The 55,892-nt window shown below is 73.7% G+C and carries 50 protein-coding genes and 2 pseudogenes (2 of these 52 only partly in view); 26 read left to right on the forward strand and 26 right to left on the reverse strand.

All coding sequences use genetic code 11. The features are described from left to right. The 4 genes from IO40_RS0103145 to IO40_RS0103160 all read left to right on the forward strand — a co-directional run. Positions 1-155 carry the 3' portion of a hypothetical protein gene (locus tag IO40_RS0103145; protein WP_016470414.1) on the forward strand. 91 nt of this gene lie to the left of the window's left edge, so 155 of the gene's 246 nt are visible here — the last part of the coding sequence; the start codon falls outside the window, past its left edge; it ends in the stop codon at positions 153-155. 103 nt (positions 156-258) lie between these two features. Continuing rightward, on the forward strand, positions 259-1,131 hold the full coding sequence (locus IO40_RS0103150) for a PP2C family protein-serine/threonine phosphatase (protein WP_016470413.1): 873 nt from the start codon (positions 259-261) through the stop codon (positions 1,129-1,131). Next, a complete protein-coding gene (locus IO40_RS0103155; RefSeq protein WP_078616177.1) occupies positions 1,131-2,207 on the forward strand; it encodes an MASE1 domain-containing protein in 1,077 nt (358 codons plus the stop codon). The genes IO40_RS0103150 and IO40_RS0103155 overlap by 1 nt, the downstream gene beginning before the upstream one ends. 244 nt (positions 2,208-2,451) lie before the next feature. Continuing rightward, the gene (locus IO40_RS0103160) at positions 2,452-3,060 is read left to right on the forward strand and encodes a hypothetical protein (RefSeq protein ID WP_016470411.1); all 609 of its coding nucleotides are present in this window, start codon (positions 2,452-2,454) and stop codon (positions 3,058-3,060) included. 15 nt (positions 3,061-3,075) lie between these two features. On the opposite strand, the gene IO40_RS0103165 is transcribed toward IO40_RS0103160, so the two are convergent. The 4 genes and pseudogenes from IO40_RS0103165 to IO40_RS0103180 form a co-directional block, all read right to left on the reverse strand. After that, a complete protein-coding gene (locus tag IO40_RS0103165) occupies positions 3,076-3,672 on the reverse strand; it encodes a DUF4291 domain-containing protein (RefSeq protein ID WP_033228351.1) in 597 nt (198 codons plus the stop codon). A gap of 154 nt (positions 3,673-3,826) precedes the next feature. After that, entirely contained in the window at positions 3,827-4,702 is an 876-nt protein-coding gene (locus IO40_RS0103170; protein WP_329811759.1) for an aldo/keto reductase, read from the reverse strand. 120 nt (positions 4,703-4,822) lie between these two features. Then, a pseudogene (locus tag IO40_RS0103175) lies at positions 4,823-5,461 on the reverse strand (response regulator transcription factor); the annotation flags it as partial. Further along, positions 5,446-6,705 carry a sensor histidine kinase gene (locus IO40_RS0103180; RefSeq protein WP_016470407.1) on the reverse strand — a complete coding sequence of 420 codons (1,260 nt, stop codon included), beginning with the start codon at positions 6,703-6,705 and terminating at the stop codon, positions 5,446-5,448. The pseudogene IO40_RS0103175 and the gene IO40_RS0103180, both read right to left, overlap by 16 nt. Positions 6,706-6,855: 150 nt before the next feature. Here IO40_RS0103180 and IO40_RS0103185 point away from each other — a divergent pair, with 150 nt between their 5' ends. Then, positions 6,856-7,308 carry a hypothetical protein gene (locus tag IO40_RS0103185; RefSeq protein ID WP_031174814.1) on the forward strand — a complete coding sequence of 151 codons (453 nt, stop codon included), beginning with the start codon at positions 6,856-6,858 and terminating at the stop codon, positions 7,306-7,308. Positions 7,309-8,120: 812 nt separating this feature from the next. Here the strand turns inward: IO40_RS0103185 and IO40_RS0103190 are convergent. The 8 genes from IO40_RS0103190 to yhfZ form a co-directional block, all read right to left on the reverse strand. Further along, on the reverse strand, positions 8,121-9,377 hold the full coding sequence (locus IO40_RS0103190; protein WP_031174815.1) for a phosphopentomutase: 1,257 nt from the start codon (positions 9,375-9,377) through the stop codon (positions 8,121-8,123). Further along, entirely contained in the window at positions 9,374-10,537 is a 1,164-nt protein-coding gene (locus IO40_RS0103195) for a YhfX family PLP-dependent enzyme (protein WP_016470404.1), read from the reverse strand. Before IO40_RS0103195 ends, IO40_RS0103190 begins: the two co-directional genes overlap by 4 nt. A gap of 1 nt (position 10,538) precedes the next feature. Continuing rightward, entirely contained in the window at positions 10,539-11,759 is a 1,221-nt protein-coding gene (locus tag IO40_RS0103200; RefSeq protein ID WP_016470403.1) for an aminotransferase class V-fold PLP-dependent enzyme, read from the reverse strand. 1 nt (position 11,760) lies between these two features. After that, the gene (locus tag IO40_RS0103205; RefSeq protein ID WP_016470402.1) at positions 11,761-12,729 is read right to left on the reverse strand and encodes a phosphotriesterase family protein; all 969 of its coding nucleotides are present in this window, start codon (positions 12,727-12,729) and stop codon (positions 11,761-11,763) included. Between the two features lie 31 nt (positions 12,730-12,760). Further along, on the reverse strand, positions 12,761-14,152 hold the full coding sequence (locus IO40_RS0103210) for a YhfT family protein (protein WP_016470401.1): 1,392 nt from the start codon (positions 14,150-14,152) through the stop codon (positions 12,761-12,763). 42 nt (positions 14,153-14,194) lie between these two features. Beyond that, positions 14,195-14,551: a DUF2620 domain-containing protein gene (locus tag IO40_RS0103215; protein ID WP_016470400.1), complete on the reverse strand. Its 357-nt coding sequence runs from the start codon at positions 14,549-14,551 to the stop codon at positions 14,195-14,197. A 122-nt stretch (positions 14,552-14,673) separates the two neighbouring features. Continuing rightward, a complete protein-coding gene (locus tag IO40_RS0103220) occupies positions 14,674-15,048 on the reverse strand; it encodes a PRD domain-containing protein (protein ID WP_016470399.1) in 375 nt (124 codons plus the stop codon). A gap of 232 nt (positions 15,049-15,280) precedes the next feature. Continuing rightward, the gene (yhfZ, locus tag IO40_RS0103225) at positions 15,281-16,225 is read right to left on the reverse strand and encodes a GntR family transcriptional regulator YhfZ (RefSeq protein WP_030409281.1); all 945 of its coding nucleotides are present in this window, start codon (positions 16,223-16,225) and stop codon (positions 15,281-15,283) included. A gap of 93 nt (positions 16,226-16,318) precedes the next feature. Between yhfZ and IO40_RS0103230 the strand changes: the two genes are divergently transcribed. From IO40_RS0103230 to IO40_RS0103245, 4 genes are all read left to right on the forward strand, one after another. Then, on the forward strand, positions 16,319-19,345 hold the full coding sequence (locus IO40_RS0103230) for a SpoIIE family protein phosphatase (protein ID WP_078565800.1): 3,027 nt from the start codon (positions 16,319-16,321) through the stop codon (positions 19,343-19,345). Between the two features lie 693 nt (positions 19,346-20,038). Beyond that, positions 20,039-21,931, forward strand: coding sequence for a PucR family transcriptional regulator (locus IO40_RS39350; RefSeq protein WP_078659684.1), 1,893 nt, complete (start codon positions 20,039-20,041; stop codon positions 21,929-21,931). 261 nt (positions 21,932-22,192) lie between these two features. After that, complete coding sequence (locus IO40_RS0103240) at positions 22,193-23,578, forward strand: type III PLP-dependent enzyme domain-containing protein (RefSeq protein WP_031174817.1); 1,386 nt, start codon at positions 22,193-22,195, stop codon at positions 23,576-23,578. 216 nt (positions 23,579-23,794) lie between these two features. Continuing rightward, positions 23,795-25,303 carry an amino acid permease gene (locus IO40_RS0103245; RefSeq protein ID WP_031174818.1) on the forward strand — a complete coding sequence of 503 codons (1,509 nt, stop codon included), beginning with the start codon at positions 23,795-23,797 and terminating at the stop codon, positions 25,301-25,303. A gap of 425 nt (positions 25,304-25,728) precedes the next feature. Here IO40_RS0103245 and IO40_RS0103250 read toward each other — a convergent pair whose 3' ends face one another. After that, positions 25,729-26,259 (reverse strand): hypothetical protein, encoded by a 531-nt coding sequence (locus IO40_RS0103250; RefSeq protein ID WP_030409285.1) that lies wholly within the window; start codon positions 26,257-26,259, stop codon positions 25,729-25,731. Positions 26,260-26,481: 222 nt separating this feature from the next. On the opposite strand from IO40_RS0103250, the gene IO40_RS33065 reads away from it, so the two are divergent. The 3 genes from IO40_RS33065 (at position 26,482) to IO40_RS0103265 (ending at position 28,789) form a co-directional block, all read left to right on the forward strand. Further along, on the forward strand, positions 26,482-26,688 hold the full coding sequence (locus IO40_RS33065) for a hypothetical protein (protein WP_234315693.1): 207 nt from the start codon (positions 26,482-26,484) through the stop codon (positions 26,686-26,688). A 168-nt stretch (positions 26,689-26,856) separates the two neighbouring features. Next, entirely contained in the window at positions 26,857-28,116 is a 1,260-nt protein-coding gene (locus IO40_RS0103260; RefSeq protein WP_016470391.1) for a nucleotide sugar dehydrogenase, read from the forward strand. Between the two features lie 139 nt (positions 28,117-28,255). Further along, the gene (locus IO40_RS0103265) at positions 28,256-28,789 is read left to right on the forward strand and encodes an EF-hand domain-containing protein (RefSeq protein ID WP_016470390.1); all 534 of its coding nucleotides are present in this window, start codon (positions 28,256-28,258) and stop codon (positions 28,787-28,789) included. 72 nt (positions 28,790-28,861) lie between these two features. Here IO40_RS0103265 and IO40_RS0103270 read toward each other — a convergent pair whose 3' ends face one another. From IO40_RS0103270 to IO40_RS0103295, 6 genes are all read right to left on the reverse strand, one after another. Then, on the reverse strand, positions 28,862-29,335 hold the full coding sequence (locus tag IO40_RS0103270; RefSeq protein WP_016470389.1) for a DUF6917 domain-containing protein: 474 nt from the start codon (positions 29,333-29,335) through the stop codon (positions 28,862-28,864). Next, positions 29,332-30,306 (reverse strand): Gfo/Idh/MocA family protein, encoded by a 975-nt coding sequence (locus IO40_RS0103275; protein WP_016470388.1) that lies wholly within the window; start codon positions 30,304-30,306, stop codon positions 29,332-29,334. Before IO40_RS0103275 ends, IO40_RS0103270 begins: the two co-directional genes overlap by 4 nt. Further along, on the reverse strand, positions 30,303-31,484 hold the full coding sequence (locus tag IO40_RS0103280) for an Ldh family oxidoreductase (protein ID WP_030409287.1): 1,182 nt from the start codon (positions 31,482-31,484) through the stop codon (positions 30,303-30,305). The genes IO40_RS0103275 and IO40_RS0103280 overlap by 4 nt, the downstream gene beginning before the upstream one ends. A 190-nt stretch (positions 31,485-31,674) precedes the next feature. Further along, positions 31,675-33,018 carry a M20/M25/M40 family metallo-hydrolase gene (locus IO40_RS0103285; RefSeq protein ID WP_031174819.1) on the reverse strand — a complete coding sequence of 448 codons (1,344 nt, stop codon included), beginning with the start codon at positions 33,016-33,018 and terminating at the stop codon, positions 31,675-31,677. After that, positions 33,015-33,908: a sugar phosphate isomerase/epimerase family protein gene (locus IO40_RS0103290; protein ID WP_041968418.1), complete on the reverse strand. Its 894-nt coding sequence runs from the start codon at positions 33,906-33,908 to the stop codon at positions 33,015-33,017. The genes IO40_RS0103285 and IO40_RS0103290 overlap by 4 nt, the downstream gene beginning before the upstream one ends. An 80-nt stretch (positions 33,909-33,988) precedes the next feature. Continuing rightward, positions 33,989-35,002, reverse strand: coding sequence for a Gfo/Idh/MocA family oxidoreductase (locus IO40_RS0103295; protein WP_030409290.1), 1,014 nt, complete (start codon positions 35,000-35,002; stop codon positions 33,989-33,991). A gap of 269 nt (positions 35,003-35,271) precedes the next feature. On the opposite strand from IO40_RS0103295, the gene IO40_RS0103300 reads away from it, so the two are divergent. The 10 genes from IO40_RS0103300 to IO40_RS0103345 all read left to right on the forward strand — a co-directional run bounded on the left by IO40_RS0103300 (position 35,272) and on the right by IO40_RS0103345 (position 48,905). Continuing rightward, positions 35,272-36,477 (forward strand): DegT/DnrJ/EryC1/StrS family aminotransferase, encoded by a 1,206-nt coding sequence (locus IO40_RS0103300; protein WP_031174820.1) that lies wholly within the window; start codon positions 35,272-35,274, stop codon positions 36,475-36,477. Continuing rightward, complete coding sequence (locus tag IO40_RS0103305) at positions 36,474-37,646, forward strand: DegT/DnrJ/EryC1/StrS family aminotransferase (RefSeq protein ID WP_174500669.1); 1,173 nt, start codon at positions 36,474-36,476, stop codon at positions 37,644-37,646. The genes IO40_RS0103300 and IO40_RS0103305 overlap by 4 nt, the downstream gene beginning before the upstream one ends. Before the next feature lie 1,033 nt (positions 37,647-38,679). Next, positions 38,680-39,660, forward strand: a complete 981-nt coding sequence (locus tag IO40_RS0103310) for a UbiA family prenyltransferase (protein ID WP_031174822.1) — start codon at positions 38,680-38,682, stop codon at positions 39,658-39,660. After that, positions 39,657-41,096: a protoporphyrinogen/coproporphyrinogen oxidase gene (locus IO40_RS0103315; RefSeq protein WP_030409294.1), complete on the forward strand. Its 1,440-nt coding sequence runs from the start codon at positions 39,657-39,659 to the stop codon at positions 41,094-41,096. Before IO40_RS0103310 ends, IO40_RS0103315 begins: the two co-directional genes overlap by 4 nt. A gap of 11 nt (positions 41,097-41,107) precedes the next feature. Next, positions 41,108-42,679 (forward strand): class I adenylate-forming enzyme family protein, encoded by a 1,572-nt coding sequence (locus IO40_RS0103320; RefSeq protein WP_031174823.1) that lies wholly within the window; start codon positions 41,108-41,110, stop codon positions 42,677-42,679. A gap of 47 nt (positions 42,680-42,726) precedes the next feature. Beyond that, a complete protein-coding gene (locus IO40_RS0103325; protein WP_016470378.1) occupies positions 42,727-43,545 on the forward strand; it encodes a class I SAM-dependent methyltransferase in 819 nt (272 codons plus the stop codon). Beyond that, the gene (locus IO40_RS39355) at positions 43,542-45,299 is read left to right on the forward strand and encodes a CoA transferase (protein ID WP_078659683.1); all 1,758 of its coding nucleotides are present in this window, start codon (positions 43,542-43,544) and stop codon (positions 45,297-45,299) included. The genes IO40_RS0103325 and IO40_RS39355 overlap by 4 nt, the downstream gene beginning before the upstream one ends. Further along, positions 45,296-47,146, forward strand: coding sequence for a class I adenylate-forming enzyme family protein (locus tag IO40_RS0103335; protein ID WP_033228336.1), 1,851 nt, complete (start codon positions 45,296-45,298; stop codon positions 47,144-47,146). Before IO40_RS39355 ends, IO40_RS0103335 begins: the two co-directional genes overlap by 4 nt. 48 nt (positions 47,147-47,194) lie before the next feature. After that, on the forward strand, positions 47,195-48,178 hold the full coding sequence (locus IO40_RS0103340; RefSeq protein WP_016470375.1) for a GlxA family transcriptional regulator: 984 nt from the start codon (positions 47,195-47,197) through the stop codon (positions 48,176-48,178). 109 nt (positions 48,179-48,287) lie between these two features. After that, positions 48,288-48,905: an isochorismatase family protein gene (locus IO40_RS0103345; RefSeq protein WP_031174825.1), complete on the forward strand. Its 618-nt coding sequence runs from the start codon at positions 48,288-48,290 to the stop codon at positions 48,903-48,905. Here the strand turns inward: IO40_RS0103345 and IO40_RS0103350 are convergent. Further along, on the reverse strand, positions 48,887-49,534 hold the full coding sequence (locus IO40_RS0103350; RefSeq protein ID WP_031174826.1) for a TetR/AcrR family transcriptional regulator: 648 nt from the start codon (positions 49,532-49,534) through the stop codon (positions 48,887-48,889). The two genes, IO40_RS0103345 and IO40_RS0103350, sit on opposite strands and share 19 nt — an antisense overlap. 121 nt (positions 49,535-49,655) lie before the next feature. Here IO40_RS0103350 and IO40_RS0103355 point away from each other — a divergent pair, with 121 nt between their 5' ends. Next, on the forward strand, positions 49,656-50,597 hold the full coding sequence (locus IO40_RS0103355) for an alpha/beta fold hydrolase (RefSeq protein WP_031174827.1): 942 nt from the start codon (positions 49,656-49,658) through the stop codon (positions 50,595-50,597). Here the strand turns inward: IO40_RS0103355 and IO40_RS0103360 are convergent. The 5 genes and pseudogenes from IO40_RS0103360 to IO40_RS38520 form a co-directional block, all read right to left on the reverse strand. Further along, complete coding sequence (locus tag IO40_RS0103360) at positions 50,594-51,697, reverse strand: chitinase (RefSeq protein ID WP_106967389.1); 1,104 nt, start codon at positions 51,695-51,697, stop codon at positions 50,594-50,596. The genes IO40_RS0103355 and IO40_RS0103360 overlap by 4 nt on opposite strands. Before the next feature lie 121 nt (positions 51,698-51,818). Beyond that, a complete protein-coding gene (locus IO40_RS38510) occupies positions 51,819-52,250 on the reverse strand; it encodes a DUF397 domain-containing protein (RefSeq protein WP_415852412.1) in 432 nt (143 codons plus the stop codon). A 12-nt stretch (positions 52,251-52,262) separates the two neighbouring features. Continuing rightward, positions 52,263-52,343 (reverse strand): annotated as a pseudogene (locus IO40_RS39745) (DUF397 domain-containing protein); the annotation flags it as partial. Further along, positions 52,325-53,167: a helix-turn-helix domain-containing protein gene (locus IO40_RS0103370; RefSeq protein ID WP_031025464.1), complete on the reverse strand. Its 843-nt coding sequence runs from the start codon at positions 53,165-53,167 to the stop codon at positions 52,325-52,327. The pseudogene IO40_RS39745 and the gene IO40_RS0103370, both read right to left, overlap by 19 nt. 188 nt (positions 53,168-53,355) lie before the next feature. Beyond that, on the reverse strand, positions 53,356-53,505 hold the full coding sequence (locus IO40_RS38520) for a hypothetical protein (RefSeq protein WP_234315696.1): 150 nt from the start codon (positions 53,503-53,505) through the stop codon (positions 53,356-53,358). Positions 53,506-53,517: 12 nt separating this feature from the next. On the opposite strand from IO40_RS38520, the gene IO40_RS33070 reads away from it, so the two are divergent. From IO40_RS33070 to IO40_RS0103385, 3 genes are all read left to right on the forward strand, one after another. After that, positions 53,518-53,682, forward strand: coding sequence for a hypothetical protein (locus IO40_RS33070; RefSeq protein ID WP_415852407.1), 165 nt, complete (start codon positions 53,518-53,520; stop codon positions 53,680-53,682). Then, positions 53,679-53,960, forward strand: coding sequence for a hypothetical protein (locus tag IO40_RS0103380; protein WP_030409301.1), 282 nt, complete (start codon positions 53,679-53,681; stop codon positions 53,958-53,960). The genes IO40_RS33070 and IO40_RS0103380 overlap by 4 nt, the downstream gene beginning before the upstream one ends. Positions 53,961-54,035: 75 nt before the next feature. After that, positions 54,036-54,503 carry a nuclear transport factor 2 family protein gene (locus IO40_RS0103385; RefSeq protein ID WP_016470367.1) on the forward strand — a complete coding sequence of 156 codons (468 nt, stop codon included), beginning with the start codon at positions 54,036-54,038 and terminating at the stop codon, positions 54,501-54,503. 119 nt (positions 54,504-54,622) lie between these two features. Here the strand turns inward: IO40_RS0103385 and IO40_RS0103390 are convergent, their stop codons facing one another. Next, positions 54,623-55,892: the 3' portion of an MFS transporter gene (locus IO40_RS0103390; RefSeq protein WP_031174830.1), read on the reverse strand. Its footprint extends 197 nt past the window's final position; only the last 1,270 of its 1,467 coding nucleotides appear in the window; its start codon lies beyond the right edge, outside the window; its stop codon occupies positions 54,623-54,625.

Raw genomic sequence — 55,892 nt, forward strand, 5'->3', positions numbered from 1 at the left:
GCCTTCTGCTCAGGCTGCGGCACCGCATGACCCTGCAACGGTTCGCCACCCGGCTGCTGGTGTGCCTGGAGTGCGGGCGCTTCCAGGAGCACCTGGAGCTGGACGAGAAGGATCGGGGCGAGATCGCCAAGGGTTCGGTGCGCCGGCTGTCCTGAGACCAGGCGCCTGGGGGGCGGCTCCCCCGGATGCCCGTGCGCGCCGCTGCCGTTCGTACGCGCTCGCCGGGCGGCGCCGGACCGCCGCGTCTACCCTCGTGGCATGGGTGGCCGGCACCGTCAGATCCGTTCGGCGAGCGCCGACGACCTGCTCTCGCAGCTCGGCCGGCTCACCGCCCGGGTCCGGGAGGAGATCGAGGTCCAGCGGGCCCGAGTCGAGCTGGCCGAGGCCCTTCAGCGCGGCATGCTGCCCACCACCCTGCCGACCGCACCCGGGCTGCGCGTCGCCGCCCGGTACGCGCCGGCCCGCAGCGGCCTGGACATCGGCGGCGACTGGTACGACGGCTTCCGGCTCTCGGACGGCACCCTCGCCTTCTCCGTGGGCGACGTCCAGGGCCACGACGTGGAGGCCGCCGCCTACATGGGCCAGGTGCGGATCGTGCTGCGGGCGGTCGCCGCGATGGGGGCGGCCGACCCCGGCGAGATCCTGGGCACCGCCAACGAACTGCTGGCGGCCACCGACGACCCGCTCTTCGCCACCTGCCTCTTCCTCTGTTTCGATCCGCGGACCTGGAGCGTGCGCACCTCCCGCGCCGGCCACACCGGCGCCGTGTGGGCGCGCGAGGACGGGGAGTGCGGCGTCATCGAGCGCGGCCAGGAGGACATCGGCCTCCCGCTGGCCGTACTGCCGGGCGAGACCTACACCGTCACCCGGTACCGGTTCACCCAGCCCGGCGCGCTGGCACTGCTGACCGACGGGGTCGTCGAAGGGCCGCGGTTCCCCCTGGAGGAGGGCCTGGACGCGGTCGCCCAGGTGCTGTGCGACGGGGTGCACGAGGACCCCGACACGCTCGCCGACCGCGTCATGGAGGTCGCGGAGCGGACCGGGCACAGCGACGACGCCGCCGTCCTGGTGCTCAGCCACGACGGCCCGGAGGCGTGTCGGACGGCCGACGCGGCGCCCGGCGTTGTGTGATGAACGACGTGGCACGCACCCCTGTGACGGCCGACCGGCCCCCGGAACCCTCCCCGGACCCCGCCCCGGGGCCGGCCGGCGGCGGAAGCGGCATCACCGTCCGGCTCCTGGCCGGCTACGCGCTGCGCGTCGTACTGATCGCCCTCGGCTACTACGCGGGCGGGCTGGTCGGCCTGCTGCGGGAGGTGACGGTGGCCGGCGCGACCGTCACCCCCTTCTGGCCGCCGACCGGCGTCGCCGTCGCCTGTCTGCTCGCCTTCGGACTGCGGGTGTGGCCCGGCGTCGCACTCGGCGCCCTGCTGGTCGTCACCGGGATGGGCCCGCTGAGCTGGACGGCACTGGGACTCGTGGCGGGCAACACCCTCTCCCCCGTCCTCGCGTGCCTGCTGCTGCGCCGCGCCGGGTTCCGCGCGCAGGTGGACCGCCTCCGGGACGGGGTCAGCCTGGTCTTCCTGGGCGCCCTGCTGGGCATGCTCGTCAGCCCCACCGTCGGCACCTTCATGGTGGTGGCCGGCGGGGGCCTGTCCCCGGACGACTTCTGGCCCGTCTGGGCGGCCTGGTGGGCCGGCGACGCGGTCGGCGTCCTCGTGGTCACCCCGCTGCTGCTGGCCCTGCGACGGCCCGGCCGGCCCCGGGACGCCGCGCAGATCGCCGAGGCAGCCGCACTCGGCGCGGCGACGATCCTGCTGGCCCTCGTGGTCACCCGCTCCCCCGTCAGCCTGCTGTTCCTCGTCTACCCGCTGCTGGTGTGGGCGGCGCTGCGGTTCCAACTGGTGGGCGGCGCGGTCTGCACGGCCGTCCTGTCCCTGTGCGCGACCTGGGCGGCCACCGACCCCGCCGGGGTCTTCGCGCGGCAGAACCTGTTCGAGGGCATGATCACCCTCCAGGCCCTCAACGGCTCCGCCGCGCTGACCGCCCTGCTGCTGGCCGCGGTCACCGCGGAGAGACGCAGCACCCAGCGCCGGATCGCCGCCGCCTGCGAGGACCTGGCCGAAATGGTGGACGTGCTCGCCCCGCAGGGCCGCGGCCCCCGCTCCTTCCCGGCCGGCAGCCGTACGGGGCAGCGGCAGGGCTGAACGCCCCCGGCGGCCTGCGGGGGCCGCACCGCTGGTGCACGGGCCTTGGCGTACGGGCCTGGCGTGTGGGGCTGGCGTATGGGGCTTGGCGTGCGGCTCGGGTGTATGGGCACTGGCGTCGCACGGGGGCTGGTGTGCGGCGCTCGGCGCACGGACCCTGGCGTGCGACCCAGGTGTACGGCCCTGGCGCATAAAGCTCTGGCGCACGAGGGGCTGGCGTGCAGCGGCTCGTTAGGGTGCCGCCATGCTTGTGCACGGTGCTGGCCCGCTCTCCCTCCCCGAGCCGCAGGAATGGCGGCAGGCGCTGCTCACCCTGGGATGCCAGTTGGCCGCGGTGGGGCCCCGGCGGCACGAGGACTGGCTGGTGGACGCCGCGGCGGTGCTCCAGTTCCGCACCCGCGACCCGCGCGGCTGGCTGCCCGAAGCCCACACCAGGTGGCCCGAGCGCGGCCGGAGCTCCCCGTACTACCCGTTCGACCGGCTGGAGCCGCACCACCTCGACCACCATCTGGAGCTGCTGACCCACGAGGCGGCGGTGGAACTGACCGCACTGCACTGGACCGCCGCCCCCTTCGGCGGGCCCCGGCCGCCCGGCGAGTCCGGCCCCGTACGGCGGCGCAGGCTGTGGTCGGCGGCCCGCACCCTGCTGGCCCGGTTCGGCCCCGACGCGGAGTACGCCACCAACGCCGAGGACCTCAGCGGCGGCACCGATCCCCACTGGTACCGCGACGGCTTCTCCCTCTCCTGCTTCGCGGGGGTGGACGCACAGCGGGACGGCTACGTCTGCGACTTCGGCATCCTGGCGGTCTCGGACACGGAGATCGGCGCCTTCTGGAACTTCTTCATCGACTGACCCACGGCGGCGTACTCAGCCGGCCAGATGGCCGAGCAGTTCCGGGCCCGCCGGGTAGGGGCGTTCCTCCGGCAGCAGGGCACGGGCCTCCGCCAGGTCGCCTTCCTGGACCGCGACACGCACCCGGTGCGCGAGAGGGGTGACGTCCGCGATGGACACCGTCCACTCGTCGGCGTAGCGACGAGTGGCCTCCCCCGCCAGGCCCAGCTGGAGGGACCGGTGCTCCAGCGGGCGCAGGTGCAGATCCCGCTCCGGGTCCCACTGGACCCGGGCGGGTGACTCGCGCAGCCGGCGCCGCCAGGTGGCGTGGTCGGGGTGACGGGCCGCGTCGTAATGCGTCAGACAGGCATGCCGCAGCGCCCATTCGAAGCCCTCGCGGCTGATCTCGACGGCGAGCACCGTCTCCTGGTCCGGCTTGGTGCCCCAGCCGCAGCGGTACATCATCCACAGGAAGGACGGTTTGATCCAGGTCATGCGGTCCCGCTTCCATGCGGCGGGGAACCGCCCGTCCCGGGCCGCCGGCAGACCGAGCCGCGGCGCGTACGCCTGGTAGACGGTGACCGTGGTCGGGGTGTACAGGGCCCGTATCTCATGGGTGGGTCGCTTCGTCACGGCGCCCAGCGTCGCGTGACCGGGGCTGTGGCAGCCACCGAATATCCACCGGCGGGGCCGCCGGAGGCCGCCCGGCACCCGGGGCCCCGCCTCCGGACGGCGCGGCCTTGGTGACTCGCGCTCGGGCGGGGCGTGCGGGTGCCGGGCGTGCGGGTTACAGGATCTCCAGCGGCTGCTTGCGGGTCGGGGGCGGGAACGCCGCGTCGAGCGCGGCCAGGTCCTCGTCGGTCAGGGTGAGGTCGGCCGCCGCGCGGTTCTCCTCGACATGGGCGCGGGAGGCCGCCTTCGGGATGGCGATGACGTCCTCGTGGCGCAGCACCCACGCCAGTGCGACCTGTGCGGGCGTGGCACCGTGCGCGTCGGCGACCGCGCGCAGCGCCTCATGGCCGAGCAGCCGGCCCTGCTCCACCGGCGAGTAGGCCATCACGGGCACGGACAGTTCGCGGCAACGGGGCAGCAGGTCGTACTCCGGGCCGCGGCGGGTGAGGTTGTAGAGGATCTGGTCGGTGGCCGGGACCGCGCCCGCGGGGAGGTCGGCGAGGTCGTCGGCGTCCAGATTGCTCACCCCCCAGTGGCGGATGCTGCCCTCCCGTACCAGGTCCTCGAACGCCTCGACCGTCTCGGCCAGCGGCACGCCGCCCCGCCAGTGCAGCAGATACAGGTCGATGCGGTCGGTGCCCAGACGCCGCAGACTCGCACGGCACGCCTGGAGGGTGCCGCGCCGGTCGGCGTGCGACGGAAGGACCTTGCTGACGAGGAACACCTCGTCCCTGCGGCCCGCGACGGCCTCGCCCACCAGCTCCTCACTGGCGCCGCCGCCGTACATCTCGGCCGTGTCGATGAGTGTCATCCCCGCATCGATGCCGGTGCGGAGCGCGTCCAGCTCCTCGGCGCGCCGGGACGGGTCGTCCCCCATGTGCCAGGTGCCCTGCCCGAGGGCCGGGACCCGAGCACCGGAGGGAAGGGTCACTGTGCGCATCACGTGATCGTGGTCCTTTCCGTTGACGGCGGTGCTGAGGGGCCCCTCCATGATCGCCGCTCCACCGCCGCTCCGCCCGCCCGGGTGCAGGGCCGCCCGCCCGGGTGCGAGGCCCTTGCGGGGCCGCCCTCGCGGGGCCTCTCGCCGGGCCCGGCCGGTGTCACGATGCTGGTTGAGGTAGGCGAGAACGGCGCGGACGCGGCGGTTGGTGTCGCCGTCGTCGGAGATGCCGAGCTTGCCGAACAGGGAGGTGGTGTACTTGCTGATGGCGCTCTCGCTGAGGAAGAGACGGCGGCCGATGGCCTGGTTGGACAGCCCTTCGGCCATGAGGGCCAGCACGGAGTGCTCGCGGTCGGTGAGCCCCTCCAGTTCCCGGTTCGGCGCCGTACCGGCCAGGAGCTTGGCGATGACGGCCGGGTCCATGGCGGTCCCGCCGCCCGCGACGCGCTCCAGAGCGGAGAAGAACTGGTCGGCGTCGAAGACGCTCTCCTTGAGGAGGTAGCCGACACCGCCGGAGCCGTCGGCCAGCAACTCACGGGCGTAGAGCTGCTCGACGTGCTGGGAGAGGATGAGGACCGGAAGTCCGGGTGTCTCGGTGCGCGCCGCGAGAGCCGCCCGCAGTCCCTCGTCCGACTGGTTCGGCGGCATACGGACATCGATGACGGACACGTCCGGGCGCCAGGTCCGCAGTGCGTCGAGCGTCTCCGGCCCGGTCGCCGCGGTCGCGACCACCTGGTGCCCGTACGCCTCGATCAGGCGGACCATCCCGTCACGCAGCAGGTAGAGGTCCTCGGCTACAACGATTCGCATGGCACCGTCATCCTCACACGGGTCGGGCCGCCCGGCGGACTGGTGACCTCCAAGCTGCCGTCGAAGACCGCCAGTCGGCGACGCAGCCCGTGGAGCCCGCCACCGGACCGCTCGCCGGCGCCGCCCCGGCCGTCGTCCTCGACCTCGACGACGAGGCCGCCCCCGTCCCGGAAGAGGGAGACGTCGGCGCTGGTCGCGCGGGCGTGCTTGGCCGCGTTCGCCAGCAGTTCGGCAACGCCGAAATAGAGGGCGGACTCGATCGGCGGCTCCGCGTGCAACGGTGCGTCGGCGCGGACGGTCACCCGGAGGGGGACGTCCAGCGCGAGCGCCCGGACCGCGTCGACGAGACCGCGTTCGCTGAGCACCGGCGGCGCGATGCCGCGGACCAGTTCGCGCAGCTCCGCCAGCGAGGTGGCGGCTCCCGCCCGCGCGTCCCGCAACAGCGCCCTGGCCTGCTCGGGATGGGTCTCCATCAGTTTCTCCACCGTCGACAAGGACAGCCCGAGCGCGATCAGACGGGCCTGTGCCCCGTCGTGCAGGTCCCGTCCGATCCGGCGGATCTCCGCGGCCTGGGCGACAGTTGTGTCCGCCCGCTGGGCGGTCAGCTCCTCCACCCGGCCCGCCAGCCGCATCGCGGCGGAAGGGCCCAGGAAGCGGACAGCGACCGGTTCGACAGGCCGCCAGGCGTACGGAGCCGCGACGGCCGCCACGACGAGGCCGAGCACCCCGACGGACCACGCGGCGGGCCCCGACGAAACGAACGCGCAGGCCGCCGCGGCCACCGCGGCCGGCGGGACGGCGGCGGCCAAGCCCGCGGTGAACGGCACGACCAGCGTGAACCGCACGTCCCGCCAGACGGCGGGGTCGGCCCACCGGACCCGCCACTTCTGGTCCAGCACCGCGTCGCGGCGGGTGCGCTCGTAGCCGAAGCCGTTCCACCAGTACCCGGTGGACATCTGCGTCACCGGCCCGGCCTGCCGGTATCCGTCGGGGACGACGGTGGCCGTCCACCGTGCGACGAGCAGCCGGACGGCCCGGCACACCGGACGGGACAGGGCGAGCGTGCCCACGCAGACCAGCACCAGCGGCGCCGGCCAGGACCATGGATTGCTCGCACCCCACCGGATGCCCAGGGCCACGGCGGCGGCCCACACGCCCGGGACCAGCATGCTGACGAGCGCCACGGCGCACGCCCGCACGAACCCCACTCCGACGCGTACCGGCCACGCATCCGACTGCCTCATGTCCCGTCCCTCGCCTCCGTTCGGTGCTTCCACTGTGCACCGGCCGGGAGCCGCGTCCTGCCTGGTCGGCCGGAGAGTGGGTCCAGACCCACCGCACCGTGCGGCCAGACGCATACCCGGGCGGCCCGGCGCTTCGTAGCGTCAACCGGCATGGACACCCACACAGATCCCCAGGCCGAGACGGCTGCCCTGCACGACCCCCGCGCCCGGCGCGCCTTCGGCACGGTGCGGAGAAGCATCCAGAGCTACGGCGTCCTCAGCGTCGTCGCCCTGCTGACCGTCGCCCTCGCGGCAGGCGGCGGCCATACGGTGAACACCTTCATGTGGGTCCGGGCGGTCCTGCTGCCGCTGGTCGCCGTACTGGTCTTCCGGTTGGCCGGCTCCGCTTCCCGTGGCTCGCGGCGCGCCCTCGAACGTCTGAGGGCCCTCGCCGTCGTCATGCCGGTCGCGATCATCGGCGTCGATCTGATCCCGGGCGTCTGCCCGCCCTGGTACGCCGCGATGCAGACCGTCTGCATGCTGCCCGTCATCGTCGTCGCCGTCGTCACCCGCGGCTCCGCGCTGCGCGCCGCCGTTCCCGCCGCCGATCCCGGGCGACGGTGACGACTTCCGCCGGGCCACTGTGCCGCCGCGCGGGGGCTGCCGGCCGGACCCGCCGCTGTGTGGGGGCTGCCGGCCGGGCGCCGCTGTGCGGAGCTTGCCGGCCGGACGCCGTCGCGCGGGGGCTGCCGGCCGGCGCCCGCCGTGCGGAGTCTGCCCGCCGGACACCGCCGTGCGGGGGCTCCCAGCCGGGCGCCCGCCGTGCGGAGTCTGCCAGCCGGACACCGCCGTGCGGGGGCTCCCAGCCGGGCGCCCGCCGTGCGGAGCCTGCCAGCCGGACACCGCCGCGCGGGGGCTCCCAGCCGGGCGCCCGCCGTGCGGAGCCTGCCAGCCGGACACCGCCCTGCGGAGCCTGCCAGCCGGACACCGCCGCGCGGGGGCTCCCAGCCGGACACCGCCATGCGGAGGCTCCCAACCGAGCGCCGCTGTACGGAGCCTGCCGGCCGGGTGCCGCTGTGCGGAGCCTGCCGACCGGGTGCCGCTGTGTGGTGGCTCCCAGCCGGGCGCGCCGCCGTGTGGAGCCTGCCGGTCGGACGACCGAAGACCGGCGGCTGGCGACCGGTGGCCGGTGGGCAGGTGGCTGCCGGTCGGTGGCCGTGTCTGACGACCGGGAAAGGGCCCGCCCCTCCCCGGCCCCCCCGGGGGGGGTGGGGCTTCGGGTGGGGGACGGGCCCGGCGGCCCCGGGCTGCGGCAGCCGGGGCCGGTCGGGGCCGGCGCTGTGGAAGAGGTGTGCGCCGGCACCGTGCGGGGTGCTCCGGGAGCGCCGTGCGAGTGCTCCCGGAGCATCGTGGGCCCCGAGCGAGGGGCCGAGGCGTCAGGACGCTTCGCGTTCCGGTATCCGGGTGCCGTTGGCGAGGGCCGCGGGGTCGAGGCCGAGCGCCGCGGCTGCCGTGGCTCCCACGTCGGCGAGGCTGGCCGCGTCCGGCAGCAGTTCCACGCCCCGGGCGCCGGGCCGGTGGACGAGCACGGGTACGTATTCGCGGGTGTGGTAGGCGTGGCCGATCGTCGGGTCGTTGCCGTGGTCGCCGGTGACCACGAGCCGGTCGCCGGGCCGGTCCAGCAGGGCGACCAGCGCGGCGAGGCCGGCGTCGACCTGTTCGAGTATCCGGGCGTACCGTTCGGGGTCCTGCTGGTGGCCCGCCAGGTCGCTCTCCTGCACGTTGGCGACGACCAGTACGTCGCCGGGGGCGCGGACGGCCTCCAGGGTGTGGTCGAGCACATCCGCGGTGGGCACGGCGGGGCGGCGTACCGCGGCTTCGCAGGCGAGGATGTCGGCGGCCTTGCCGACGAGTGTCACCGGGATACCGGCCCGCGCCGCCACCTCGGGAAGCTGCCGGGTGTGGTCGAGCGGGGCGCCCAGGTGCTGCACCTGGAGGCCGCCGTTGCGGTAGAAGCCGCTGGCGGGGGTGTCGAGACCCACCGTGCCGGCGTCGCCGTCGCGGACGAAACCGGACAGCGGGCCGTCGGCGTGGCCGCCCACTGCGATGACGCGCGCGACGGGCGCCACGGCCCGCACGGTGCGGGCGACGGCGAGGATGCCGTCGAAGTCCACGTCGTCCAGCCGGGCCGAGGTGTTCCAGTTGATGCCGGGGTCGGCCTCCAGGTTGTCGTGCACCAGCACGCACTCGTCGACGAGGAGCAGCGGCCTGCCGTCGAGGAGGGCGACGTGGTGGCCGGCGGCGCGCAGGGCCGCGGTGACCTCGTCCAGGTGCTCGGCGAGGCGGGCGACCGTCACCCGGCTGAAGTCCGCGCCCATCATCGTCTGGTGGCCCGCGAAGGTGTCGGCGCCGGGGTAGCCGAGCGCGGCGCGGCCGGCGGCGACGGGCAGCCGGGTGCTGCGGGCGAGGTCGGCGTGCGGGTGGACGAGGCCCAGGCCCAGCGCGCCGAGGGCGGGCAGCCGGAGCGGGCGCCCGAACGTCTCGCGGGCGTGGTCGAGGACGTGGCCGCAGGTGTCGGCCGTGATGTCGCCGGGGCGCAGGGCCCCCGCGTCGGGCATGGCGCCGATGCCGAAGCCGTCGATGACGACGATGACGGTCCGGCCGCGGCCGGGTGCCGGGTCGCTGGTGGTCACAGTGCCCTCCCCCGCGCGTCGTAGAGGCCGGTCAGCCGGGGCTTCCCGGCGGAGAGGCCGGCGACCACCGCGACCGTGGAGCGGGTCACGAAGATCTGGGTGCGGAACGCGAGCAGCGCCGTGTCGCCGGCGCGGACGTCCGAGCCCGCCTCGGGGGCCTCCAGCAGGCGGTAGTAGTCGATGTTCTCGGCGGGTGCGCTCTGCACGGGCAGCCTCAGCCCGGTGCGGGGCAGCAGCGCGGTCTCGATGTGGGAACGCGCGTAGAAGCCACCGCCGAAGACCGCCGGCCGGCCGTCGGCGAGGGTGTGGGCGACCTCGGTGACGTATACGTACGCCGGCCGCTCCGGCTGGTCCGGATCGACGGCGTGCAGCGGCGTGGTGCCGGTCAGCGCGTGGCCCGGCTCGCCGTGGGTGGCGCCCAGCCGGGCGAGCAGCGGCAGGCTGGCGACGGAGGTGGCGCTGGGGGCGCTGAGCTTGAGGTCCTGGTGCCCGCGGGCGGCGAGCAGATCGCGGGCCTGGCGGGCCAGTTCGAAGTTGGGGGTGGCGGCGGGGGCGCCGGTCCCGGGTTCGCACAGGACGCAGGGGAAGGCGGTGACCCCGGCCAGGCGGATGCCGGGCAGCCGCTCGGCCTCCTCCGCGAACTTGTCGAGCACGGCGAGGGGGACGCCGCCCTCCTGGCCGGGGTAGACGGCGCCGGGTGCCCCTTCGAGGCGTACGAGGACGTCCTGGACGAAGCCGAGGCGCTGGGCCGCCTCGGAGACGGCACGGGCGTTGGCCAGGTCGTAGACGGTGACCGTCTCGGGCCGCCAGGCCAGCAGTTCGGGCAGGGAGCGGTGCGGGATCTGCACCAGGTGGCCGAGGTTGCCGGGGCGGGCGCCGGCCGCGTGCAGGATGCGGGCCTCGTCGGCGTCGATGGCGGCGAACCGGGGGATGCTGCGGGAAACCGCCTCGATCACCTCGGGGTTGCGGCCGAACTGCTTGGCGACGAACCACAGCGACAGGCCGAGCCGGTCGGCCTCGGCCGCCAGGAGGGCGGCGTTCCCGGCGACGGCGTCCAGGTCGATGACGTAGGTGTCGGGCGGGATCTCACCGCGCCGGTGCAGGTCGGCTGCCGCGTCGGCGAGCCCGGGGTTGCGGGCGAGCAGGCTGTCGAGGAACACGTCAGTCCTTCGTGGGGTCGGAGTGCGCCTCGTCGGCGGCGGGCGCTTCATCGGCGGCGGGCGCTTCGGAGGTGTCGTGCGGGTGGCCGGCGAGGGCGGCCAGGGAGCGGCGCAGGATGTCGAGGACGAGGTCGGCACCGGCCCGCATGGGGTTGATGCGGACGACCCAGTCGGCCAGCTCGGGTGCGTCGTCCAGGCTGGAGCTGGACATGCGGTAGAAGAGCGGCGCGATCTCGTAACGGGAGTTCGACCCCACCGGGTACGGTGCGGCCCCGAAGCGCGCGGCGACGGCGGGCAGCTCGCGGGCCACGGGCCGGTCGAGCTGGACGAGCAGGCACCGGTCCTGGGCGTTGGCCACCCGGACGTCGACGACTCCGGGTACCTCGCCGGCGGCCAGGCGTTCGGCGGCCTCGGCGCCGACGCGGGACTGGAGGGCCCACATCACCGGTACGTGGGTGAGCGCACGCAGCGCATCGAGCGCCTGGTGGCCCTGGACCTGGCCGCCGCCCGAGTAGTTGTCCTCATGCACGCGGGCGATCAGGTCCCGGGCGCCGACGACGACGCCGACGCCTTCGGGGCCGTGCAGTTTGAACAGCGAGAAGCAGGAGGCGTCGGCGCCCAGCTCCACGCCGCAGGCGGGGACGCGGAAGACGGCGTAGTTGTCGTCGACGATCGTGCGCACGCCTGCCGCACGGCAGGCGGCCAGCACCTCGCCCGGGTCGTAGGAGTCGGCGAGGCGCTGCCGGGTGTGCTGCACGTAGGCCCAGCGGAAGCGGCCGGTGGCCAGGGCGGCGCGCAGTTCTTCGGGGTCGTTGAAGTCGACCTCGACCGTCTCGACGCCGAGGCCGCGCAGGGTCACCGCGGTGGTGCGGTAGACGGGGGCGCGGTGGATGAGCAGCGGGTCGCCCGGGCCGACGGCGGCGCTCAGCGCGGCACGGATGGCTCCGGTCCCGGCGCCCTGGACGAGGGCGGCGCCCTCGGCGCCGAAGTACTCGGCGAGGACCGCCTCGACGCGCGCGGTCGTGTGCGGCCGTCCGGGGCCGGGCACCACTCCGGCATCCGCGGTGAACAGTTCAGGCCCGGTGAAGTGCGCTGCCGTGGCCTCCAGCAGCCGGAACTGCCGTGCCGCGGCGTCCTCCACCGGGACGGTGGGCAGGGGGTGGGTTTCCGGCAGCGCGGGGGGTGCTGGGGTGGCGGCGGTGGATGCGGCGGGTGGTGTCATCTCAGAACTCCTCCGGGCCGGCTCCGGTCAGGAACCGCAGCGGGTTGCGCCGGGTCATCAGGTCGATCAGGTCGTCGTCCACGCCCGCCGACCGGACGGCGGGGAGGAAGGAGCGGAACAGGTGGCCGTAGCCCTGTCCGCCCTCGGTGAGCAGATAGCCGTGGCGGGAGATGTCGCAGCTGAGCAGCACCCGGTCGGCATGTCCGGCCTCCAGCAGCGCCAGCAGCAGCCGCAGCCGCACCTCGTCGCTCTGGTAGCTCTCCTTGCCGACGGTGTCGAAGGCCACGTACGCGCCGGCCTCGGCGAGCCGGCGGTGCACGGCCGGTTCCGCGAGGAGGTCCTGGTGTCCGATGCAGAGCCGCTCGGGAGGCAGTCCCTCCGCGGTGAGCAGATCGAGCTGGGCGAGTCCGCCGTGGCCCAGCTGCGCGTGGGTGGCCACGGACAGTCCGGTGGCGAGCGCCGCGCGGGCGGCGGCCCGCAGGGAGCGGCTCTCCGGCTCGGTGGGGGTCTCGCCGTGGCTGCCGACCTCGCCCAGCACCCCGGGGCGGATTCCGGTGCCGTCCAGGCCCGCGTCGATCTCCTGGACGAGGGTGTCGGTGAGCTGCTCGACGCCGGCCCCGTCCAGGTCCGCCGCCGGGTGGAACGGCTCGTAGTACCACCCGGTGGCGGCGACGACGGCGACGCCGCTCTCCCGTGCGATCCGCGCGAGCGTGTCCGGGTCCCGTCCCATCCCCCGGCAGGTCAGTTCGATGACCAGGCCGAGGCCGAATTCCTCGCGCAGCGCGGCCAGTTCCCGGGTGACGGCCGGGCCGTGCCGCTGTGCGTCGAGGACCGCCGCCCCGTCGCCCTTGCGGTCCAGGTCGAGGACCAGGTGTTCGTGGGCGAGGGCGGGGCCGGGCACCGAGCGGGCGGGCAGCGGGCCGGTGACGGTCTGCAGCAGCCGCTCGGTGGGGTGCGGGGTGGTGCTCATGGTGCGGGCCTTCCGGGAGGGCGGCGCGGCCTCAGCCCTTGACGGGGGTGAACAGGTCGAGCCAGTAGAGGATGTTGAGCAGGACGCCACCGACGATCACCGCGGCGGGTGCGGCTGCCATCCGGACGACGGGGCGGCCCATCGCCTCGTTGAGCAGGTAGAGCCCGCCCACGATGAGGATGCCGAGCCCGGCGCCCATCGCGTTGGCCGCCATCAGCGAGCCGAACAGGATGGCCAGGTGGAGGCTGTCGGTGATGGCGTTGCGCAGGTGCTCGGAGGAGTCGCGGACGCTGGGCAGCTTGCCGAGGACCTTGCCGATGTAGGAGAGGGCCAGGACCTCCACGGCGAAGACGGCGGCGCCGACTATCACGGCCAGGACCGGGTTCGGCATCAGGTAGCCGATGGGGTACACGAGGGTGAACCCGGCGATGCCGTAGGCGCCGGACGCCAGGGCGGTCGTCGCGATCAGCGGGATGAAGCCGAAGACGCGGTAGAAGTCGACCTGGGCCGCCTCCGAGATGTGCCCCTTGGCGATCAGGAAGCTGGTGGCCTCACCGCCGCCGAATATGTGCATCTGCGCCAGCAGACAGACTCCGGCGCCCAGCAGCATGAACAGCGGCAGATGGCGGCGCAGACGGGCGGCGCTGGCGCTGAACAGCGAGGCCATCGGATCGTCCTCGGGCGCCTCGTCCTGGGTGGAGGCGGCGCTCTCGCCCCGGGCGGCTGCCTCGGCGCGGTCCGCCTTGCGCTGGGCGAGGTCCTTCCGGACGGCGAGGCCGATGAGCAGCAGGACGCCCACGGCCATGGCCAGCGCGCCGGCGAACATGTTGGGCCACAGCTTCATCGTCGCCACTACGAGGACGAGTTCGACGACGCCTGCCACCGCTCCCCACTTGCGCCCGAACTGCTTGGTGATGGCCAGCACCGGGAAGAGCGTGAAGAGGAAGAGGATCGGTGTGGACATCTGCTGCATGGCGGTCAGGAAGTCCACGGGCAGGTCGTGCGCGACCTCGTTGGCGCCGTTGAGGCCGTAGACGACGACGGCGCCCCAGGCGGCGCCCAGCAGCGGCGCCAGCCACTTCTTGGGCGACAGCAGGCCCAGGATGTCCGTGGGCAGGAAGACCAGCCACGGGTTGAGGACTCCGGAGGAGAGCGCCATGGGGGCGCCGAGTCCGAAGATGAAGCCGGCGGAGAGCCCGAAGGAGACCGCCGTGGTGGCCGAGCGGGTCGTCCGGCCCTGGATGAAGTCCAGCATGAACGGGCGCACGCCGTCGTTGAAGACGGCCAGGGCCTTGTGCGAGATGAACGCGGTCACCGCACACAGGACGATGACGGTCACCTGCTGCGGCCAGGACAGGTCGAGGCCCGTCCCTGCGGCAAGTTGGGTGCCGGAGGCGCTCACTGCGCTTGCGAGGTCACTCACGGGGTCGCTCCTTCACGCCCGGGATGTCCGTTCCGAACCCCGTCAGGCGCGCGCGGCGACGGCGCGGACGAGGAGGGGGACGACGGAGTCGATCTGGTCCATGGAGAAGCCGAAGACCTTCTTGCCTTCGGCGAGGAGGGCGGCGGCCTCGTCCTCGGTGGGGACGGAGCGGCCGAAGGTGTGGCAGGCGGACTGGCCCATGAGTCCGACGAGGACACCGAGGGAGGCGCCGGCGCCGGTGTGGCAGGTGCCGAAGTAGTAGTCGGCCTGGCCGGAGCGCAGCTTCATCGCGGCGTCCATGTCGCTGGAGACGGCGACGTCGATGCCGTCCAGCCCGAGGGCCTTGACGGCGTTGGCGACCTCGTTCTTGCCGACTCCGCCGGCGAGGATCTTCGTCATGGTGGGGTGCCTCTCATCTGTCGTGTGCGGCCGGGCGGGGTGACCCGGCCGGGTGGTCGTCGGGTGCGGCGGTGGGCCGCAGGGGGTGCGGCCGGCGGGCGGGGCCCGCGGCCGGTGCGGGGTCAGCCGTTGACGCGCTGGGCGAGGACGGCCAGGTGCATGGCCAGGAAGTTGATCTCGGATTCGGGCAGTGCGGCACCGAGTTCGGCCTCGGCGCGTGCGGCGACGCGGCGGGCCCGTTCGACGGCGGCGGGGTGGTCGGCGAGTTCGGCCGCGACCTGATCGTCGGTCAGGAACTTCTCGATGGGCTCGCCGTCGAGCAGCCGGGTGAGGGCCATCATCAGATGGCTCGTCAGCATGCCGGCCGTCTCCTCGGTGACGGTTGCGCCCTCGTCGGCGAGCGCGGCCAGCTCGGCCTCCACGAAGTCGGCCACCTCGGGCCGGACCTGGCCACCCTCGCGGAAGAGCTGGATGCGGAGCGCGAGCTGGTCGTCCACGGCATTCTCCTTCAACTTTCGCCCAGAACTCGGGATTCTGGATTCTCTTGCCGGACTGCGGCCCTGCGCGGCAGGGGCCGTGCACGGCTGAGGCCGCCCGTCCGGGGCCCACGCCCCGGCGGGTCTTCCGCCGGGGCCCGGGAGGTCCGGCGCCCCTGGCGGCTGCTTTGTGACGCTCCGTCGGCTTCCGGCGGTCCGCGAGGGGCGGACCGACCGGGGCCGGCGGGGCGGGTCAGTAGGAGGGCATACGGTCTCCCCGTATGACCTCGGACTGGAGGGCAGTGACCCGTCCGGGGTCGATGGCGTCCTTTATGGCGTGCAGCGCGGCGGCGCTCTCGGCCCGGCCGACGACCGCCGCGCTGGAGTTGCGCAGGGCCAAGTCACGCGTTATCTCGTCGCCGAGGGGCAGCACGTCCACGCCGTGCCCGATCCGGCCCTGCACCTCGTCGAGGCTCCAGACGGTGGCGTCGGCCTCGCGGTGGACGAGGAGATCGGGCAGCTGCATGTAGGAGCACTCGATCCACTCGACGTCGTCGCGTCCGCCGAAGGTCAGCTCGGCGAGCATCCGCTGGTCCTCCGAGGCGTGGTCCACGGCGACGCGCAGGCCGGGCTCCTCCAGCGAGCCGCCCTCGGCCACCAGCACACCGTGGGCTCCGACATAGGTGGCCGGGCCCAGGTCCACCACCAGGGCCAGCTCCTCGGGGTGCTCCTCGATCAGCCGGTCGGCGGCGTAGCGGGAGAGGACCACCAGATCGGCCTTGCCCTCCAGAAGGGCGGTGACCCGGCTTCCGGCGCCCCGCATGAAGGTGATGGCGAAGGGGGTGCCGGCCTCCTCGAACGCGGTGCGCAGCCCGGTGGCCAGGCCCTCGTAGCGACGGGAGTAAGGCAGGGGCATGGCGGCGAGCAGCGTGCCGAGGCCGGAGAGCCGCCACAGCACGGCTCGGTCGGATTTGACGAGGAAGGTGCCCAGATGACCGCGGGCGGCGGTCTCGATGGCGCCGGCCTCCTCCAGCAGGCGCAGCGCGGCCTGGACGGTGCCGTTTCCGCAGCCCAGCTCCTCGGCGAAGTCCCGCACGCGGGGCAGCCGCGTCTCCGGCTCGTACTCCAGCAGAAGGAGCGCGAGCTGGCGGGCCGCCAGGCCGTTGCGGGTCAGGAACCGCTCGTCGTAACCGTTCACGAAGAAACAGTAAACAGAATCCTGGATTCTTGACAAGACCCCTTCTCCCGGTCTTCAGGGGCCCGGACAGCAGGAAACTGCTAGAAAAGGGGCATGCGCGGACTTTTCCGGCGCCGATCGGCTCGGCGCGAGCACCCCCGCCGGGTGCCGCCCGCCTCCGCGCAGTCCTCCGGCCCCTCCTCCTCCGAACAGCGCTCCCCCGCACGCTCCCCGTCCGGGCCCTCCTCCGACCAGACCACCGACGAGCCCCCTGCTGAGCAGCCCGCTTCCGAGCAGCCCGCCGATCAGCACTCCTCCGGGCCGTCGGGCCCCGGGGCCTCCGGCTCCGGCTCCGAGCAGTCCGAGGGCTCCCCCGCGGCACCCTCCGGAGCGTCCGGCACCGCGGAGCGGACCGCCCCTCTGCGCGAGCCCTCCCGCTTCCCGTTCGGAGCCCGGAGCGTCGCCGGGGAGGTGTTCATCCTCCAGGTGGCGGTCATCGTGCTGCTGACCGTCGCGGTGGTGGTCGCCTTCGTGCTGCACGCCAGGTGGGACAGCGAGCAGCAGGCGCGCAACAAGTCCCTGGCGGTCGCCCAGACCTTCGCCCGGGCCCCTGGCGTCCTCGACGCGCTGGACAGCCGCGACCCCACCGCGGCGCTCCAGCCGCGCGCCCAGGCGGTCCGCAAGGCCGCCGACGTCAGCTATGTCGTGGTGTGGACACCGGAGGGGAAGCGGATCACCGCGCCGAAACGGCGGATGATCGGCCAGACCGTCGTGAAGCCCTTCAAGTTCATCGTGGAACGGGCCCGGGAGGGCCGCCCCACCACCCACACCATCGACGCGGTCACCGGCGGCGACACCGTCAACACGGCCGTGCCCGTCACCCGGCCGGACGGCTCCCTCGCCGGGCTGGTGTCCGCGGGGGTGACCGTCTCCCGGGTGAACCAGGGCGTCAAGGACCAGTTGCCCGTACTGCTCATGTCCGCCGCCGGCGCCCTCGTCCTGGCCTCCGTCAGTTCCGCGCTGGTCAGCAGACGGCTCCGCCGCCAGACGCACGGGCTCGGCCCCGTCCAGATGACCCGGATGTACGAGCACCACGACGCGGTGCTGCACTCCGTCCGCGAAGGGGTGCTCATCCTGGACGCCGAGGGCCGCCTGGTGCTGGCCAACAGCGAGGCCCGGCGGCTGCTGGAGCTGCCCCCCGAGGCGGAGGGCGAGCAGGTCGGACGGCTCGGCCTGGACGCGGGCATGGCCGAGCTGCTGACGTCCGGCCGCACCGCCTCCGACGAGGTCCACCTGGCGGGCGGCCGGCTGCTGGCCGTCAACGTCCGCGCCACCCGCGGCGAGGAGGGCCCGCCCGGACGGGTCGCCACACTGCGGGACACCACCGACCTGCGCGCGCTCGAGGGCCGCGCCGCGGTGAGCCGCGAGCGGCTGCGGCTGCTGTACGAGGCGGGGGTGCGGGTCGGTACGACACTGGACGTGGTCCGTACGGCCGAGGAACTGGCCGAGGTCGTCGTCCCCGGGTTCGCCGATTTCGCCACCGTGGAACTGCTGGACCCGGTGCCCCGCGGCGAGGAACCCTCCGGAGCGCGCACCGACATGCGCCGGGTGGCCATGAGCGGCATCCGCGAGGAGCCGCCGCTGTACCCGGTGGACACCGTCATCCGGACGGTCGCCACCTCCCCCGACGAGGCGGCACGGGAGACCGGCCACCCCGTACTGGTGCCGGACCTGCGGCAGGCGCACGACTGGCTCGCGGAGAACCCCGAGCGCGGCCGGGCGACCCTCGACTACGGCATCCGCTCCCTGATCAGCGTGCCCCTGCGCGCCCGCGGAGTCGTCCTGGGGTCCGTCGATTTCTGGCGCACCGAGGAGAGCGAACCCTACGCGGAGGACGATCTGGTCTTCGCCGAGGAACTGGCCGCCAGGGCAGCCGTCAGCGTCGACAACGCCCGCCGCTACACCAGGGAGAACGCCATGGCGGTCACCCTGCAGCGCAGTCTGCTGCCGCGCGGGCTGCCCGAGCAGGACGCGCTGGAGGTGGCCTCCCGCTATCTGCCCACCCGGGCCGGGGTCGGCGGTGACTGGTTCGACGTCATCCCGCTGCCCGGCGCACGGGTGGCCCTGGTGGTGGGGGACGTGGTGGGCCACGGGCTGCACGCCGCGGCCACCATGGGGCGCCTGCGCACAGCAGTGCTCAATTTCTCCTCCCTCGACCTGGCCCCCGAGGACCTGCTGGCCCACCTGGACGAACTGGTCGACAGGATCGACCAGGACCAGACGGCCGCCGGCAACGGTGAGGCCGTCACCGGCGCCACCTGCCTGTACGCGATCTACGACTCCGCCTCGGGCCGCTGCACCGTGGCCCGGGCCGGCCACCTGGGGCCCGCGGTCGTCAACCCGGACGGCACCGTCGACTTCCCCGAGGTCCCCGTGGGGCTCCCACTGGGGCTCGGCGGCGCCCCCTTCGAGACCGCGGAGCTGCAGCTGGCGGAGGGCAGCAGCCTGGTGCTGTACACCGACGGGCTGGTCGAGGACCGCGACCGCGACATCGACGACGGGCTCGCCCAGTTGCACGACGCGCTGGCCGACCACCCCGGGCGGCCCCCCGAGGAGACCTGCGGCGCGGTGCTGGACGCGCTGCTGCCCGCCGACCCGAGCGACGACGTGGCGCTGCTGGTGGCCCGCACCCGGGTGCTCCCGGCGGACCGGGTCGCCCAGTGGGACGTCCCCGCGGACTCCGGTGCGGTGGCCCCGCTGCGCGCCCAGGTGACCGGCAAACTGACCGAGTGGGGGCTGGAGGAGGTCGCCTTCACCACCGAGCTGATCCTCAGCGAACTGGTCACCAACGCCATCCGCTACGGCAGCGAACCCATCCGCGCCCGCCTGCTGTACGAACGTTCCCTCACCTGCGAGGTCTCCGACGGCAACAGCACCTCGCCGCATCTGCGCCGGGCCGCCGCCACCGAGGAGGGCGGGCGGGGCCTGTTCCTGGTGGCGCAGCTCGCCGAACGCTGGGGCACCCGCTACACCCCGCACGGCAAGGTCATGTGGACCGAACAGAGCCTCCATGGCGGCGGCACCCCGCAGGAGGAGGACGAGGAGAGCCTGCTCGACCAGTGGGGCGACGGGGACATGTGAGAGACCGCACGGCGGCGGACGGCCCGCCGGGCGCCCCCGGCGACAGCCGCACCGCACGGAACAGCACACCATGGGCCCCGGCCGTCGCTCCGGCGCCTCCGCCCGCCGAGCGACGCCCCCTGCACCGAGTGCCTACCTATGCGCCGAGCACGGGCCCGAGACGCCCGCAGGGGCACCCCGCCCGGTGATGGTGCGCAATTCAGTTCCGGCCCGTCCCGCCCCGCCCGCCGCACGGCCCGGAGAAGGCGCAGTGCCGCACAAATGCAGCGCACGTGCGGCACAGATGCCGCACAGGTGCAGCGCAGATGCCGCACGGTCGCGGCACCCCGGCCCAACGCGGCACCCACACGACGCAGGAGCGGCCGTCATGCGGCACGAACGAGGCACCGATGCGGCACGGAAGCGGCCTCCCCGCGGCACAAACGCGGCACCCATCCACCGCAGAAACAGCACCCACGCGGCGAAAACACGGCACCTACGCAGCACACAAAAAGCCCCCGCCCGGCACAAACACGGCACCCACCCAGCACACAAGAAGCCCCTGCAGCACGGATGTGGCACAGATGCGGCACCCATGCCGCAAAACCGCCGCAAAAACGCCGCACCCATGCGGCACCCTGCGGCACCCGCACCGCTCCCCTGCGGCAGCCCTGCGCCCCGCTCGGTGCGCCCGCGATGGGCGACACTTGGTGCATGGCCAGCAGCATCCCCGCATCCGAGCCGCAGTCCACCGCACCCGGACCGGGGCCGGCGCCGGAGGGGCCGGAGGAGCGGCAAGCCCGGGTGCCGACGCTGGGCAGTCTGCTGGCGGCCGGTGCCGGCGAGGCGCTGGAGCTGGTGTGCGCCCCGCGCGGCAGGGACGTTCCGGTGCGCGGGGTGGGCGTTTTCGACTCCGGTGAGACGTTCGCCGCACAGGGGCAGGTGCTGGTCGCGGCGGGCGTGGACGACTCCTCGGACGTCGCCCCCATGGTGCTGCGGTCCGCCGCCAGGGCCGGCGCGGTGGCCGTCGTCACCCGGCGGGGCGCGGGCGGACCGGGCCGGCGGCTGCTGGAGCTCGCCGAGGAGACAGGCACCGCACTGCTCACCAGGGCGCCGTGGATCGAGTGGACGGAACTGATCGGCATGCTGCGGGCCGCTCTGGCGCACCGGGGCGGGCCCGCGGGTCCGGAGGCGGCCACCGATGTGCCGCTGGGCGACCTGCCGGCGCTCGCCCGTGCCCTCGCCGAGCTGGTGGGCGGGGCGGTCACGATCGAGGACCCCGACTCCCGGGTGCTGGCCTACTCCCCCACAGAGAACGGCGCCGACCCGCTGCGCCGGCTCACCATCCTGGGCGGGCAGGTACCCCGCTGGCGGCTGGACGAGCTGGCGGCCAGCGGCTTCCTGCGCACCCTGTGGGCCAGCGACGACGTGGTGCACCGGCCCGCGGAGGAACGCTTCTCCGAGCGGCTGGCCATCGCGGTGCGGGCCGGTGAGGAGGTGCTGGGCTCCATCTGGGCGGCTGCCGACGGCCGTCCCCTGCCGCCGGATGCCCGGCAGGCGCTGCGCGAGGCGGCCCGTACCGCCGCCCCGCATCTGCTGCACCACCGGCTGCGGCACCAGACCGGTGCCACCCGGCGGCGGCAGGCGGTGCGGGCCCTGCTGGAGGGCGCCGGTGACGCGCGGTCGGCCGCCGCGACGCTCGGTCTCGCCCTGGGCACCCCCTGTGTCGTCCTGGCCGTCACCACCGACGCCGTCCACGGGGAGGGCACGGCGCACGACCGGGCACTGCGGCTGGCCTCCCTCCAGGTGAGCGCCCACCAGCCGCCCGGTTTCGCGCTGCGTACCGACGACCGGCTGGACGTGCTGCTGCCGCTGCCCGACGGACGCGAGGAGCGGTCCCACGGCCCCCGTCCGCCGGCGGACGCTACGGGCTCCGCGGTGGCCGAGGGGGCCGGGGAGAGCGGGACGGAGGGCACGGCCCCGCAGGCGCGGCGGCTCGCCCTCCAGCTGGCCGCCGCCGTACGGGAGGCGGGGGTCGGTCCGCTGGTGGCGATCGGCGCGGCACGGCCCGGGCTGACACGGGCGGGCGAGTCCCGCGAGGTCGCGCATCTGGTCCTCCAGGTGCTGCGGGATCGCCGGACGCGTGCCGCGCCGGAGGGCCGTACGGCCGCTCCTCCGCCGGACGGCCACCCCGCAGGGCCTCCGCCCAAGGGCGGGCCGGGGACCGTCCCGGCGCTGGAGGTCGCCGGCGAGAACGACGTGCGGGAGGCCCTGGACGCGCTGCGGGTCGTGCGGGCGGTGGCCGGGCTGACACCCCGGGTGGACGGCCCGGTGCGTGATCTGCTGGCGCACGACGCGGAGCACCGCAGTGATCTGGCGCCCACCCTCGCGGCCTATCTGAGCCGGTTCGGCGACGTGGCGAGCACCGCGCGGCAACTCGGCGTCCACCCCAACACGCTCCGCTACCGGCTGCGCCGGCTGCGCACCCGTTTCGGGCTGGACCTGGACGACCCCGATGTACGGCTGCTGGCGGAGCTGGGGCTGCGCGCGGCGGGCCTGTACCCGGCGCCGGGCGGCGGCCCCTCCCGTCCCGCGGAGCCTTTCTGAACGGCTCCGCACACCGTCGGTGGCCGACAGGAACGAGCGCGGCGAGGACGTTGTGCGTCCGCACCACGGGATGCCGCCCGCCATGGTGCGGGACGACAACACCGGGCGGCCGGCCCGCACGGTGTTGTGGGCGCGCACACCGCACAGGCCGCGACTTCGGACCGCCGGCCGCAGACACGGACCGCCACCACGACGCAGAGTGGACGGGATCTGCACGGGGTGCGCGCAGGTGACGGCACCGCACGGGAAGGGAGTCCGCGGATGGCACTGGACGCTGTGGCACGGAGACGGGAAGCGATCGCCGCAGCGGTCCGTGAGGGGCTGCTCGGCCCCGAGGCGCCGCTCGTGGCCCTGCTGGACGTCGAGGGCATCCGGCAGGCCGCCCGGGAGCTCCGGGACGCCTTCGCGGGCCCGGCGCCCGTGCTGCACACCTTCGCCGTGAAGGCGGCGTCGCTGGTGCCCGTGCTGGAGCTGCTGGACGCCGAGGGCGTCGGCTGCGAGGTGGCCAGCCCGGGCGAGCTGGAGCTGGCCAGGGCGGCGGGCGTGGCGGCCGACCGGATCGTCTTCGACTCCCCCGCCAAGACGGTCGCCGAGCTGCGGGACGCGCTGGCGAGCGGGATCGCCGTCAACGCGGACAATCCGCAGGAGCTGGCGCGGCTCGACGCGCTGGTCGCCGAGCGGCGCTCGGCCGGGCAGGACGCCGGGGCGCCCGTGGGCATGCGGATCAATCCGCAGGTGGGCACCGGTTCCATCGGCGCGATGAGCACCGCGACAGCGACCTCGAAGTTCGGGGTGGCGCTGCGCGACGAGGGCGCCGAGGAGTGGATCACCGACAGTTTCGCGGCCCGGCCCTGGCTGACGCGGCTGCACACCCACACGGGCTCGCAGGGCGTGCCGCTGGAGCTGATGGCCGAGTCGGTACGGGTCGTCCACGAGCTGGCCGAGCGGATCAACCAGCGGGCCGGGCGGCAGCAGATCGACACCATCGACATCGGCGGCGGCCTGCCGGTGAACTTCGCCGGCGACGAGACCGAGCCGTCGTTCGCCGCCTACGCCGACCTGCTGCGACGGTCGGTGCCGGGACTCTTCGACGGGCGCTATACGATCGTCACCGAGTTCGGCAGGTCCCTGCTCGCCAAGCAGGGCTTCGTCGCCGCTCTGGTGGAGTACACCAAGAGCGCGGGCGGTCGCCGGATCGCCGTCACCCACGCCGGTGCCCATGTGGCCACCCGTACCGCGTTCGCGCCCGAGGCGTGGCCGCTGCGGGTCGGCGCCTTCGACGCGGAGGGCGCGCCCAAGCGGACGCCGGAAGTGGTGCAGGATGTAGCGGGGCCGTGTTGCTTCGCCGGGGACCTGGTGGCGCGCGAGAGGGCACTGCCCGAACTGGAGCCGGGAGACGTGGTGGCACTGTGGGACACAGGCGCCTACTACTTCTCCACGCCGTTCCAGTACAACAGCCTGCCCCGTCCGGCCGTGCACGGTTTCGGACGGGACGCTGCCGGCCGCGTCCGCTTCTCGCTGGTGCGGCCGGCGCAGCGGATGGAGGAGCTGCTGGCGGACAGCGGCGCCGCACAGCGCGGTGCCCTGACCGGCACGGCCGGTGCGGCCGGCGGGCCGGGCCGCCCGGTCTCCTCCGCCGCGTCCTGACCTGTCGGGTGTCCGGCTCCCGGGTCCGCCCGGGTCCGCCGCCGGGTCGCCCCGGCTCCGAGCCGTTCGGGGCCGGTCAGCCGTCCTGAGCGTCTCAGGACGGCCGGTCACGGTTCGCCGTGCCCGGCACCCTGCCCTGTCCATCAGGCACACACTGGTGCGCCCCTGTGGCGTGCCAGGACTCCGGTGTGCCCCGATCCACGGAGACCCAGACGCATGGCGAACGCTGCCGACACCCGCGGAGGCGGGGTGACCACACAGTCCCCCGAGGGCCGCGCTCCCACACCCGGCGCACTGGTGCGCGAGGACGGCTACGCGTCGGGCCTGCGCAACCGCCAGGTCCAGATGATCGCCGTGGGCGGCGCGATCGGCACCGGGCTGTTCCTCGGCGCGGGTGAACGGCTGCACTCCGCAGGCCCCTCGCTGGTGATCGTCTTCGCGGTCACCGGCCTGTTCGCGTTCTTCATCGCGCGGGCCATGGGCGAGCTGGTGATGCACCGCCCGACCTCGGGCTCCTTCGTCTCCTACTCGCGGGAGCTGCTGGGCGGCGAGAAGGCCGCTTTCGTGGCGGGCTGGGTCTACTTCCTGCACTGGATATGCAGCGGCATCGCGGAGATCACCGCGGTCGCCGTCTATCTGCACTACTGGAGTGCGCTGCGGGCCATCCCCCAGTGGACGCTGGCGCTGTTCGCGCTGCTGGTGGTACTGGGCGCCAATCTGATCTCGGTGCGGTGGTTCGGCGAGTTCGAGTTCTGGTTCGCGCTGATCAAGGTCGCGGCGATCATCGCGTTCCTCGCCGTCGGCTGCTGGCTGCTGGCCAGCCGCCACCCCGTCCAGAACGGCGAGGCGGGCGGTCCGCAGATGATCACCGATCACGGCGGGATGCTGCCGCACGGCTTCCTCGCGGCGTTGATCATCGTCCAGGGTGTGGTGTTCTCCTACGCCGCCATCGAGATGGTCGGCATCACGGCGGGCGAGACGGAGAACCCCCGGAAGGTCATCCCCAAGGCCATCAACTCGGTCTCCTGGCGCATCGTCGTCTTCTACGTGGGCTCCGTGCTGCTGCTCGTCCTGCTGCTGCCGTGGACCGCCTACAGCGGCCGGGAGTCGCCGTTCGTGACGCTGATGAGCCACATCGGCGTCCCCGGCGCCGACCAGATCATGAACTTCGTGGTGCTGACGGCGGCGCTCTCCAGCTGCAACTCCGGCCTCTACTCCACCGGCCGGACCCTGCGTTCGATGGGCCTGGCCGGCTCCGCACCGCACTTCACGACCAAGATGAACCGCCGCCACGTCCCCTTCGGCGGCATCCTGCTCACGGCGTCGTTCTACCTGCTCGGCATCGTGCTGAACTACATCGTTCCCGAGCGCGCCTTCTCGATCGTGCTGAACTTCTCCGCGATCACCATGATCGGCACCTGGGCCATGATCATCCTGTGCCAGCTGGCGCTGCGCCGCCGGGTCCGCCAGGGCCGCGCCGAGGACGGCGGCTTCCATCTCCCCGGCGCCCCCTTCACCTCGTATCTGACGCTCGCCTTCCTCCTCCTGGTCGTCGTCCTGATGGCCTGCGACGGCGACATCGGCACCTGGTCGGTGGCCTGTATGCCGCTGATCGCCCTCGCCCTGTGGGGCGGCTGGTACGCCGTCCGCAAGCGGGTCACCGCGATGGCGACGGCCCGCGAGCAGGAGCAGGCACCGGACGCCGCCGACCCCGCGGGCGCCTGAGCCCGGCCCGCGGCCGGCTTCCCGGCCGCCGCGTCACGGTGCGGACGGGGACGAGCGGGGCGCGTGGCGCCCCGCTCCGGTGGTGACGAGTGAGACGTTCACTGTCCTCGTCCTGACTCCCCGCGGTGGCGCGCTCACCCGCGGCCGGGATCTCCGAGCCCGAACTCGCCCCCCTGGCCGGCCGGCACCTCCGGTTGGTGTTCCGGCAGTCCGAGCGCTTCGTGGGCCGACTCGTCGCCGGCCGGGGGCCCGCCGTCCGCTCGGCGTGGAGGCCGGGACGTTCTGGAGCACCGCGCTCGGCGCGGTGCTGCTCGTCCGCGCCGGAGCACACGGCACGGTCGCCGATCCGGACCTCACGGGGGCGCTGAGCCGCACCCGAACGCGTCTAGCTCAGCCGGCCGGACCCGAAGCTGCGGTTGCGCGGGTCAGCGGACCCAGCCGGTGAAGCGTCGGCCGCCCTGGGGAGTACTCTGCTCGCCGCGGCGGGACTCGGAGGCGAGCACGGCCTGGCAGGCGCGTACGAGCCAGGCGTTCACCGAGAGTCCCTGCTTGCCCGCGGCCTCGTCGATCTGGGCCTTGAGCTGTTCCGGCGGACGGAAGTTGATCCGTGCCGTGGCACCGCCCGCTTCCGTACCCGTGGCGTCGAGGGGGAGGGCGGGCTCGGGGGCGAGGGGGCGGTCCGCGGCGGGCTCGTCCTGGAAAGGTTCGGCGGCCGGGGGCGGGGTCACCACGAAGCCGGGGTCGAGGCCGCGCAGCCGCACGTCCACCGAGCCGGGGGCCAGGTCGCGGGTGATCTCGTCGGCGGCGGCGGAGAGCACCTTGAGCAGGGTGAGGCGGGCGGCCGATTCGAGCGGTCCGACGAGCCGCTCCGCGAGTGCGCGCGCCTCGTCGCCACCCCCTGCGGCGGCTGCGACGAACTCCTCGCAGAGTTCCTCCACGTACGGCCGCATCTCCATGCCCGGCATTATGGCACGCGGCCCCCGGGCCCCTTCATGGTGAGGGCCCGGCCCGGGACCTGCGGGAACGGGTGCTGTGCCGCCCGTACGCGATCATCACTCGCACGCTTGCCGCCCTCCGTCACCCAATAGGCGGAATACCATCATTCAATACACTCAACCGGCCCGTCGCGGGAGATGCTGTGGGGGTCCACGAGATTCCTCGGAAGAAAGGGCTCACACATGCACATGCTCCGTCCCGCACTCGCCGTCTCGGGGGCCGTTCTGGCCGGCATGATGATGAGCGGCGGAACAGCAAGTGCGGCGACCGGTGATGTCGTCGTCTTCCAGACGGAGTTGCAGCCGCTCACCCAGTACGAGAATCCCGAGGGGTGCCACAAACTCCCGGCCGCCGCGCATGTGCTGACCAACCGCACGGACAAGCCGTGAAGATTTACGGCGACCCCTTCTGCCTGACCCCCGGGCTGACGGTGCAGCCGGGGTACGGCTCGCACGTCGCTCCCGGCAGCGGCAGCTTCTCCGCCTGATCCGTCCGGCAGCGTGAGAATCCGGCACATTACCGCCGGCCGCACTGGGAGAACGGGCAGAGAGGTCCGCATGACATACGACCTGGCCGTCGTCGGCCTGGGATACATCGGGTTACCCCTGGCCCAGCAGGCCGGCGCGGTGGGGATGTCGGCCGTCGGCTACGACATCTCCGCACAGGTGGTGGCCGATCTGATGGCCGGCCGCTCGCACGTGGACGATGTGAGCGACGCCGATGTGGCCGCCATGCGGGCGGCCGGGTTCCGCGCCACCACGGACCCCTCGGTCCTGGGGCGCAGCAGCACGATCGTCATCTGCGTCCCCACCGGGCTGACCCCGGACGGCGACCCGGACCTGGGGTCCTTGCGCGAGGCCGTCCGCACGGTGGCCTCCCAGTTGCGGACCGGGACGCTCGTGGTGGTGGAGTCCACCAGCCACCCGGGCACCACGGAGGAGATGGTGCGCCCACTGCTGGAGGAGGGCAGCGGGCTGGTGGTCGGGGAGGACTTCCACCTGGCCTATTCTCCGGAGCGGATCGACCCCGGAAACCGGTCCTACACCCTGCACAACACCCCCCGGGTGGTGAGCGGCTGCACCCCGCTGTGCGCGAAACACGCCGTGGCGTTCTACAGCAGACTGGTGGAGACGGTGGTGGTGGCCCGGGGCACCCGGGAGGCCGAAATGGCGAAACTCCTGGAGAACACCTACCGTTACATCAACATCGCCCTGGTGGACGAAGTCGCATTGTTCTGCGACAAGATGGGGATAGACATCTGGGACGTACTGCACTGCGCGTCCACCAAACCGTTCGGTTTCACCGCCTTCAGTCCCGGGGCCGGAATCGGCGGGCACTGCATTCCCGTCGATCCCCGCTATCTGGCGGTGAAAGCAGAGACCGAGGGTTTCTCCTTCCGTATGCTGTCGGCCGCCCGGGACGTTCTGGGCCGGATGCCGCGCCATGTCGTGCAGCGGGCCGCCGATCTGCTGGCCGGTGAAGGAAAACCGATGCGAGGCGCCCGGGTTTTGCTGCTGGGCGTCGCCTATAAACCGGACATCGCCGATACGCGGGAATCCCCCGCATTCGCGGTGGCCCGTCAGTTGCGGGACCGCGGCGCACTCGTCTCGTATCACGATCCGTACGTTCCCGAATTCGTCTGCGACGGACTTCCGTTGCCGCGGTGCGAGGAGCTGGCCGACGGGCTGGCCGAGGCCGACCTCGTACTCCTGCTGCAGGACCACTCCTGTTACGAGCCGGCGCGACTGGCACGGGCCGGGTGCCCGGTGCTGGACACGCGCGGCAGGACCGCGGGGGCCACCGTCACCCTGCTGTGACGCGTCCCCCTCCCTCTCCGGCCGCGCGGCTGCCGCGGCCCTCCACAGACTTGCGCGCCCCCAGGGGAGAAGCGCGCGAGGACGGCGCGGGACACCCCCGCCGCCGTCTTGTCATCACCCGATAGGAAAGGACATCGGCATGAGCACTGCTCTCGCGAACGACCGTCTGCAAAAGCGCTTCGACAAGTGGGACGCGGACGGCAACGGGGTGCTGGAGCGGGGTGACTTCCAGGAGGAGGCCGCCAAGATCGCCCACGGTTTCGGGAAGGCCCCGGACTCCCGTGAGGTACAGGCCCTCAAGGACGCCTTCAACGGGCTGTTCGACTACCTGGCGCGTGAGGCCGGTGTCGGCCCGGACGGGTCCCTGTCCAAGGACCAGTTCCTCCAGGTCACCGGCAACCTGATCTTCGAGGGCGGCGAGGCCAACTTCAACCGCGTGCTGGGCCCCGTGGTCAAGGCCATCATCGGCATCTGCGACAAGAACGACGACGGCAAGATCAACTCCTCGGAGTTCGAGGCGTGGCTGGGCGGCATCGGTGTCAACCGCACCGAGGCCAAGGAGGCGTTCCAGCAGGTCGACACCAACGGCGACGGTGAGCTGTCGCTGGACGAGCTGCTGGCCGCCGTCCGTGAGTTCCACTTCGGGCGGCTGGACGTCGAGCTCCTCGGCTGAGCCGCGGATCACGACACCACGGCCGGTGGCCCCCCCGGGGCCACCGGCCTTCGTCGTGTGCGGCGCGCGGCGTCAGCCGGCCGGGTGGAATCGGACCGGCAGTTCCGGGCGGAGCCGCAGATCCTCCCCGGTGAGCAGACGTCCGGCGTCGATCAGGATGTTGTAGTGGTTGGGGAAGTGGCAGGCGTCGAAGCCGAGGACGGTACCGACGCGGGTGTCGCCCAGCCAGACGCCGTCGCCGCGGTCCAGGACGCCGCCGCAGCCCAGCTCCACGAAGCCGAGGAAGCCGACCCGGTCGATGCGGGTGCCGGGCGCGGTCTCCCGGTGGTCGGTGGTGACCAGTTCGTGGATCTCGCCGCGGCGCACACAGCGGCTGGCGTACGGCTCCAGGGACATGCCGCGGTCCGTCCTGCGGTGCAGCAGGACCTTCACCAGCGTGCCGTGGACGCCGCGCTTCTCGCCGTTCTCCCGCTGCGGCGTGGCCGGACGGGCCACGGTCCGGGTCCGGGCCTGTGTCTGAGTCTGGGTCTGTGTCCGCGGGGTCATCGGGCCCCGGCTCCTTCCGTGTCGGGCGCCGCCCCGTCCAGGGGCTCCTCGCACGCGTAGGCCGCGGCGACCAGTTCCAGCGCGGCCAGCCCCCCGTCGGCCACCGCGTCGGCTCCTGAACCGGGCGGGGTGCCGGTCTCGATCGCGGCGGCGAAGGCGTCGAGGATCCCGGCGTACTCGTGCCACAGGGACGCTTTGAAGCCCGGGTGCAGGCCGAGCATGTCGGCGCCGAGCACGGTGCCGTCCGTCAGCCGGACCTCGACGTCCTTGGTCTCCCCCGGCCGACTCCAGTCCAGTTCGACCCGGGCCGTGGCCCGCCCGCGCCGGGCGCGCAGTTCGACGACCGCCTGCCGGTCCACGCCGTGTGCGTCGCGGGCGATGGCGGAGCGGGTGACGGTCACCTCGCCGAGCAGCAGCCGCACCACGTCGAAGGCGTTGGGGCCGTTGTCGGCGACGCAGCCGCCGCCGCAGCGTTCCGGGTCGAGGTACCAGGTGTCGGAGCCGATGTGGTCCTCGATGCGTTCCAGGTAGCGGACCCGTACGGAGGCGAGGGCTTCGGGTGCGGGCAGTCGCTCGCACAGCCGCAGCACCGGTTCGTTGTAGCGCCGGTGGAATGCGGTGAACAGCGGGGTGCCCGTCGTGCGGGCCAGTGCGGCCACCTCGCGGCCCTCGTCGAGGGTGCGGGCGAGGGGTTTCTCCACGCACACGGGCACACCGGCGCGCAGCGCGTCCTGGCACACCGGGGCGTGCACATGGTTGGGGACGGCGACGACGAGCGCGTCCGGCCTGGCCGCGGCCAGCATCTCGCGGTGGTCGGTGAAGCAGGGCACCCGGTCGCGGTGGGGCCGCAGTGCGGCGGGGTCGACGTCGCACAGGGCGGCGAGCTGCCAGCCGGGGTCGGCCTCGATCGCGGCGAGGTAGTAGGCCGAGATGGAGCCGAGGCCGGTGAGGGCGACACGGCGCGGGGTCATCGTCCACCACCCCGCATACCGTCGCCCGCCGTCCCGTGCGCCGGGAGCAGGCCCAGGCCGGCGAGCTCGTCGTACAGGTGGGCGGGCAGCGGGATACCGTCGCGGAGCCGGTCGCGGGCGCGTTCGGCCTCCCACCAGCCGGGGTAGCGCACGGCGGGGCCGCCGGGCGCGGACGGGCAGCGGGTGAGGGAGCCGAAGAGGGAGAGCGTGTCCTCGCGGAACTCCTCCCGGGGGCGCAGCGCCTCGGGGTCGATCGCCAGCGCGAGGAAGCCGATGTCGTCGTCGGTGCCGTGGGGGCGGCCGTCGCCGTCGAGGGCGCCGGTGGCGGGGCCGGTGGCGGCGCCGGGCAGCAGGGCGGCCAGTACCTCGACGGCCAGGCCGAGGCCGTAGCCCTTGTAGGCGCCGGTCTGCGGGTCGCCGCCCAGCCAGCGCAGATACGCCTCGCCCCGGTCGAAGGCGGCCGGGTCGGTGACCGGCTCCCCCTGCGCGTCCTCCAGCCAGCCGGCGGGGATGGTCTCGCCGTTGCGTTCGGCGGTGCGCACCCGTCCGGTGGGGACCACGGTGGTGCTCATGTCCAGCACGTAGGGGTGGTCGTCGTCGAGCGCGGGGGCGGCGACGCTGAGCGGGTTGGTGCCGAGCATGGCCAGGAGCCCGTGCGGGGGCCGGGCGATGCGCTGGCCGCCGCAGTTGCCGGCCAGGACGCCGATGAGGCCCTGCCGGGCGGCGCGCGCGGTGTGGTGGCCGGCGCAGCCGAAGTGGGTGGCGTTGCGGACGGACACCAGGCCGACGCCGTGCCGGCGGGCGCGTTCGGCGGCCAGGTCCATCGCCTCGGCGGCGGCCCACAGTCCCAACGCGCGCCGGGAGTCCAACAGGACGCAGGCGCCCAGGTCGGTCACCGCGCGGGGTTCGGCGTCCGGGTCGGCACGTCCCGAGTCGAGCAGCGGCAGGTAGAGGCGGGCGAGGTTGAAGACGCCGTGCGAGCCGAGGCCGGCCAGATCGCCGTAGCACAGGGCGGTGGCAGCCGCACGTGCGCGGCCCTCGGGGAGGCCGCGGGTGGTGAAGGCCGTGGTGGCGGCTGTGAGCAGTACGTCGTAGGGGACGGTGACGGTGGGCGTGCCCAGGGGCTGTTCCGGGGCGCCGGGCCCGGGCTGTCTGCGGGCCTGGTCCTGCACTGTCATGCGGTTTTCCTTCGCTGGGATGCGGGCGCTGTCGTGCGGTTTTCCGCCGGTCGGGTGGGACTGCGGGGTCTGTCGTGCCGTGTTCCTTCGCTGGGGTGCGGGAGTTGTCGTGCGGTTTCCATCGGTGGGGGTGGAACTGCGTGCCTGTGGCACTGCGTTTTCCGCCGGTGGGGTGGCACTGCCGGGGCTGTCACGCCTGCCGCTGTCCGGTCCGGCGCCGGGCGAAGGCCGTCAGCAGCCGGCTCACCTGGGCGGCGAACGCGTCGAGGTCCGCCAGGTCCACGAACTCGCCCTCCGCGTGGGCGTTGTTGGCGTCGAGTGTCCCCGGACCGAGGACGGTGGTGTACGTGCCGGGCACGCCGTGCAGCCAGATGGCGTCGCAGGTGAAGGCGGGCTCGTCGGCCGGCCGGCAGGGGATGCCGGCGGCGGCCAGGACGGCTTCGGCCCAGGGGTCGCCCCCCTCGCCGGTGCCACCGCCGCTCAGACAGGGCAGCCCTCGCTTGTCCCAGCCGAGTGAGGTGAGGGCGGCGGCGTCGGCGGCGGTCCGGCCGCAGGTGCGGGACCCGGCGAAGCGGGCGGTGAACTCCCGCACGCCGGCGGCCACGGTGTCCTCCAGGGCACGGGCCGCGGCCTGCCCCTCGGCGGTGCTCGTGTAGGGGACGTTGACGAGGAGGTCGCCACTGCCGTAGACGCGGTTGTGGGCGTGCCCGGTGTGCAGTCCGGCGATGCAGGGGGCGCCGGTGGCGTCCGCGCGCTCCGGGTGGGAGTCGAAGGCGGCGGCCACGTGCTGGGCCAGGAAACCGAGGAGCACGGTGGCGTTGTGGCCGGTGCGGGGCCGGTCGTCCACGGCGTCGTCGCCGCGCACGGTGATGCGGGCCGTCATCGAGGCGGTGGCGCGGGGCAGATGGTGCAGGCCGGTGGGCTCGCAGAAGACGTTGAGCCGCCCGATGAACCCGGCCTCGACCAGGGGCCGGGTGCCGAAGGTGCCCATGGCGCCGCCCTCTTCCCCGCTGACCGCCTGGACGAGGACGCTGATGTCCCGTCCGACGGCGGGTTCCCGGGCCGCGGCGGCGCGTACCCCGGCCAGCAGGGCGACGGCCGGGCCCTTGGCGTCGACGGCGCCGCGTCCGGTGAAGCGCACCCCGTCGAAGGTGACCGGCTGGGTGCCGGCGACGGTGTCGAGGTGGACGTTGAACATGACGGTGTCCCGCACGGGCCGGTCGGGGCCGAGCCGCAGGACGAGGCTGGGCTGCGCGGCGAGGAAGCCGGGGTCGTGCGCGGCGGCGCGCACGGTGGCGGGCACGTCGGCACGGCGCAGCGCCTCGGCGGCGGGGGCGGCGTGGTGGATCGGGCGCAGACCGGCGGAGCGGGCGGCGTCGGCGTAGGCACGCTGGGCCTCCCACAGTTGCAGCGGTGCGTCGTGGCCCGCTTCCAGGGGCCCGGCGGTGGGGGTGCGCAGCAGGCGCAGCAGCAGCGCGTGGTCGTCGTCGGTCAGCAGGGGCCCGGCGCTCGTGCGGGGCGCGGCGGTGCTCACGGTGCCCCCGGGGCGGGGGCGGGCTGCTGGAGGCGGGTGAGCAGGTGGGCGAGGCGCTGTCCGGCGGCGACGAAGAGGTGCGCGGCGTCCGTGTCGGCGCGCAGTCCGGCGTGCGGCTGGACGGCCAGATGGGGTTCGAGTGAGAACGCTCCCCGGTAGCCGGCGTCAAGCAGGGTGCGCAGGCAGTCGGTGACACGGGCCTCGCCGTCCCCGGGCAGCACGTACGCGGCGCCGTGCGGGGTGCGGCGGGCGTCCTTGACGTGGACGTGGGCGACATGCGGCAGGATGTCGTGCAGCAGGGCGGCGGCGTCGTAGCCGTGGGCGATGCCGTTGCCGGTGTCGAACAGCAGCCGCAGCGCCGGGCTGTCCACCTCGTGCAGCAGCCGCAGCATGCGGGCCGCGTCGTCGCCCGCCCAGCCGGCGCAGTTCTCGTGCAGCAGGGTGACACCGGCCGCCTCGGCGCGGCGGGCGAGGCGGGCGAGTCTGCGAAGGACGGTGGTCTCCCATTCGCCCGGGGGCAGCCCGTCGTTGGGGTACGACATGACGCGTACGTAGCGGCAGTCCAGCAGCTCGCACTGGGCGAGCAGGGTGTCGAGTTCGGCCAGGTCGGTGTCGAAGGGCGTGGTGACGGGGCGCGCCCAGTTGCCGATCCGCGAGTCGAGGCAGACGGCCCGTACTCCGGCCCGGCGCAACCGGTCGGCGAGGACGTGCACCTGCTGCGGGGTGAGGTCGGCCAGTGCGGTGCCGCCGATGCTGCGCAGCTCGATGCTGTGCCAGCCGAGTGCGCGCAGGGCGCCGAGTTGTCCTTCGAGGTCCTGGGCGGCTTCGTCGCCGATGCCTGCGCAGCGGGCGGCTGCCCCGCCGGCCGGCGGGTTCTCCTGGTCCGGCACGGGCGTCCTTCCTGTGTTCACGGGGGCTCTGTTCTCACGGTTCTCACGGGTCCGACGGGCTTCGTTCGCACCGGCTGTGTTCATCGGGGGCCTTGGGACGGCGCCGGGGCGTCGGCCGCGCGGCAGTGGGCCTTGGCCTCGCACAGGAGCCGGGCGACGGCGTGGTGGTGTGCGAAGTCGGTGACCTCTCCCGCGGCGAACCGTTCGTAGGTCTGCCGCAGGAATGCGGTGAGGGCTTCGTCGTGGAAGACGTCGTGGCTCTCCACGGCTCCGGTGAGGATCAGCTGGGCGTGGTGGTCCTGCTCGCTGATCGGGTAGTGGGCGGTGGCGGTGCCGTGCGTGAAGCGGAGGGTGAAGGTGCGCTGCCGTACGGGCGAGCCGAGGTCGGAGACGATCTCGGTGCGCACACCGCTGTGGTGGCGCAGCGTGAGCGCGGCCCGCCCCATGTGCGGGACGACGGTGCCGTCGCACACCATGTCGGTGCAGTGGGCCGTCACCAGTTCGGCGGGGCCGGCCAGGTGCAGCACGACTCCGAGGGAGTGGGGCACCTCCACGTCGAAGGCCGTGGGATGGCCCTCGGTGGCCAGCGTGCGGGTGAAGCGCGGCTTGTGCTGGGCCACCTCGATGCCCAGGAGGGTGCCGAGGGTGCGGTCGGTCACCAGGCGGTGCAGCCGGCGGGTGAGTTCGGCGGCCAGCCAGTGCGCGACGGCGGTCATGTGGAGCCGGTACTTCTCCCGCAGCCGGACGAGCTGGTCCAGTTGCGCGGGGTCGCAGGCCAGGGGCTTCTCCACCAGGAAGCGGGTGAAGCCCGACACGGCCAGCTCCTCCAGCACCTCGGCCCGGGCCTCGGGCGGGGTGCACAGGTGGACGACGGCCCGGTCGGGTTCGGTGAGCCGGGCGGCGGCGGCCAGCGAGGCGGCGACGGTGAGGCCGGTGAGGCCGTGTCCCGCCTCCGGGCGCGGGTCCCAGGCCAGTGGCGGCCGGCTGAAGGGCGCCTCCTCGCCGGATGCCGCACCGGCCGCGAGGTCCTTGAGGGCTTTCAGGTGCAGTCCGGCGCCGGAGCGGCCGAGACCGACGATGAAGGGGCGCAGCATTTTCCTCCGCCAGAGGGCACGCGAAACAGGACCCCCGGCGGTACGTGCCGACGGCCTGCCCTTGCAGATGTAACGGGTTCGTCCGAACGCGAGAGACTGTGGACTCCGGTATGAAGAGCGGTCAAGCGGAATCAGGAATTTCGTACCGGCACGAGTGAACCTCCCGGCGTGCGGGCGCGGTTGGGCGGGCGCATGGGTAAGCCTGGGGGCGCTGGCAATCCGCCGTTCGTGTCAATTCATTGGGGTTACTCGTGGCTTTCGGAGGGGACTTGGGAGAGGTCGAGGAGAATTCCGGCCCACCGCCCGGGAGCGAAGGTGTTCCGTTCTTCTCCCAGGCGGCGACCTTCGGGAAGCTGTGGCCGCTCATCGAGGAGCGCATCAACGAAGTTTTCGCGACGGGGAAGTTCTCACACGGCCGCCAGGTCGCCGCTTGGGAACAGGAACTGGCCGCCTGGACGGGCGCCCGGTACGCGGTCGGGGTGAACAGCGGAACGGACGCCCTCGTCCTGCTGCTGCGGGCCTGCGGGCTCCAGCCCGGGGGCGGGGTGCTCGTCCCCGTCTACTCGTTCGTGGCCACCGCCTCCTCCGTCGTCCTGGCGGGCGGGCGGCCCCAGTTCGTGGACATCGACCCGGACACCTACGCCATGGACGCCACGGCCGCGGAGGCCGCCGTCACCCCGGAGAGCCGGTTCATGATGCCGGCGCACCTCTTCCACCAGATGGCGGACATGGCCGCGCTCGGCGCCGTGGCCACCCGGTGCGGGCTGACCCTGGTGGAGGACAGCGCGGAGGGCATCGGCATGTGGCAGGACGGGCGGCACGCCGGGCTGCACGGCAAGGGCGGCGTCCTCTCGTTCTTCCCCGCCAAGACGCTGGGCGCGCTCGGCGACGCCGGGGCGGTGCTCACCGACGACGCCGAAGTGGCGCACATGGTGGCGGCGCTGCGGCACCACGGCCGGCTCGGGCCCACGCTCGGCGACTTCTCCGCCATCTCGACGGAGACCGACGTGCCCGGCCACAACAGCAAGATGGACGACATCCAGGCGGCCGTCCTCTCCGCGAAACTGACCCGCCTGGACGAGGACATCGCCCGCCGCGCCGAACTGGCAGCCGCCTACACCGAACGGCTGCGTGACGTGCCCGGCATCACCCGGCTCCCCCGCGTCGTCGAACGGCCCGCGCACGAAGGCCGGTCGGCGGCCGTCTTCTACGTCTACCTGATCGAGGCGGACGACCGGGACCGCCTCGTGGCGCACCTGACACGGCGCGGGGTGGGCACCGAGGTGTACTACCCGACACCGCTGCACCTCCAGCCGTGCTTCGCCCGACTCGGCCACCGGCGCGGCGAGTTCCCGCGCGCCGAGGCCGCGAGCGCCCGCGCCCTCGCCCTGCCCCTCCACCCCGATCTCGACCTCGACGAGGTGGACCGGGTCTGCGCGACCATCCGTGAGTTCTACACGGGACAGCCGACGTGACCGACCAGGAACCCCACGTGAACGCGACCCACAACATCTCCTTCTTCCAGCCCGACGTCTTCGACGACGACCGCGCGGTCATGCTGGAGACCGTCCGGCAGGTGGGCACCGACCCCGAGCAGCGGTTCATCCTCGGGAAGCACACCCAGGCGCTGGAGGAGACCCTGGCGCGCTCCCTGGGCGCGGCCGACGTCGTGGCCTGCTCCAGCGGCACCTCCGCGCTGGGGCTGGTGCTCGGCGCCATAGGCGTCGGCCCCGGTGACGAGGTCGTCGTCCCCGCCTTCGGCTGCGCCCCGCTGGCCGCCTCCGTCGTCCACCTGGGCGCCCGGCCGGTGTTCGCCGACATCGACCCGTGGACGATGGTCGCCGACCCGGCCGACGCGGAGCGGCGCATCACCCCGCGCACCAAAGCCCTGATGCCGGCGCACATGTTCTCCGTCATGGCCGACATGCCGGCCTTCGCCGCACTGGCGCGGGAGCACGGGGTGCGGCTGGTGGAGGACTCCGCCGTCGCCCAGGGCGGGGTGCTGCGCGGCACCCCCGCCGGGCTGTGGGGCGAGGCGGGGGTGTTCTCGTTCGTGCAGGTCAAGACGTTCGGGATGCCCGGCGAGGGCGGAGTGGTGGTGACCCGCGACGCGGCGATCGGACAGCGGGTGCGGATGCTGCGCAACCACGGCCAGGACGGGCGGCAGCGGTTCGTGCACCACGTGATCGGCCAGAACAGCAGGTTCGACGAGATTCAGGCCGTCTTCCAGCTGCACCGGCTGCCCGGCCTGCCCGCCCGGCTGGAGCGGCGCGCCGCCATCGCCGAGTACTACACCGAACGGTTCGAGCCGCTGGCGGACCGGGGCGTGCTGCCGCCGCCGCGCGGCCGGGAGGGCCGCTGCTACTACGTCTATTCGCTGCTGGCCGACCGGCGGGACGAGCTGCGGGCGTATCTGTCCGAGCGGGGCGTGGGCACGCACGTGTACTACCCGCTGCCGCTGCCCCGGCAGTCGGCGTTCGCCCCGTTCGCCGGGCCGGACGAGCACTGGCCGCACGCGGAGCGTGCCAGCAGGCGGATTCTGGCCCTCCCCGTGCACCCGCATCTGACGGACGCGGAAGTGGAGTACGTCGCCGACACGGTGTGCGCGTTCGCCCGGCGCGGGGCGCCCAGCCCGACCGGCTGACCGCCCTCCCCCACCGGGCCCGGCAGGTCCTTGGGGAGGGTCCGCCCCCCGGGGCCCCGCGGCCCTATGAACCCGGCGGCTTCCCGGGGGGCCGCCGCGGCCCGGGGCCCCGCCGGGTCGTGGAGGGCCCGTCTGCCGGGGACGGTCCGCCGTGCCTCCTTCGCCCGGTGGTGGTGCCACGACAGCGCCATGCCTCACGGTCGGGGCGGGCCTGACCGGGGCGGGCCTGGCCGGGGCTGTCCGTCCCTGCCGGGCCGCCGCCGGGGCGGACGGGGCGGACGGGCAGGTCCCCGGCCGCCGTCAGAAAACACGGGTCCTGGGCGGCGTTCGCCGGGAGGACGGAGGCGTGCCATGCGGAGGACCCGGTGGGCCGCGACGTGTCGGGGCCGTCCGTCCGGGACGCCGGAGCCTGCGCGGGTGCGGCGGGTCCGTGGGCCGGGCGTACCCCGCCCGGGGTGCGGAGCCGCATCCGCGCGGGGCCGGTGGTCGGCCCGTGCCAACGGCCGGGACGCGGGCGCCGCGCCGCACGTGCCGGGGCCCGCGTCCGGGGCCGCGGCCCACGGCCGGTCCGCACCGGGCCGGGGCCGACCGCAACGAGGACCGGGCCGGGTGGCCGGTCCGCACCGGGAGCGGAGGCCGGTCTGGGGCCCACGGGGGCCGGCCGCCCCAAGGGCCGGGGCCCGGGTGCCGGGCCCCACCGGGTTCGCAGCCCGATCCGGGCCCCAGCGGGGCCCGCCGCCCCAGGGGCCGGCCCGTCCGGGGGCGGGAGGTGCCGCACGGACCGGAGGCGCCACACGGACCGAAGGCGCTACGCCGGGCCGGAGGCATTGCACGGGCCGGAGGCGCCGCACAGGCCGGAGGCGCCACACGGACGGGAGGCGCCACACGGACGGGAGGCGCCACACGGGCCGAAGGCGCCGCACAGGCCGGAGGCGCCACACGGGCCCGAGGTGCCGTGGGGTGCCGGGTCGGTGGTGCGGCCCGGTGGGTGCGGGTGTGGAAAGAACCGTCGCGATTTCTAGGAGACCTGAGCATGACCAGTGAGGTGCAGACCGGGGCGTTCGCCGCCGTGGGCGGGGCGCGTCCGGAGAGCAAGGCGCGGAGTTTCGCCAGACTCGGGAAACTCGATGTCTACGACTACTACCCGAGCATCGTGGTGGCGCTGGCGGCGGTGCTGCTGCCGCTGTCGCGGTTCGAGGCGGCGCAGGGCTGGACGCTGGGGCTGTTCCTGGCGGGTGAGGTCCTCGTGGTCATGGCGATGGTGGCGCTGGACGATGTGACGGGCTACCGGGACGGCAGTGACGCGGCCAACTACGGGCCGAACGACCCGCTGCGCCGCAAGCTGCGGAAGCCGCTGATCGCGGGGACGCTGACGCTGCGGGAGGCGCTGGCCTTCGCGTGGGTGACGGCGGCGGCCGGCGCGGTGCTGTGGGCGGGCGCCGTCGCGGTGGCACCGCACCGGCCGGGCTGGACGCTGGTGCTGGTGCCCGTGCTGTTCGTGGTGGCGCTCCAGTACTCCTACGGCGTCAAGATCAGCTACCACGGCTTCCAGGAGGTCTTCCTGGTGGGCCTGGGCGTTGCTCTGGTGCTGGCGCCGTACGGGCTGGTGGCGGGCCGGTTCTCGTGGTTCGTGCTGGTGCTGGCGGTGCTGTTCGGGTTCGGGCCGCTGATGTTCGGTGTGTACTCCAACACCAACGACATCCCCGGCGACCGGGCGGTGGGCCGGCCCACGGTGGCGTGTCTGGTCTCGGAGCGGGGCAACGCCGCGTTCGTCGGGGTGCTGTCGGCGGCCGAGTTCCTGCTGGGCGCCCTCGCCTCGGCGACGGGTGCCGCGCCGTGGTGGTTCGTGGTGCTGATGCTGCCGGTGACGGTGTTGCGGGCCCGGCAGTATCTGACGGGCTTCCGCCCGGGCGACATCATGACGGCCCGCAAGCAGGGCTTCGTGGTGCACCGGGTGAGCACGGTGCTGCTGGTGTGTGCGGCGCTGCTGCACGGGGCGGAGGCCGCGGCGTGAGCACGGTGAACGGGTACGACGTGGACGTCGCCGTGGTCGGCGGGGGCGTGGCGGGGCTGACGGCCGCGCACGAGCTGTCCCGGGCCGGGCTCCAGGTGCGGGTCTTCGAGGAGCGGGCCGAGGTGGGCGGGCGGATGCACAGTTTCCGCCACCGGGGCTGGACGGTCGACGAGGGCGCCGAGCAGATCTCGCCGCGGGGTTACCGGGCGACCTGGCAGCTGTTGCGCCGGCTGGGGGTGTCGCCGCAGGAGGTGCCGCGTATCGGGGCGTCGCTGGGCGTGTGGCGGGCCGGGCGGGCCCGGCCGGGCGTGGCCGACAGCACGGCGGTGCTGACGGGCGCGGGACTCGGTGCGCGGGCCCGGCTCGATCTGCTGCGGATGACCTCCTGGGCGGGCCGGCACCGGGAGCGGTTCGACTGCGACCGCCCGGAGTCGTCGCCGGTGGGGGCGGCGACGGTGCGGGAGTTCGCCCACCGCTACCACCGGGACCTGCACGACTATCTGCTCCAGCCGGTCGCGGGGACGTTCTTCGGCTGGCACACCGAACGGTCCGCGGTGGCACCGCTGTTGAGTCTGCTGCTGGCGGTGGGGCCGGCATCCGGCTGGCGTACGTACCGGGACGGGATGGATCTGCTGGCCCGGCGGCTGGCGGACGGCCTGGACGTGGCCACGGGGGTGCGGGTGCAGGAGGTGGTGAGCGAACCGGACGGCGCGCGGCTGCGGCTGGCGGACGGCGAGGTGCGGGCGCGGGCGGCGGTGCTGTGTGTGCCGGCGCCGGTCGCGTCGCGGTTGCACGTCAACGCACCGGCCGACGAGCGGCCGTTCCTGTCGGAGTGCGGTTACCGCCCGGTTCTGAAGGTGAGTTGCCTGCTGGAGCGTCCGCTGGCGCCGCGCTCGCCGAAACCGCTGTACGTGCTGCTGACGCCGGCGGTGGAGGAGAGCGTGCTGGCGGGCGTCATCGTCGATCACGCCAAGCATCCGGGGCGGGCGCCCGCGGGCAAGGGGCTGTTGACGCTGATGGCGGCGCCCCGGCTGGTGCCCGAGCTGCTGGACGCCCCGCACGAGGAGGTCGCCGAGCGGCTGGTGAGGGCGGCGGGACGGTATGTGCCGGGGCTGCGCGGCGCGGTCGCGGCCACGTTCGTGCACGCGTTCCGGCACGGTCTGCCGGAGGCGACACCGCGGGCGCTGCATCTGCGGCAGGGATTCGCGCACCGTCCGGTGCGGCCGGTGGAGTACGCGGGCGACTGGATCAGTCTGCGGCCCGCGAGTGAGGGCGCGGTGCGGGCGGGGGCGCTCGCGGCGTCCCGGGTGCTGGCCCGGCTGGGGTCGGGCGCGCCCGCCGCCTCCCCCGTCTCCTCCCGCGCCGTATCCCCCGGTGATCCCGCCGGCCGTCCCGTTCCCGGTGCTCTCGCAGGTGTCCGGAAGGAGTCCGAGTGAAACCGCATGACATGGGTGTGCTGTTCGACGAGTGTGCGGAGCGGGGCGTGCACACCCGGGTGTTCCTGGACCGGCCCTTCGACATCGGGACCGAGGAGGCCACCTCGTACGCGGTGCCGCAACTGGCCGCGCTGGTGCGGCGGGCGGCGGGCTGGTTCGCGGCGGCCGGCGCGGGCCCCGGGGACCGGGTGGCGCTCGTCAAACCGAACCACTGGGACTACGACGTGCTGGCGTGTGCGGCGGTACGGACGGGTGCCGTACCGGCGCAGTTGTCGGACCAACTGCCCGCGGAGTCGCTGGGGGTGCTGCTGCGGCGGCTGGAGCCGGCGCTGCTGGTGACCACCGCTGCGGTGTGGGAGGGGCTGCGCGCCTCGCTGGGGCCGGAGGGGCTGCCCCGGACGCTGCTGCTGGACGGCTCCGGACCCGGGGCGCTGTCACTGGCGGACGTCGAGGGCGCACAGGCGCCCGCTCCATGCCGGCGGCACGACGACGAGCCGCTGGTCGTCAACCACACGTCGGGGACGACGGGCGTGCCGAAGCTGGTGACGCACTCGACGCGCACGATCATCGGGAAGCTGGCCCGGTTCGAGACGGTGCGGTATCCGCGTATCGGGGTGCGGCGGGACGACACGCTGGTGAACGCCAACTCCTTCGCGCACGGCCGCACGTTCTGCTGGACGGCGAGCGCCATGTGTCTGGGCCCGGCCGAGATCGCGATCCTCACCACGCGGGACGCGGACGCGGCGGACCCGGTGCTGCGGGCGCATCCGCCCACGGTCATGGAGGCGCTGCCCGCCTCGTACGTGCGTTTCCGGCCGCTTACCGAGCGGCTGGACAACCCGTTCCGCCGGGTGCGGCTGTTCATCAGCACCTACGACGCGATCCATCCCCCGGTGGTGCGCTCCTACCTGGCGGCGAGCGGGCTGCGGTCCCCGCTGTGGATGCAGGGCTGGGGCCAGACGGAGACGGGTCCGCTGACCTTCCGCTTCCACACCCGCTCCTCCGTGGCGGCCGATCGGCGGGCGCCGGGCAGCCGCGGGGTGGGGTGGCCGGTGCCCGGCAAGACGCGGCTGCGGGTGGTCGATCCGGACACCTTCCGCCCGGTGGGCCGGGGGCGGCCCGGTCTGGTGCTGGCGCGGACGGCGGCCTGCGCGGCCGGGTACGTGGGTGAGGACGAGCGCTGGGCGGCCAAGCGGCACGGCGCCTGGTGGAACACCGGCGATCTGGGGGTGCTGCGCCGGGACGGCAGCGTGGAGCTGCTGGACCGCGAGGTGGACCGTACGGCGCGGCTGAGCTGTCTGCGTACCGAGGACCTGCTGGAGGAGCGGCTGCCGCGGGCGACGGAGTGCGTGCTGCTGTCTCCCTCGGGGCGGTTGCCGTTGCCGGTGGTGGTGACGGCGGACGGTGCACTGGACCGCGCCGAGTGGGAGCGGGCCGTCGCCGATCTGCCGCCGCTGGCCGGTCCGGTGGCGCTCACCTGGGAGGAGGTGCCGCGCACGGGCACCGGCAAGGTACGGCGCACGGCGCTGCTGCGGCAGTTGACGGGCAGCGCGCGGACGGTCGGCACGGGACGGTGGACGTGACGGGGCGCCGGGCGGTGCGGGATCGCGGACGAGGGGAAGGCACTCCGATGGCAGACGTGGTGACGCGGGAGCCGGGCTACGCGTTCGACAACGACGCGGAGCACAGCCGCGAGCAGCACCGCTGTCTGGCCGCGGCCTACGACACGGCGACGTTCGCGCGGCTGGCCGAGACCGGGGTGGGGCCGGGCTGGCGGTGTCTGGAGATCGGCTCGGGCGGCGGCAGTGTGGCGCACTGGCTGGCCGAACGTGTGGCACCGGACGGGCATGTGACGGCGACGGATCTCAAGCCGCAGCACATCGCGCCGCGTGCCGGGCTGACGACGCTGGCGCACGACGTGACGAAGGACCCGCTGCCCGAGGGGGCGTACCGGCTGATCGTCGCCCGTCTGGTGCTCCAGCATCTGCCGGACAAGGCGGCCGTGCTGGACAAGCTGGTGCGGTCGCTGGTGCCCGGCGGGGTGCTGCACGTCGAGGAGTTCGACACCTCCTACGAGCCGCCGCTGCTGGCTCCGGACGAGGAGTCGGCCGGGCTGTACGAGAAGTACTGCGCGGCGAAGGCGGCCGTCTTCCGCGCCGCGGGGGGCGACCCCCACTGGGGGCGGCGGGTGGCCGCGTCGATGCGGGCGGCGGGGCTGGCCGACATCGACGTGCGACCGCGTATCGAGTTGCGCACGGCGGGTTCGCCCGGTCTCCAGCTCCAGCTCAACCACACCTACAGCCTGCGCGAGCGGCTGCTGGCCGCCGGGATGACGGACGCCCAGTTGGCGCGGGTGCGTGAGCTGATGCGCGACCCGTCGTTCCGCGCCGCCTCCAGCATCATCTACACGGTGCAGGGGCGGCGTGAAGCAGGGGAGGCGGTGGCGTGACGCCGACGATGCCGACGACGCCGAGCCCGCCGGGCATCCAGGCGCCGCCGCAGGTCGCCCAACAGGTCGCCGCGCGGCTGCTCGCGCTGGTGGGCGATCCGGGGACGGCGACCGTGCCCTGCCGCGTGGACTGGGCGGGTCCGGTCGATGTGCCGTTGGCGGACGAGCGTGCCGTGCAGGCGGCGTGCGGGGTGATGGAGGTGCACGGCCGGGCCTCGGGCCGCCCCACGCCGCTGGCCGTGGACTACGCGAGCACCGTCGCGGGGGTGCTGGCCGCGCAGGGAGTGTGCGCGGCGCTGCTGGGGCGGGCCCGAGGCGCGGGACCGGCGTGGGTGCGCACGTCGGTGGGCCAGGCGGCGCTGTTCGGCGTCGTGCAGTATCTGGCGGCGGCCACCGCGGACGGGCAGGAGCAGGAGACGGCCGGGCCGCGGCGGTGTGCGCCGGACAGTGCGGGGCACCGGCCCTTCGTGTCCGCGGACGGTGTGGTCTTCGAGGTGGAGACGCTGGAAGCCGAGCGGTGGCTGGGGTTCTGGCAGCGGCTGGGGGCTTCCCGCGGCGCGGTGCGCGACGGGTGGGCGCCGTTCCAGCAGCGGTTCGGAACGGCGACCTGCGGGCTGCCGGAGGAGCTGCACGGGGTGGTGCGGCGGGCGTCCCTCGCGACGGTGCGGGAGGCTGCCGCGGAGGCCGGGGTGAGTGTGCTGCCCGTGCGGGAGAGCACGGCGCCGCCGGTGGCCCCCCGGGCCTGGACGCTGTCCCCCCTGGGCCGGGCGGGTGGTGCGGCACCGGCGCGTACGGGCCAGGGGGCGGTGGGCTCGCCGCTCGCGGGGGTGCGGGTGGTGGAGTCCACCCGCCGGGTGCAGGGGCCGCTGGCGGGGCACGTGCTGCGGCTGCTGGGCGCGGAGGTGGTGCGCATCGAGCCGCCGGGCGGTGACCCGATGCGGGGCATGCCACCGTTGGCGGGAGCGGTGTCGGCCCGGTTCCGGGCGCTGAACGACGGCAAGCGGGTGGTGGAGGCCGACATTACGACGCCCGCCGGGCGCCGCACCGTGCGGGAGCTGGTGGCCGACGCCGATGTGTTCCTGCACAACTGGGCGCCGGGCAAGGCGGGCCGGCTGCGGCTGGAGGCCACCGATCTGTGTTCGGCGCAGCCACGGCTGGTGTACGCGTGGGCGTCCGGCTGGGGCGGTCTGTGGGGATCGGCCGCACCGCCGCTGGGCACGGACTTCCTGGTGCAGGCGCACAGCGGGCTGGCCGCCGCGGTGCGGCCCGAACCGCAGCCGCCGGCGCCGTCGCTGATGACGCTCACCGATGTGCTGGGCGGGCTGGTGTCCGCACAGGCGGTGCTGGCGGGACTGCTGGCGCGGGAGCGTACGGGCAGGGCGCAGCGTGTGGACTCGTCGCTGTTCTCGGCAGCGGCGCTGGTACCCCGTCCCCGGCGGCGGGCACGGTGGGGGGCGTGGGAGCAGCCGCTGGCGACGGCCGACGGCTACTTGTGGCTGACGGACGCCGCCCGCGCCCGGCCGGAGCGGATCACGGATGTGGTGGGTGCGGACGCGGCCCTGTGTCCGGAGGCCGCGGCTGCGCGGCTGGCCGCCCGGAGCACGGCGGAGTGGTCGGCGCGGTGTGCGCGGGCGGGCCTGGCCGCGGTGCCGGTGTGCACGGACCTGTCGCGGCTGGCAGCCGATCCGCGGTTCGCCGCCGCGCTGGTCCGCGACGAGTACGTACGCCCGATCGCCCCCTGGGAGTTCCTGTGACCGGTACGCACACGAGCTGGGTCTCGAACGCGGGGGTCCGGCTGACCGATCTGGTTCCGGCGGCGTTGCGCCGGGACTGGGTGCGCCGTGGGCACTGCCCCGACCGGGACGTCTACAGCCTGTTCCGGGAGCGGGTGCGGGAGCATCCGCGCCGGACGGCGGTGGTGGACGCGTCGGGAGGCGTGGACTACGCGGAGCTGGACAGCGTGGTGCGGCACTTCGCCGCACGGTTCGCCGAGTACGGGCTGGGCGAGGGCGATGTGGTCGCGGTGCGGCTTCCCAACAGCCGCCGGGCGGTGGCGGTGGAGCTGGCCGTCGCGGCGGTCGGCGCGGTCGCCCTGCCGTATCCGCCGGGTCCGGGCGGCCGGGGCCCCGCGGGGCTGCTGCACAGGGCGCGGGCGCGGGCCCTGGTGGTGGCGCGGGAGCAGGACGCGGTGGGACGGGACCGACTGCCGTGGTTGGAGACGGTGTTCACCTGCGGAAAGGGGTCCCGTACCGCCGCGTCGCTGGGGACGCCGGCCGCCCGGCCGTTCCGGCCCCGGCCGCTGGACGCGGAAGCGCCGGTCCGCATCATGGTGTCCTCCGGTTCGGAGGCCGAGCCGAAGATGGTCGCCTACTCGCACAACGCGATGGCGGGTGGCCGGGCCGGCTACGTACGGGCCCTGCACGGCGGCGCGGGGCCGATGCGGAATCTGGTGCTGGTGCCGCTGGCCTCGTCGTTCGGTTCGCTGGGCTCGTACGTGACGGTGGCGGCGCTGGGCGGCACACTGCTGCTCCAGGAGGCGTTCGACGCGGCGGGGGCGCTCCGCATGATGGTGGCGCGCCGGCCCACGCATCTGTTCGGGGTGCCGACGATGCTGCGGCGTGTGGCGGAGCAGCCGCCGCTGCCGGGTGAGGACCACACGGGGCTGTGCGCCGTGGTCTCCAGCGGTGCGGCGCTGCCGGAGACGACGGCGGAGGCGTGCCGGGCCCGTTTCGGGCGTCCGGTCGTGACCGTGTACGGCTCCTCGGACGGGGTGAACTGCCATACGGCACGCGGTGGCGGCGACGGTACGTGCGCGGGGCTCCCCGATCCGGCGGTGGCCGCCATCCGGATCGCCGACCCGGACGATCCGGACAGGCCGCTGCAGCCCGGCCGGGCAGGGGAGATCCTGGCACGCGGCCCGATGACCCCGCTGTGCTACGTGGCCGCTCCCGAGCTGGACGCCCGTTACCGCACCCGGGACGGCTGGGTGCGCACCGGGGATCTGGGGCGGCTCGACGGTGACGGGCGGCTGCATGTGCTCGGCCGGCTCAAGCAGATCGTGGTGCGGGGCGGTTACAACATCTCCCCGGCGGAGGTGGAGCGCGAGGCGGGTACGCATCCGGCGGTGGCCGAGGTGGCCTGTGTCGGGGTGCCCGATCCGGAGCTGGGGGAACGGCTGTGCGCCTGCGTCCGCCAGGTCGCGGGCACGCCTCCCCTCACCCTGCGCGACCTCACCTCCTATCTGGAGACGGTGCGCGATCTGGAGCGGCGCAAGCTGCCCGAACGGCTGCTGCACGTGGAGCAGATGCCGCTGGGGGCGACGGGGAAGGTGTGCCGGGCGACGTTATCGCGGTGGGCGGCCGGGCAGGCGGTGCCGGGGGGCGGGCAGGCGATCCCGGCGGCCGGACAGGCAGTACACGCGGCCGAACAGGCGGTACCGACGGCCGAACAGGCGGTGCCGGCGGCCGAGCAGGCGATCCCGACGGCCGGGCAGGCGATCCCGACGGCCGGGCAGGCAGTACAGGCGGCCGAACAGGCGGTACAAGCGGCCGGGCAGGCGATCCGGGGGGCCGGGGGCCCGCCCGTGCGTGTCCGGATGTGACAGAAGCCCGTCATTGCGGCCGTCCGGGAGCGGGGCGACGATGAGGGCATGTCCACGAACCGCCGCGTCGTCATCGCGGTCTTCCCCGACGTCGATCTGCTCGATGTCACCGGCCCGGCCGAGGTGTTCGCGCTGGCCAACCGGGAGACCGGCGGCGCGGCGGGCTACCGGGTGCAGCTGGCGGGGCCGGAGGGCGGCCCCGTCCGCACCTCGGCGGGCGTACGGCTGCTGTGCGACCTGGCGTTCGCCGACGTGGACGGCGTACTGGACACCCTGCTGGTGCCCGGTGCGGTGGACCTCCACCCGGACGGGCCGGTCGCCCGGGTCGATCCGGAGGTGGTGGCCTGGGTGAAGGGCACCGCACCGCTGGCGCGGCGGATCGCGTCGGTGTGCGTGGGCGCCCATGTGCTGGCCGCCGCCGGTCTGCTGGACGGGAGGACGGCCACCACCCACTGGTCGACCGCCGCCCAGCTGGCGGCCGACCATCCGGCGGTGACGGTCGACCCGGACCCGATCTTCGTACGGTGCGGGCAGGTGTGGACCGGCGCCGGGATCAGCGCCTGCATGGACCTCGCGCTGGCGCTGGTGGCCGAGGACCTGGGAGAGGAGGTGGCGCTGGCCGTGGCCCGGCAACTGGTCATGTACCTCAAACGGCAGGGCGGCCAGAGCCAGTTCTCCGTTCCGCTCAGCCGGCCTCCCGCCACCCGGCGGGACATCGACGAGTTGCGCTCCTACATCGCCGAGCACGTGGACGCGGACCTGTCCACCGCGGCGCTCGCCGCCCGGATGTGTCTGAGCGAACGGCACTTCGCCCGCGTCTTCCGGCAGGAGACGGGCACCACCCCGGGCGCGTACGTGGAGGCCGCCCGGGTGGAGGCGGCCCGCCGTCTGCTGGAGGGCACCGACCAGCCGCTCGACCAAGTGGCCGGTGCCTGCGGATTCGGCTCGGTGGAGACCCTGCACCGGGCGCTGCGCAAACAGACGGGCACCACACCGGCCGCCTACCGCCGCCGCTTCCGCACGGCGGGCTGATCCCTCCCTTTCCCCGCGGGGTGCCGGCTGGAGGGCGTCGTCCGGCCGCCGCGCCGCGCCGCCGTGCCGCGCCCGCCCCTGTTCCCTTTCCCGAGAGAAGGAGTTCTCCATGACGACCGCTTCCACGAGCCTGCGCACGGTGACGGGTCTCGACGACGAGCTGCCGCGCCTGGCCGACAGCACCCTGGTGCTGATCGACTTCCAGAACACCTACCGTTCCGGGGTGATGGCCCTCGACGGTGCGGAGCCGGCGCTGGACGCCGCGGCCCGGCTGCTGGCAGCCGCCCGGGCGGCGGGCGTCTTTGTCGTCCACGTCGTCCACGACGGTGGTGAGGGCAGCCCGTACGACCTCGGTGCGGACAGCGGGGCCATCAGCCCGCAGGTCGCCCCGGTGGACGGTGAGCCCGTCGTGGTCAAGCGGTTCCCGGACGCCTTCCACGAGACGGAGCTGGCCGAGGTGTTGCGCGAGCGCGGTGCCGGGACGGACCTCGTACTCGCCGGTTTCATGACGCACATGTGTGTGACGTTCACCGCGCAGGGTGCCTTCAAGCGCGGCTACCGGCCGACCGTCGTCGCCGAGGCCACCGCCACCCGGCCGCTGGCGGCACCGGACGGCACCGTCGTCCCTGCGGACGTCCTCCAGACCTCCGCCCTGGCCGCCCTCGGGGACCTGTTCGGCGTCGTCGTGCCCACCGTGGAGGCGCTCGTTCAGTCGCCCGGCGCCTGACCGGGCGGGTCGTGCGGGGCGGGGACGGGCGGCTGGAAGATGCGGTCGAGGTGGTAGCGGAGGACGCCGGTGGCCGACTCGGCGTCCCGCTGGCCGACCAGGATGCTGGTGCCCAGTCCGGCGGACATGGCCAGCAGGCCGACCGCCTCCGCCCCGGCGTCGGTGCCGGGGCGCAGCCGGCCCGCCTCCGCGGCCTGCCGCAGCAGGCGGGCCACGGTGGCCTCGGCCGTGTCCGGGTCCTTGATGAACGGCTGGGCGGCCAGGGCTTCGTCGGTCATCGCCAGGACGGCGTACGAGGTGTAGAGGTGGTGGAAGACGCGGCTTTCCGCGTCGATGGGCAGGGCCGCCAGCAGCAGCGCCTCGATCATCTCGCGCGGTCCCGGATCGTCCCCCGCCGCGCGGACCCTGGCGGCCACCCGTGCGCCGAACTGCTCGGCCAGGTGCCGCAGTCCGAACAGGAGCAGCTTCTCCTTGGACTGGAAGTAGTACTGCACCAGCCGCAGCGACACGCCTGCTTCCGCCGCCACGTCGCGCATCCCCACCGCGTGCAGTCCGAGCCGTCCCGCCGCCCGCACGAGGGCCTCGGCGATCTCGGTGCGCCGCTCGGCGTGGTCCACGCGCTTGGGCATCGTCGTCTTCTCCCTCGTCGGCGGGGCGGGCGCGGGGCTCCCCCGCCCCGCGATGATACAGCCGTACCACCAACGTGGTACGTTCGTATCACGAAAAACGACTGCCCCCGGAGGTGGCCGCATGTCCGTGCCCGAGTCCGCGACAGCCCGTCCCCAGTCCGATGTCGGCCACTTCGTCAGCGACGCCTGGCGCGACCGCTACTTCGCGGCCTGCGACGCCGTCTTCGCCCTTGGCGCACCCGCCAGCGGGGAGCAGGACGTGGAGACCTCCTACGGCACCACCCACGTCTACCGCTACGACCCCGCGGAGCCGGCCGCGCGCGAGCGCACCCCCGTCGTCCTCGTGCACGGCGCCGGGACCTGCTCCGCCATGTGGTACCCGAACACCCCCGCCCTCAGCGCCGAACGGCCGGTCTACGCGCTCGACACCCCCGGCGACCCCGGCCGCAGCGTCCACCGGGCCCCCCTCCACCGGCCCGAGGACGCGGCGCAGTGGCTGGACGAAGCCCTCACCGGGCTCGGGCTCGACCGGGTGCACCTCGTCGGCACCTCCTACGGCGGCTGGCTCGCCCTGAACATGGCACACCGCAGGCCCGCACGCCTCGCCACGGTGACCCTGCTCGACCCGGGCGGACTGGAGAAGGTGGGGCTGCGCTTCTTCGCCTGGATCTTCGTGAGCCTCTTCGCCACCTTCGCCCCCAAGGCGCTGCGCCCCCGCCTCGCCGCCTGGCTGGAACAGCCGGTGCTCGCCGTACCGGAACTGCGCACCATGATCCGGACCGGTGTCCGTGCCTACCGGATACGCCGCCCGGCGCCGGGGCCTCTCACCGACGCCGAACTGGCCACCGTCCGCACGCCGCTGTACCTCGTCCTCGGCAAGCGCAGCCTGCTGGTGCACCCACGCCGGCAGGTCGAGCGCGTGCCCCGGCTGGTACCCGGGGCACGCGCCGAGATCATCTCGGGGACCGGTCACGGACCGCAGATCGACCACGCCGCTTTGATCAACCGGTCGATGCTCGACTTCATGGCGTCCACGGAGCCGGCCGCGGACACCGTTGCCTAACGACCCTGGAGCGCCTTGACGTTGTCGCCGAACGTCCAGTTCCGCGACCCGTCCCAGTTCAGGGACCAGGTCATCAGGCCCTTGAGGCGGCCGGCGTAGTGGTTCCACGCCTGCGAGACCAGCGACGGCGACATGTAACCGCCGCCCGCGCCCGGCTGCGCGGGCAGACCCGGCACCTGCTTGTCGTAGGGCACCCGGATCGTGGTGCCCTGGATGACCAGACCCTTGTCGAGACAGTCGGTCTGGGCGGTGAAGCCCTGCACGGTGCCCGCCGAGTACGAGTCACCGCTGCACCCGTACATGCTGCCGTTGTAGTACTGCATGTTCAGCCACCACAGACGGCCGTTGTCGGCGTACTTCTTGATGATCGGCAGGTACGCGCCCCAGATGGAGCCGTACACCACGCTGCCGCCCGTCACGTACGCCGTCTCCGGCGCCATCGTCAGCCCGAACTGCGGCGGCATCTTCGCCAGCACGCCGTCGATGATGTGGATGAGGTTGGCCTGCGAGGTCGAGAGCTGGTTGATGTTGCCGCTGCCGGTCAGCCCCGTCTCGATGTCGATGTCGATGCCGTCGAAGTTGTACTTCTTGAGGATCGGCACGATGGTCTCGACGAACCGGTCGGCGACCGCGCGGGAGCTGAGGTCGATGCCGGCCGTCGCACCGCCGATCGACATCAGGAGCGTCTGCCCCTGCGCCTTCGCCGCGCACATCTCCGCCGGGGTGGCCACCTTGACGGTGGAGTCCATGCCGTCCTCCCACAGCACCGTGCCGTCCGAACGGATCACCGGGAACGCGGCGTTGAGGACGTTGTAGCCGTGGGCGCGGATACGGGAGTCGGTGATGGGCGTCCAGCCGAAGGGCGGGTGCACGCCGTTGGAGGCGCCGTCCCAGTTCTCCCAGTAGCCCTGGAGCACCTTGCCGGACGGTTTGCCCTTCACGGCACACGTCTCCTCGGCCTGCCCGGACGGGGCCGCCGCACGCTGCCGGTCGGCGGCGTGGGGGCTCGCGGCGGCGAGGAGCTGGAGGACGCATGCCAGCACCACGCCGATGCCGAGCAGGTACCAGGGACGTCGTCTTCGGACGGGCGTTGCGAGCATGCGAGTTCCCTCCGCCGGTGTGTGGGGTCGCGGAGAGCGTGATGCGGTCCAGACCATTCGTCAATAGGTCTGGACCAGATTGGCGTCCGTGGTACGGGCGCCGACGACTGCGCCGGCCGGGTCAGCGAGCGCCCAACTCCCCCTCCTTGACGGCCGCCACGAACGACACCCACCCGTCGGCCCCGAAGACCAGCACCGGCCCGTCCGGCACCTTGCTGTCCCGCACCGGCACGACGGGCGCGAAGTCGTCGGAGACCTCCAGACACTCGCCGCCGTCCTGGTTGCTGTGAGTACTTGTGCGCCAACTGGCGGCGCGGGCCGAGGCGTCGGAGACCTCCAAGCACTCGCCCCCGTCCGGATTGCTGTGGCTGCTCTTGCGCCAGTCGGCAGCGCGGACGAAGGTGTCCGAAACCTCCAGGCAGGCGCCACCGTCAGGGTTGCTGTGGCTGCTCTTGTGCCAGTCAGCTGCGCGGATGAAGTCGTTGGAGACCTCGATGCACGCGCCACCGTCCTGGTTGCTGTAGCTGCTCTTGTGCCAGTTCGCGGTGCGCACGAAGTCGTTGGAGACCTCGATGCATGCGCCGCCGTCAGAGTTACTGTAGGAGCTCTTGCGCCAAGTGAGGGCGCTCAGATCGAGGACTCGCAAGGTACTTCCTCCAACACGCGCACGATGAACTTTCGCGACTCGGCGGGGGAAAGGGCCAGGTCACGAACCGCATCGTAAGCACGTTGCAGTCGCTCAATTGACCCGTCCTCCTCGATGAGTTCCCCCCGGTAGGCATTCTCTGCGTACGCAACGGTACGCCCGCCCGGCTGGCGCAGGAACCACACATCTGTGCTGTCCAAGCCATACGGGCCTGCACTGAAGGGCAGCACGTGCAGAGTCACTGCTCCCCGCTCCGCCGCCTCCCCCACGTACTCCAGCTGTGCGCGCCACTCCCCCGCGTCCTGCAGGGGTGTCCGTAGGACGGCCTCGGACAGGATGGTGCGGAACGGGGGCGCGTCGTCCCCCTCCAGCAGGGCGCGGCGGCCCATGCGGGCCTGGACCTGCTGTTCCAGTTCGTCGCCTTTCAGGCCGCCCGCGGCGAGGACTTCACGGGCGTACCCGGGGGTCTGCAACAGACCGGGCAGCACGCTGACGGCGAAGTGCCACAGGCTGGTGGCCTGGGCCTCCAGTGCCATGTAGCGCCGGTAGCGCTCGCGGAACTGGGTCTGGTCGTTGATGGCCAGCTCCCACAGGGCGAGGAGCAGGCCGGGGGTGCCGTAGTGGGTGTCGAGGGCCTGGACGACCTCGGGGCCGCCGAGTGTCTCGCCCTTCTCCATCTTGCCGAACAGGGACCAGTCCCAGCCCAGCCGTTCCCCCAGCTGGCGCAGGCTCTCCCCGCGCCGGGTCCGCAGGGACCGCAGCTCCTCGGCGAACCGCGCACGCGGCTCCCGACTGCGGCCGGTGACCGCTCGCCTCGTCGGCATGGTGCCCTCCGTGGAAGGTGTGGAACGTGCGCGGAGCTGCGGCGAAGCACACCCGCTCGCGCGAGGTGCGCGGCGCGGCGGCGGCGCATTCTCGTAGTTGCCCGCTCACGCACGGTAGTCCACGTGGTGTGGCCGGGTCAGTGGAACGGCGAACAACTCACCAGGTGGAGACCCCTCATGACGAACTCTCACCACGAGCAGGCTGCTTCGGCCGCGTCGGCCGCCTCCGCGGAGCTGCGCGGCTGGACGGAGGGCAGGACCCCGGCGGGGGCCGCGAAGATCCGGGAGGCGGTGCAGGCGCGGGACGCGCTCGCCGCCGCGCTCCGCCGGGCGGGCATCCAGCTCCGGCGATGGATGTGCGCACGCCCTGGCGGGACGCGGTGGAGGACGCCGACGGCGGCCGGGAGGACGATCACGGGCACGCGGCGAGGTACGCGCTGGTGCATCTCGGGGTGTGTTCGGCGCCGGTGGCGTTCGCGCTGGCCGCGGTGGTCGCGCGGGGTGCCGGGCGGTGACGGACGAGGGCGGCGGGCCGGAGGAGGACGCGGGCGGTGACGGCGGCGAACGGCTCACGCCCGCACAGTGGTTGAGCGCGCGCGTGGCGGAGGCGAACGCGCGCAGCTGGGCTCAGATCGAGATCAGCGCGGCGCAGCCGACGCCGCGACGGCGGATGTTGCGCGCGCCGCGTGGCGGAACGGGTGGTTCCGGGGTGTCCCGCCGGCGGGACGGCGGGCGGCGGGAACGCCCCGGCGGGGAACCCCAGTTACGGCTGCGTTTCGTTGACCGCCTCTGATCGCGAATGGAAGCATCGGCGCCCAGCACGCGCAGTTCGTCAGCATTCGCCGAATAACGCACTGGAGATCATTTCGTGGCCAGTAGCGAAACCCCCACCAAGCCCGCCGACGTCGCCCGCCGCCTTCTGGACCTTCTCCTCAACAAGGAGATGGACGCATTCTGCGACATGTGGGCCGAGGACGGGACGGTGGAGATACCGTTCGCGGCTCCCGGCGCCATCAACCACATGGCCGGGCGGGAGACCATTCGCTCGTACCTCACGCACTACTGCGATCACCAGCTGATCGAGGACCTGCCGCACGTCCACATTCACGAGACGACGGATCCCGAGGTCGTCATCGCGGAATGGACGGCGCACGGGACCACGGTGAGCACGGGCAAGAAGTACGAGATGAAGTACATCATCGTGATCACCGTGCGGGACGGCAAGGTCGTCAATTACCGCGACTATTTCTCCCCGCTGCTGGCCGCGCGGGCCGCGAACGACCGGCCCGAACTGCTGGCTCCGTTCAAGGACGAGGACTTCCCCTTCGGGGGCTGATCCCCGGGCGCCCCTACGGGGGCGCCCCGCCGCGGCGGGGACCGCGGCACCGTGCGAACCAGTGTGAGGGGCGCCGGCGGCCTGGCCGTCGGCGCCCCTCACTGTTGCCGCCCCGGGGGTTAGGCGGCAGTCTCGGACCCCGCCCCGGCCGGGCGGGAGAGCAGGTTGAGCAGCAGGGCCGTCACCAGGGAGAGGACGGCGAGCACCCCGACGGACACCGCGAAGCCGCTGACCTCGCCGTGACCGGTGGCCAGCGCCGCGAACAGGGCGCCGATACCGGCGACACCCGCGGCCTCCGAGACCTGGACGGCGGTGAGGATGCCGCCGGAAGCGGCGCCCGCGTCGGCCGGGGCCACACCGGAGAGGGCCACACCGATCAGCGAGGTGGCCACGATGCCGCCGCCCGCGCCGTACAGCACGAGGCCGGGCATCAGGGCCGCCGCCGGGTTGGCGCCCTCCATCAGGTCCACGCCGACCCACACCAGGCCCAGGCCCAGGGCCATCACGATGGCGCCGCCGGGCACCACCCGCTGGCCCCAGCGGGCCACGAGCTTGCCGCACAGCACGGAGAAGACCGAGGTGAGGATGGCCATCGGGGTGAAGGTGAGGGCGGACTGGAGCGGGGTGAAGTCCTTGGCCTGCTGGAGGTAGAACGCCAGCAGGAAGATGAACGCGCCGTTGACGCCGTAGAAGCACAGCGCCGTGGGCAGCCCCATGGAGAAGCCGCGCTGCTTGAACAGCCGCGGCGGCAGCAGCGGCGCCTCGGAGCCGGCGGCCACCCGGCACTCCCACAGGATGAACAGCGCCAGCAGCACCGCGCCGCCGGCCATCTCGCCGACGCGCAGGCCGGTCCAGCCCTGTTCGGCGCCGATGACCAGGCCGTGCACCAGGCCCAGCAGGCCGGCACCGAGCAGGACGACACCCAGCAGGTCGAGCTTCATCGGGGTCCGCTCACCCGGGTCGCGCACGAGGGCGAGCGCGCCGACGAAGGTGATGACGCACAGCGGCACGTTCACCAGGAAGATGGAGCGCCAGCCCAGGTCGGCGACGTCCCATTCGATGAGGAATCCGCCGACGATCTGACCGGCGACGACGCCGATACCGATGACGGCCCCGTACAGGCCGATGGCGCGGCTGCGTTCCTCGTCGCGCTGGAACGTGACCTGGATGAGGGCCAGCACCTGCGGCAGCATCACGGCGGCGCCGAGGCCCTGGGCGATTCGGGCCCCGATGAGGAATCCGGGGCTCTGCGCGGCGGCGCAGGCGACGGAGGTGAGGGCGAAGATGACGACACCCACCAGGAAGACCCGGCGGCGGCCGAAAATGTCACCGAGCCTGCCGCCGGCGACGAGACCGGCACCGTAGGCGAGGGTGTATCCGGTCGGCACC

The sequence above is a fragment of the Streptomyces albus subsp. albus genome (assembly GCF_000725885.1).
In the GTDB taxonomy this organism is placed as follows: domain Bacteria; phylum Actinomycetota; class Actinomycetes; order Streptomycetales; family Streptomycetaceae; genus Streptomyces; species Streptomyces albus.

Bases quoted from the DNA above. Each gene is read 5' to 3' on its own strand.
- IO40_RS0103150 (WP_016470413.1), top strand. From the start codon at position 259: ATGGGTGGCCGGCACCGTCAGATCCGTTCGGCGAGCGCCGACGACCTG.
- IO40_RS0103155 (WP_078616177.1), top strand. From the start codon at position 1,131: ATGAACGACGTGGCACGCACCCCTGTGACGGCCGACCGGCCCCCGGAA.
- IO40_RS0103160 (WP_016470411.1), top strand. From the start codon at position 2,452: ATGCTTGTGCACGGTGCTGGCCCGCTCTCCCTCCCCGAGCCGCAGGAA.
- IO40_RS0103170 (WP_329811759.1), bottom strand. From the start codon at position 4,702: ATGGAGGGGCCCCTCAGCACCGCCGTCAACGGAAAGGACCACGATCAC.
- IO40_RS0103180 (WP_016470407.1), bottom strand. From the start codon at position 6,705: ATGAGGCAGTCGGATGCGTGGCCGGTACGCGTCGGAGTGGGGTTCGTG.
- IO40_RS0103185 (WP_031174814.1), top strand. From the start codon at position 6,856: ATGGACACCCACACAGATCCCCAGGCCGAGACGGCTGCCCTGCACGAC.
- IO40_RS0103200 (WP_016470403.1), bottom strand. From the start codon at position 11,759: ATGACACCACCCGCCGCATCCACCGCCGCCACCCCAGCACCCCCCGCG.
- IO40_RS0103205 (WP_016470402.1), bottom strand. From the start codon at position 12,729: ATGAGCACCACCCCGCACCCCACCGAGCGGCTGCTGCAGACCGTCACC.
- IO40_RS0103215 (WP_016470400.1), bottom strand. From the start codon at position 14,551: ATGACGAAGATCCTCGCCGGCGGAGTCGGCAAGAACGAGGTCGCCAAC.
- IO40_RS0103230 (WP_078565800.1), top strand. From the start codon at position 16,319: ATGCGCGGACTTTTCCGGCGCCGATCGGCTCGGCGCGAGCACCCCCGC.
- IO40_RS39350 (WP_078659684.1), top strand. From the start codon at position 20,039: ATGGCCAGCAGCATCCCCGCATCCGAGCCGCAGTCCACCGCACCCGGA.
- IO40_RS0103240 (WP_031174817.1), top strand. From the start codon at position 22,193: ATGGCACTGGACGCTGTGGCACGGAGACGGGAAGCGATCGCCGCAGCG.
- IO40_RS0103245 (WP_031174818.1), top strand. From the start codon at position 23,795: ATGGCGAACGCTGCCGACACCCGCGGAGGCGGGGTGACCACACAGTCC.
- IO40_RS0103250 (WP_030409285.1), bottom strand. From the start codon at position 26,259: ATGGAGATGCGGCCGTACGTGGAGGAACTCTGCGAGGAGTTCGTCGCA.
- IO40_RS33065 (WP_234315693.1), top strand. From the start codon at position 26,482: ATGCACATGCTCCGTCCCGCACTCGCCGTCTCGGGGGCCGTTCTGGCC.
- IO40_RS0103260 (WP_016470391.1), top strand. From the start codon at position 26,857: ATGACATACGACCTGGCCGTCGTCGGCCTGGGATACATCGGGTTACCC.
- IO40_RS0103265 (WP_016470390.1), top strand. From the start codon at position 28,256: ATGAGCACTGCTCTCGCGAACGACCGTCTGCAAAAGCGCTTCGACAAG.
- IO40_RS0103270 (WP_016470389.1), bottom strand. From the start codon at position 29,335: ATGACCCCGCGGACACAGACCCAGACTCAGACACAGGCCCGGACCCGG.
- IO40_RS0103275 (WP_016470388.1), bottom strand. From the start codon at position 30,306: ATGACCCCGCGCCGTGTCGCCCTCACCGGCCTCGGCTCCATCTCGGCC.
- IO40_RS0103280 (WP_030409287.1), bottom strand. From the start codon at position 31,484: ATGACAGTGCAGGACCAGGCCCGCAGACAGCCCGGGCCCGGCGCCCCG.
- IO40_RS0103295 (WP_030409290.1), bottom strand. From the start codon at position 35,002: ATGCTGCGCCCCTTCATCGTCGGTCTCGGCCGCTCCGGCGCCGGACTG.
- IO40_RS0103310 (WP_031174822.1), top strand. From the start codon at position 38,680: ATGACCAGTGAGGTGCAGACCGGGGCGTTCGCCGCCGTGGGCGGGGCG.
- IO40_RS0103320 (WP_031174823.1), top strand. From the start codon at position 41,108: ATGGGTGTGCTGTTCGACGAGTGTGCGGAGCGGGGCGTGCACACCCGG.
- IO40_RS0103325 (WP_016470378.1), top strand. From the start codon at position 42,727: ATGGCAGACGTGGTGACGCGGGAGCCGGGCTACGCGTTCGACAACGAC.
- IO40_RS0103340 (WP_016470375.1), top strand. From the start codon at position 47,195: ATGTCCACGAACCGCCGCGTCGTCATCGCGGTCTTCCCCGACGTCGAT.
- IO40_RS0103345 (WP_031174825.1), top strand. From the start codon at position 48,288: ATGACGACCGCTTCCACGAGCCTGCGCACGGTGACGGGTCTCGACGAC.
- IO40_RS0103350 (WP_031174826.1), bottom strand. From the start codon at position 49,534: ATGCCCAAGCGCGTGGACCACGCCGAGCGGCGCACCGAGATCGCCGAG.
- IO40_RS0103355 (WP_031174827.1), top strand. From the start codon at position 49,656: ATGTCCGTGCCCGAGTCCGCGACAGCCCGTCCCCAGTCCGATGTCGGC.
- IO40_RS0103360 (WP_106967389.1), bottom strand. From the start codon at position 51,697: ATGCTCGCAACGCCCGTCCGAAGACGACGTCCCTGGTACCTGCTCGGC.
- IO40_RS0103370 (WP_031025464.1), bottom strand. From the start codon at position 53,167: ATGCCGACGAGGCGAGCGGTCACCGGCCGCAGTCGGGAGCCGCGTGCG.
- IO40_RS38520 (WP_234315696.1), bottom strand. From the start codon at position 53,505: ATGCCCGCCCGGCGGAGCGCGGCGGCGAGCGCGTCCCGCGCCTGCACC.
- IO40_RS33070 (WP_415852407.1), top strand. From the start codon at position 53,518: ATGGATGTGCGCACGCCCTGGCGGGACGCGGTGGAGGACGCCGACGGC.